At 48.9% G+C, this 44,644-nt stretch carries 37 protein-coding genes; 19 read left to right on the plus strand and 18 right to left on the minus strand.

Going from position 1 to position 44,644, the window contains the following annotated elements; genetic code table 11:
- Positions 1–119 precede the first annotated feature (119 nt).
- The 3 genes from JRI95_07580 to JRI95_07590 all read left to right on the plus strand — a co-directional run bounded on the left by JRI95_07580 (position 120) and on the right by JRI95_07590 (position 2,955).
- Complete coding sequence (locus tag JRI95_07580) at positions 120–818, plus strand: hypothetical protein (GenBank protein ID MBW2061408.1); 699 nt, start codon at positions 120–122, stop codon at positions 816–818.
- 20 nt (positions 819–838) lie between these two features.
- Complete coding sequence (locus tag JRI95_07585) at positions 839–1,447, plus strand: hypothetical protein (protein MBW2061409.1); 609 nt, start codon at positions 839–841, stop codon at positions 1,445–1,447.
- 197 nt (positions 1,448–1,644) lie between these two features.
- On the plus strand, positions 1,645–2,955 hold the full coding sequence (locus tag JRI95_07590) for an ATP-dependent Clp protease ATP-binding subunit (protein ID MBW2061410.1): 1,311 nt from the start codon (positions 1,645–1,647) through the stop codon (positions 2,953–2,955).
- A 3-nt stretch (positions 2,956–2,958) separates the two neighbouring features.
- Here JRI95_07590 and JRI95_07595 read toward each other — a convergent pair whose 3' ends face one another.
- From JRI95_07595 to JRI95_07620, 6 genes are all read right to left on the minus strand, one after another.
- Positions 2,959–3,144: a class II aldolase/adducin family protein gene (locus tag JRI95_07595; protein MBW2061411.1), complete on the minus strand. Its 186-nt coding sequence runs from the start codon at positions 3,142–3,144 to the stop codon at positions 2,959–2,961.
- The gene (locus JRI95_07600; GenBank protein ID MBW2061412.1) at positions 3,078–3,425 is read right to left on the minus strand and encodes an alcohol dehydrogenase catalytic domain-containing protein; all 348 of its coding nucleotides are present in this window, start codon (positions 3,423–3,425) and stop codon (positions 3,078–3,080) included. Before JRI95_07600 ends, JRI95_07595 begins: the two co-directional genes overlap by 67 nt.
- A 54-nt stretch (positions 3,426–3,479) precedes the next feature.
- Positions 3,480–4,883: an L-fucose/L-arabinose isomerase family protein gene (locus JRI95_07605; protein ID MBW2061413.1), complete on the minus strand. Its 1,404-nt coding sequence runs from the start codon at positions 4,881–4,883 to the stop codon at positions 3,480–3,482.
- Positions 4,884–5,011: 128 nt separating this feature from the next.
- Positions 5,012–6,382, minus strand: coding sequence for an aminotransferase class III-fold pyridoxal phosphate-dependent enzyme (locus tag JRI95_07610; GenBank protein MBW2061414.1), 1,371 nt, complete (start codon positions 6,380–6,382; stop codon positions 5,012–5,014).
- Positions 6,383–6,421: 39 nt separating this feature from the next.
- Positions 6,422–6,862 (minus strand): hypothetical protein, encoded by a 441-nt coding sequence (locus JRI95_07615; GenBank protein ID MBW2061415.1) that lies wholly within the window; start codon positions 6,860–6,862, stop codon positions 6,422–6,424.
- 17 nt (positions 6,863–6,879) lie between these two features.
- Positions 6,880–8,346 (minus strand): CoA-acylating methylmalonate-semialdehyde dehydrogenase, encoded by a 1,467-nt coding sequence (locus JRI95_07620; GenBank protein ID MBW2061416.1) that lies wholly within the window; start codon positions 8,344–8,346, stop codon positions 6,880–6,882.
- A 456-nt stretch (positions 8,347–8,802) separates the two neighbouring features.
- Between JRI95_07620 and JRI95_07625 the strand changes: the two genes are divergently transcribed.
- The 3 genes from JRI95_07625 to JRI95_07635 all read left to right on the plus strand — a co-directional run bounded on the left by JRI95_07625 (position 8,803) and on the right by JRI95_07635 (position 12,418).
- Positions 8,803–10,281 (plus strand): MCP four helix bundle domain-containing protein, encoded by a 1,479-nt coding sequence (locus tag JRI95_07625; protein MBW2061417.1) that lies wholly within the window; start codon positions 8,803–8,805, stop codon positions 10,279–10,281.
- Positions 10,278–11,708 (plus strand): sigma-54-dependent Fis family transcriptional regulator, encoded by a 1,431-nt coding sequence (locus JRI95_07630; GenBank protein MBW2061418.1) that lies wholly within the window; start codon positions 10,278–10,280, stop codon positions 11,706–11,708. The genes JRI95_07625 and JRI95_07630 overlap by 4 nt, the downstream gene beginning before the upstream one ends.
- 338 nt (positions 11,709–12,046) lie before the next feature.
- Positions 12,047–12,418: a response regulator gene (locus JRI95_07635; GenBank protein ID MBW2061419.1), complete on the plus strand. Its 372-nt coding sequence runs from the start codon at positions 12,047–12,049 to the stop codon at positions 12,416–12,418.
- 221 nt (positions 12,419–12,639) lie between these two features.
- Here the strand turns inward: JRI95_07635 and JRI95_07640 are convergent, their stop codons facing one another.
- The 7 genes from JRI95_07640 to acs (JRI95_07670) all read right to left on the minus strand — a co-directional run bounded on the left by JRI95_07640 (position 12,640) and on the right by acs (JRI95_07670) (position 22,803).
- Positions 12,640–14,358: an AMP-binding protein gene (locus JRI95_07640; protein ID MBW2061420.1), complete on the minus strand. Its 1,719-nt coding sequence runs from the start codon at positions 14,356–14,358 to the stop codon at positions 12,640–12,642.
- Complete coding sequence (locus JRI95_07645) at positions 14,355–15,437, minus strand: histone deacetylase (GenBank protein MBW2061421.1); 1,083 nt, start codon at positions 15,435–15,437, stop codon at positions 14,355–14,357. Before JRI95_07645 ends, JRI95_07640 begins: the two co-directional genes overlap by 4 nt.
- An 8-nt stretch (positions 15,438–15,445) precedes the next feature.
- Entirely contained in the window at positions 15,446–15,937 is a 492-nt protein-coding gene (locus tag JRI95_07650) for a GNAT family N-acetyltransferase (GenBank protein MBW2061422.1), read from the minus strand.
- A gap of 119 nt (positions 15,938–16,056) precedes the next feature.
- Positions 16,057–18,009, minus strand: coding sequence for an acetate--CoA ligase (acs, locus tag JRI95_07655; protein ID MBW2061423.1), 1,953 nt, complete (start codon positions 18,007–18,009; stop codon positions 16,057–16,059).
- 597 nt (positions 18,010–18,606) lie between these two features.
- Positions 18,607–18,801 (minus strand): type II toxin-antitoxin system prevent-host-death family antitoxin, encoded by a 195-nt coding sequence (locus JRI95_07660; protein ID MBW2061424.1) that lies wholly within the window; start codon positions 18,799–18,801, stop codon positions 18,607–18,609.
- A gap of 652 nt (positions 18,802–19,453) precedes the next feature.
- Entirely contained in the window at positions 19,454–20,770 is a 1,317-nt protein-coding gene (locus tag JRI95_07665; GenBank protein ID MBW2061425.1) for an OFA family MFS transporter, read from the minus strand.
- A gap of 68 nt (positions 20,771–20,838) precedes the next feature.
- The gene (acs, locus tag JRI95_07670) at positions 20,839–22,803 is read right to left on the minus strand and encodes an acetate--CoA ligase (GenBank protein ID MBW2061426.1); all 1,965 of its coding nucleotides are present in this window, start codon (positions 22,801–22,803) and stop codon (positions 20,839–20,841) included.
- Between the two features lie 1,235 nt (positions 22,804–24,038).
- On the opposite strand from acs (JRI95_07670), the gene JRI95_07675 reads away from it, so the two are divergent.
- From JRI95_07675 to JRI95_07715, 9 genes are all read left to right on the plus strand, one after another.
- Positions 24,039–24,548 carry an NAD(P)H-dependent oxidoreductase subunit E gene (locus JRI95_07675; GenBank protein MBW2061427.1) on the plus strand — a complete coding sequence of 170 codons (510 nt, stop codon included), beginning with the start codon at positions 24,039–24,041 and terminating at the stop codon, positions 24,546–24,548.
- A 15-nt stretch (positions 24,549–24,563) separates the two neighbouring features.
- A complete protein-coding gene (locus JRI95_07680) occupies positions 24,564–27,731 on the plus strand; it encodes an FAD-dependent oxidoreductase (GenBank protein MBW2061428.1) in 3,168 nt (1,055 codons plus the stop codon).
- A 68-nt stretch (positions 27,732–27,799) separates the two neighbouring features.
- On the plus strand, positions 27,800–28,735 hold the full coding sequence (locus JRI95_07685) for a (2Fe-2S)-binding protein (protein ID MBW2061429.1): 936 nt from the start codon (positions 27,800–27,802) through the stop codon (positions 28,733–28,735).
- A 7-nt stretch (positions 28,736–28,742) separates the two neighbouring features.
- The gene (locus JRI95_07690) at positions 28,743–29,819 is read left to right on the plus strand and encodes a molybdopterin-dependent oxidoreductase (protein ID MBW2061430.1); all 1,077 of its coding nucleotides are present in this window, start codon (positions 28,743–28,745) and stop codon (positions 29,817–29,819) included.
- A 55-nt stretch (positions 29,820–29,874) separates the two neighbouring features.
- Positions 29,875–30,417, plus strand: coding sequence for an NADP oxidoreductase (locus tag JRI95_07695; GenBank protein MBW2061431.1), 543 nt, complete (start codon positions 29,875–29,877; stop codon positions 30,415–30,417).
- Positions 30,418–30,429: 12 nt separating this feature from the next.
- The gene (locus tag JRI95_07700) at positions 30,430–31,860 is read left to right on the plus strand and encodes a Ni/Fe hydrogenase subunit alpha (protein MBW2061432.1); all 1,431 of its coding nucleotides are present in this window, start codon (positions 30,430–30,432) and stop codon (positions 31,858–31,860) included.
- A complete protein-coding gene (locus tag JRI95_07705; protein ID MBW2061433.1) occupies positions 31,857–32,360 on the plus strand; it encodes a hydrogenase maturation protease in 504 nt (167 codons plus the stop codon). The genes JRI95_07700 and JRI95_07705 overlap by 4 nt, the downstream gene beginning before the upstream one ends.
- 99 nt (positions 32,361–32,459) lie before the next feature.
- Positions 32,460–32,858, plus strand: a complete 399-nt coding sequence (locus JRI95_07710) for a response regulator (protein ID MBW2061434.1) — start codon at positions 32,460–32,462, stop codon at positions 32,856–32,858.
- Between the two features lie 65 nt (positions 32,859–32,923).
- Positions 32,924–34,780 carry a GAF domain-containing protein gene (locus JRI95_07715; protein MBW2061435.1) on the plus strand — a complete coding sequence of 619 codons (1,857 nt, stop codon included), beginning with the start codon at positions 32,924–32,926 and terminating at the stop codon, positions 34,778–34,780.
- A gap of 19 nt (positions 34,781–34,799) precedes the next feature.
- On the opposite strand, the gene hypE is transcribed toward JRI95_07715, so the two are convergent.
- From hypE to JRI95_07740, 5 genes are read right to left on the minus strand one after another with little or no spacing between them, the layout of a single operon-like run.
- The gene (gene hypE / locus JRI95_07720) at positions 34,800–35,804 is read right to left on the minus strand and encodes a hydrogenase expression/formation protein HypE (protein MBW2061436.1); all 1,005 of its coding nucleotides are present in this window, start codon (positions 35,802–35,804) and stop codon (positions 34,800–34,802) included.
- Positions 35,794–36,891 (minus strand): hydrogenase formation protein HypD, encoded by a 1,098-nt coding sequence (gene hypD, locus JRI95_07725; protein MBW2061437.1) that lies wholly within the window; start codon positions 36,889–36,891, stop codon positions 35,794–35,796. The genes hypE and hypD overlap by 11 nt, the downstream gene beginning before the upstream one ends.
- Positions 36,891–37,109 (minus strand): HypC/HybG/HupF family hydrogenase formation chaperone, encoded by a 219-nt coding sequence (locus JRI95_07730; protein ID MBW2061438.1) that lies wholly within the window; start codon positions 37,107–37,109, stop codon positions 36,891–36,893. Before JRI95_07730 ends, hypD begins: the two co-directional genes overlap by 1 nt.
- 19 nt (positions 37,110–37,128) lie before the next feature.
- Positions 37,129–39,426 (minus strand): carbamoyltransferase HypF, encoded by a 2,298-nt coding sequence (gene hypF / locus JRI95_07735; GenBank protein ID MBW2061439.1) that lies wholly within the window; start codon positions 39,424–39,426, stop codon positions 37,129–37,131.
- A 6-nt stretch (positions 39,427–39,432) separates the two neighbouring features.
- Positions 39,433–39,864, minus strand: coding sequence for a hypothetical protein (locus JRI95_07740; protein MBW2061440.1), 432 nt, complete (start codon positions 39,862–39,864; stop codon positions 39,433–39,435).
- A 436-nt stretch (positions 39,865–40,300) separates the two neighbouring features.
- Here JRI95_07740 and JRI95_07745 point away from each other — a divergent pair, with 436 nt between their 5' ends.
- The 4 genes from JRI95_07745 to JRI95_07760 all read left to right on the plus strand — a co-directional run.
- Positions 40,301–40,543: a hypothetical protein gene (locus JRI95_07745; protein ID MBW2061441.1), complete on the plus strand. Its 243-nt coding sequence runs from the start codon at positions 40,301–40,303 to the stop codon at positions 40,541–40,543.
- 86 nt (positions 40,544–40,629) lie between these two features.
- Positions 40,630–42,117 (plus strand): hypothetical protein, encoded by a 1,488-nt coding sequence (locus tag JRI95_07750; GenBank protein MBW2061442.1) that lies wholly within the window; start codon positions 40,630–40,632, stop codon positions 42,115–42,117.
- Between the two features lie 241 nt (positions 42,118–42,358).
- On the plus strand, positions 42,359–43,174 hold the full coding sequence (locus JRI95_07755) for a hypothetical protein (GenBank protein MBW2061443.1): 816 nt from the start codon (positions 42,359–42,361) through the stop codon (positions 43,172–43,174).
- A 170-nt stretch (positions 43,175–43,344) separates the two neighbouring features.
- A partial coding sequence (locus JRI95_07760; protein ID MBW2061444.1) for a CBS domain-containing protein occupies positions 43,345–44,644 on the plus strand: 1,300 nt, incomplete at its 3' end.

The raw sequence follows: 44,644 nt of genomic DNA on the forward strand, positions 1-44,644 counted from the left end.
AAGGGTGAGCGACGGGTGGCTCCGACGGAAAGGGATACTTGAACACGATTCCTTTAAAAACAGATACTTACTAAATTACACAAAAAGTTTGGAGTAGACAAACCATCATAGGAGAACATATGACAACCACAATTATAGAAGAAAATGAGGTGGAGGTCAAAGAAGGCGCTTCCATAGTGCCGGAACCGGATGTGATTGATGAAACCGGCGAAGTTATTCTGCCGGAAATCAAGGGACTTGAGATCTTAAAAGAAGGCACCTACGCTGTTGATCTTGAAAAGACGATCTCTGATATGCTTTTGGTCATTAAAAAGATGGAGGCGCAGCTTGAGAGTGTATTAAAATTAAACGCCGATCTTGAAAAGGATCTTGACACTTCAAAAGAGACTATCGCTGGCTTGAGGGAGGAAAAAACTCATCTTGAAGCCAAAATTCGCCGCATGGAAGAGGAAATACCTTCGAAGAGAGAACTGCAAATTGAAAATGATCATCTAATCGAGGAACGAAATGATGCCCAGCACACTATCCGGGAGATGAAGGCGAAAATAGAAAAGTTACAGAAGGAAGCGGTCCAGTACCAAAAGCAGATCACCGGTTTGAGGGAGGACAAAAAAGACATAATAATTGAAATTAGTTACCTCGAGTCGAAACTAAATGCGGTTCTTGAAAAGAATAAGTACTACCAAAGCAAGATAGATGCGTTGAGGGGGGAGAAACTTACCCAGGAGGAAAAGATAATATCCCTTGAAAAAGAGCTTACGGAAATACTCGAGGAAAAGTACAGGTTGTACCAAGAGCTTAAAGGCGAAAACCCTTGAAATGAGAGGACATTGAGGCAATGGACGACATAAAAAATCAAGATACTCCTGACGGGGTTTCCAAAGATGAAAAAGGGCTTGAAAATAAAGAATATCTACAGAGGTGCCTGAGTGAATTGGAAGATAGAAGGGGGCTCCTGATTTCAGAAAATGAAACATATAAGTCCCGGATAAACAAACTCAAGGCAGAAATAGACGAGGCAGAGATCTCTATATCATCAGCTAAAGAGTATATCACGTCATGCGAGAGAAGAATAAAAGAATACCCTGTTAAAATTAAAAAGCTGAAATCGAGAAATGAATCATTACTCGCTGAGCTAAACACCATTAAGCTAAAAATCAAGAGTTGCAAGGGGGATGAAGAAAGCACTTTATTGCTGAGAAAGACTTTGATGGATGAACATGAAAAGCTAAAAAACGAAAAAGATGTTCTAATCGATAGGATCAATAAGCTGGAAAAGGCTCTAGAGGAGATTTCATCTGAAAGGGAATGGAAGTTGCCGAAATTGAAAAAATACGATGAAAGGCTTAAAGAGGCGTGGAACCTATTTCATGAGACTGAAAGCAGGATGCAGCTCTCCTTAAAGCTACACCAAGGAAGAATAGCCCATAAATCAAAGCACACTTAATGGCTGCCGTAACCCTGATTGAGCGAAAAAATTCACTCCAAGGTTATTTGTTATAAGTTATTGATGGGAGGTCTTGGATTTCAGTCTATTTTGGACAGCAATGAAAACCAATAACCAATAACGAATAACATATAACTACCCAATTGAGGCTTAACTCAATCGGTGTGTAATTCATAAAAAGAGGGTGGGAGAGGAAGATGAAATCGGCACAGCATGACTCGGGAATGTCCATAATACCATCACCGCATTTATTTCTCGTCCCATATGATAACCATCCGGAAGATTTAAAAAAGCTTATACATACCATAAATGATGAAGGGAGAACTTCAATCCTGTGGAATCATGCCCGAGGATTTATGGTCCATCATCATTCAAGGAGCTACCCTCTTTCTGAAAATATAGGCGAGTCCACACTGAGTGACCCCAAAGAAGCCATAAAGTTCATTATCGACAAAGCACAAATACAGGTGGATTACATTTTCGAGGATTTTCACCATTTTATCGGTAAAAGAGACACCGTCCATCCTGAAATAGGTGAGATTCGCTCCCTCATAAAGGAGATGTCACGCAGTATTAATGGAAGAGAAGAAAACATCTATTTTTTCGTTCCCTCATCCTATGATTTACCTCCGGAGCTGACCCCCTTTTTTAACCAACTGTCAAAAGCAGAAAGAAAGGCAAAAGGGTTTCTGGAAAAATTCGGCCTGTTGCTCACAGAAGAAAATTTTATCATGCAATCAAAGCCCGTCATAGGGGCAGATGCTCAAATAGAGAGGGTGGTCCAGATATTGTCCCAGATGGAGACCAATAATCCTTTACTTGTGGGGCATCCGGGTGTAGGCAAGAGTGCCGTGGTAGAAGGTTTCGCAAAGGCATTATTCAAGGGTGATGTCCCTGCTAACCTGAAAGGGAGAATGCTCTATTTGATCTCTCTGAATTGCCTCGTTGCCGGTACAAAATACAGAGGTGAGTTTGAAGAGAGGCTTGAAGGCTTGATGGAAGATGTGCTGAAGAACAAAAATAGGATTATTGTCTTTATCGATGAAATACATACTTTACTCAATGCAGGCTCTGCAGAAGGAGCCATAGGCGCTGGAGATGCCTTAAAACCGGTACTTGCGCGTGGGGAGTTTCCATGCATTGGCGCCACGACGTTTGATGGGGCCAAATACCTTTTTAAAGATCATGCACTTTCAAGAAGGTTTAAGAAAGTAGTAATTAATGAACCTTCACCTGATGAGACACTTAGAATACTGAAAGGTATAGCCGGTTGTTTTGAGAAACACCATTCCATAAAGATAGAGGATGTAGCCTTGATGTCTGCTGCTTATTTAAGCATAAAGTATCTCCCTGATGAATATCTTCCTGGAAAGGCGATTGCCCTTATTGATGGTGCAGCGGCCTATTGCAGGATGAAGGGCGCGGGCAGGGTCAGAGAGGAGGACATAATGCTGGAAATTGAAAAAACACTTGTAACCGTTCACGGGTTCACGGGTTCAGAGGTTTAAGGTTCACCGAAAATCCGTCTGCCATCCATCGGGCCGGTCTGAACTCTGAACCTGTGAACACCTACAAACAGTTAAAATGTGAGTCGCCATTTTTGCGATGGTCTCTAAGGCAATGGAGTTTTTTACCGCTTCCGCCGGGCCGCTACCCCACACAAAAGGGCCATGAAGGGGAACAAGCACCACTGGCATTGATTGCAGGAAATGGCCGGTTCAATCGCCACCCGGGACCCGACCAAATCCCGAGGCGCCCCTTCGCCAGCTTCAATTACCTCGCCCACACACTCATGACCGATAACAAAAGGCCCCTCAACCGAAATATTTCCGATAAATCCTTTTTGATAGAGGTGCATATCTGAACCACAGATACCCACCTTCCTAATCTTCACCAGGGCCGCGTTGGGCCTGGGTTCAGGTCGTTCAGCCTCTTGCAGGCTGAATACTCGCGGCGATTCAAGAACAATACGCCTCATGACCATCTTTCATCCGATCCTGGTATGCACTCTGGTTAGTAGATTACCTTCAATTTACAGATGATAATAAGTATCAAAATCAAGGTAATTCGTGAATGCTTCATGGAGAATATCAGCCGACCTGGACAGGTTCACCGCAACATGGTGCTCGAAGCCGCTGTAACATATGAAGTGAAGCAGCGCCTGAAGATTTGGGATTTCAGCCACCCCGTAACCGCCAAAGGTGTCAAAAGGCTCATCTGTAAACCTTCCTTCTCCAATATAACTCACAAGCCTGCCGCTGGTGTCATCCGTCGAAAATCGGGCAAATGTCATGAGGCCGCTCTTAATCCTTCCGACACAGGTTCCATATGTGTTTTCCTGGCCGACATCACCGGCGATGATCTCCTGAAAACCCATGCGTACAGCGGAAAAGAAGGTTTTAGGCAGGTTGCTGCAGTGAAAGAGGACACATTTATCAGGGTCCCCCCCAAAGTTGTTGTTCCAATCAACAATAGCACTAGGGGAACCGGAAGCGAGCTGCAGGGCGTACATGGACAAGGCACCGGTTACATCTACCTCACACGCACTTGGTTTGAGGGAATCACTCATCATACTCATCACGGTACAAGGCACGATACCATAGTACTCTTCCATGGCGGTCCAGCACTGCAAGGCAGTGGCGTCAAGATCATGGTCGTTGATAAAATCATCAAGAACCACAGCCAGCTTGGCCATTTTTATCAGGAACTCCTCCTGAATGTCACCTGTAGGTATGTAATTTTTGATTGACGCTAATTTTGCCTTTACTTTCTTATCCGTGTTCTTAAGTTTTTCGACTCGGCCAAAGATTTCCGACAGGTCAATAGTTTCCACTGTAATGCCATAGTCCTCCAGGATCTTTTCGCTATAGCGGACCGTGGTGAAATTTGCCGGTCTGGCCCCGACGGCCCCGATCCGGATATTTTCCATGCCTTTGACCACCCGTGAAACCCCGATGAATTTCTCAATCTCCCTGCGAAATTCATCACTGTCCACCTTGACCGTATGGTTCATGGTCAGGGAATAAGGGATGTTGTACTGGCGCAGGTTATTACACACGGATATCTTTCCACAGAAGGAATCTCTTCGCCCTCCCATTTTAGCGTTTTTCGGATCATCCGGGCTGGCCTGAATAAGCACCGGAACCTCCAGCCTGGCCATTCTAAGTGTATCCGCCACACTGCGCTCATCCCCGAAGTTTGGCAGGGTAACAATCACCCCGTCTATTTTCTCGGAATTTTCTCTGAATATTTTGGCGCACTTTTTTGCATCATCAAATGTTTCCACCGCCCCCAGCTTGGTATCCTCAGTATCCAGGATCACCGCTTCACAGTGCATTTCTTCAAGGACCTGAAGAATCTCTTCCCGTCCTTGTTTTACAAGTTCATCAGGGAAAAACCCTCTATTGCCTATAATGACACCGAATACTGGTTTCATGAGCACCTCCTAAAAAGTGTATTTGGTCAAAATTTGAAAGCTGCCTCTTGTCTGAAGAATTGAGTTTAAAATGGTGCTTGCCTTCAAAGAGACGCAGCTGATACTGCCATCTGGTTAGAAGGAAAATCTTATTTTTCTACAAAGGCATCTGCTTCTGCCAAGGCAGTATCCATGATGGAGACGCCTTCATCTATTTCATCCTGGGTGATAATTAAAGGCGGCGCCATGATGATGACGCTGGTTGGGTTTGCGGCCATGGCGATCATACCCAGTTCAATTAGGCGTCTGGCAACCTGAAGCTTTGGATTAAGCCCTGGTCGTATTTTTGCAGATAGAGGAATCAAAGGCTCGCGGGTTTTGCGGTTTTTCACCAACTCCAGGCCGACGAAAAGCCCTAGACCGCGCACGTTGCCGATTGAGGGATGTTTATCTTTAAGCTCCCTGGCCTTATCTAAAAGGTATTTACCCATCTTTTTCGCATTCTCAATCAGGCCATCCTCCTGATAAATCTGTATTACCCTAATCGCGGTGGCGCAGGCCAGGGCATGCCCGGCATAGGTGGCCCCATGGCTGAAGAATTCCTCCTTGAAATGGTTGCCTATTTTCTTCCGGGAGATCGCTGCACCCAGTGGCACATAACCACAGGTGATGCCCTTGGCCATGGTCATGATGTCTGGAACAACTCCCCAATGATCAAGGGCGAACCACTCTCCGGTGCGGCCAAAACCGCTCATAACCTCATCCGCAATCATGAGCACGCCCCATCTGTCGCAGATTTCCCTTAATCTCGGGAAATATTCATCCGGCGGAACGATAAGGCCGTTGGAGCCGGTGACAGACTCAAAAATGATGCCCGCGACATTGTCCCCTCCGCCTTCAAGCTCGATTACCTGGTCAATATATTTTACGCACTGAAGGTCGCATTCTGGATACTTCTGCCCGAACATACAGCGATAACAGTAAGGCGATGGCACTGAGACCCATTCCGTGCCTCCGAGGACCTGGGCCCAGTTTCGTGGCTCTCCGGCGGAAAGGGTCATGGAAGCGGCTGTCCCGCCATGGTAGGAGTTATATCGCGATATGATCTTGCGGCGCCCGGTGTACTGGTGGCAAATTTTTATGGCGGCCTCATTCGCCTCAGTGCCGCCCAGGGTAAAGAAGGTTCGGGAAAGGTCGCCCGGGGTGATCTCGGCCAGCATCTTTGCCAGAAGCGCCCTGGGCCTGTTGGAAAAATTGGGCGCGAATGAACATAGGGTTTTAGCCTGCTCGCCCAGGGCCTCCAATACTCGTTCGTCCTGATGACCGATGCTGTGACTTACGAAGCACGAACTGAAATCCAGGAACTTGCGCCCGGCATCGTCGGTGAATCTTGTTCCTTTGGCTGAAACGATCCTTTTGGGCGCTTCGTCGGGTTGAAAAGACCAGGAATGAAAAAGGTTCTCGACTTCATAGCGGTCCATATCTTCCTTGGTCTCAGGGATGGTTTTCAAATCAATCATCTTTGCCTCCTTATCCTGATCTGGACTGATTGAATCTCCTTATTGAATTTCTTCAAGTAGAAGGCGGAGTTCAGTTAACCTGGTATTTCTGATCTTTGCCACCCGGGCCATTGCTCTTGATACATCCCCTAACAGAGCTTTAGAAAGTTCAGCGGCCTTCAGATAAAATTCTCGAATACCATTTTCAAGATCAAGGCTTGCTTTTAGAACTTCGCCTGAAGAGGCGTTGTTGTCAAGCAAAGGCATGACTAGCGCGCCTTCAAGTCCCTTAAAAGAAAAGCCGGTCTCTAAAGCGTCAGTGACTGCCCCGTAGTAAGCTCTTTTTATATTTTTTTCATTCTTATGGTTTTCTTTGGCAAAGGCCAGGAATGCCTCCTTTAGTTCTTTATGCTTATTGGCCCATTCTTCATAGAATTGTGCTGATTCCTGTTCAATTTTCGAGATATATGAGATAACCGCTGCAGCTGTGTTTAACTCCATCTTCGCCCCTTCCTGTTTCAAAACCACCGTTTAACGACCACTTTGCTTTCGGTAAAGAAACGGACAGCGTCTTTCCCCTGCCCGTGCAATGTTCCAAAGAATGAGTCCTTCATGCCACTGAACGGGAAGAAGGCCATCGGCGCTACAATACCGATATTGATCCCCACGTTCCCGGTCTGGACTCGATATTCAAATTCCCTGGCCCAGCCTCCATTAGAGGTAAAAATGCTGGCCGCATTTCCAAAGGGAACACTGTGAATCAAATCAAGGGCGTCATCCAGGGTTTCCGCCCTCATTATACTTGCCACCGGGCCGAAGATCTCTTCTTTTCCAATTTTCATGTCAAGAGTAACCCCTTCAAAAACTGAAGGATTCAGGAAACAGGTTTGCGGATAATCACCTTCAATCTTGATATTCCTTCCATCGAGACGCAATGTCGCCCCTTCTGCGACACCGCTTTCGATATAACCCAAAACACGTTTTTTCTTGTCTTTAGACTGGAGAGGCCCCATCTGAATACCTTCCTCCAAACCATAACCGACCTTTATCTGGAAGGCCGCTTCGGTAAAGGTATCAACAAACTTCTTGTAAAAGGCGTCATCCCTTCCCACGACCAAGGCAGTTGCCCCGGATAAACATCTCTGACCGGTATTCCCAAAAAAAGATGTCATCAGCGCGGCTATGGTTTGATCCAGGTTGCAATCAGGCATGATCACCAGAAAATTCTTGGCTCCCCCCTGAGCAATGACTCTCTTGCCAGTCTCACCGCATTTTTTATAAACTATTTTTGCGATGGGCGTGGAACCAACAAAAGTGATCCCTTTAATATCTTGATGCTCCATTAGCATGCTGGCTACTTCAGCCCCGCCATGAACCAGATTAACCACCCCCGGGGGTATATCGGTTTCATCAAGAAGTTCCTGAAGTTTAACCTGGCTGACCGGGTCATTCGGCGAAGGTTTAACAATAAAGGTGTTGCCCGTGGCAATGGCGTAAGGTAAAAACCACAGGGGAACCATAAACGGAAAATTGAAAGGCGGAATACAGGCAAATACACCCAACGGCTCCCGAATGATATACTCGTCAATGCCAGAGGCAATATCCTGAAGAGACTCCCCCATCATTAAGGAAGGAATTCCGGACGCGACTTCGCAATTTTCTATACCCCGTCTGGTCTCGCCTCTTGATTCATCAATGGTCTTTCCGTGTTCCTTGGTTTGAACAATGGACAGGTCTTCAAAATGCTCCTCAAGAAGTTCTATTAGTCTGTGGAGATATCGGGCCCGAGAAACAGGCGGGACCCTTCTCCATTCATGAAAAGCTTCGCTGGCCGCCTGAACCGCTTCATTGACTTCCTCCCTGGTTGACATGGGAACTTCAGCGACGACTTCGTCCAGAGCGGGATTTTTTACTTCCCAAATTTCTTTTGATTGTGATTCCTTCCATTCACCGCCAATAAAATTTGCCAATCTTCCAAACTCCACTTCTCCTCTCCTTTTCTAAAGAATTTCAATTTACATAGATAAAATAGCTTGCTCAAGCATCTTCTTCTCTTTTTTATGGTACGATTCGTAGTATAGAAAGCATGGCCTGGGTGTCAAGAAAGATACTTATATTTTCAAAATAAATATAATGCCTGCCAGAAACATCTAAGTACCGGATTTATTACAAACCGTATCGCCGTTGAGTGATATCAAGGAGAAAGCTGCCGGATTGAATGCGTTGCGAACATGATGAAAGACTTCCCGTTTCAATTTGGGTTGCCTTGCAAAATCAACTATTTTCTGTAATTATAGGAATTATTATTGAATTCCTTGGGTGGGGGTGACCCGGAAAATTACGAACAATTTATTTTGCACACGCAATTTTCACAAAGATTCCTATAACTGAACGGCTAGGGAAATTAGTCGAGCGCATAGAGGGGAATCTGAGGATATCAAATGTGGCAGCGATTCAGTCTCCGTCCTCGCGTATTTCTGATCGTGTCTCTCCTGATGCTTATCACCGTGGGGAGCGGGATATTTTCAATATATTCTACGTACCGTATGAACGCGCTCGTGGCGTCCATGGTTAATACAGATATCTTCGCCTTTCGGACGGCACAGGAACTGAGCAGAGCCCTGGTTATGCAAAAAGGTTACGTGACCTATTATTTTCAGGATCGGGATCCGAAGTGGTTGAAGCAGTTACAGGAGTATCATCTCGTTTTTAAAGGGTGGATTAACAAAGCCCGGGCAACCGCTATCAATGAGACCGAAAGGGATATTTTGAATCAGATCGAATTGGAATACATTCATTACCATACGGCTCGGGAACAGGTAATAAATTATTATAAAACTGAAAATCATGATGCCGGGTTTAAACTCCACCAGGAAATCCGCAGGCGTTTTTTCCATATCCATATCCTTTGCGAGAGGTTTAGAGAAGCGCACAATCAGCATATCCAACAGGTCCAAGAGGAGGTACAGTCCCAAGCCAGGTTCATGCGGAATTTGGTCCTGGCGGCCATGTCGAGTACCATTGTATTAGGCGGCTTATTAGCTTACATCCTGCTAATTCAAATCCTCAAACCAATCCGTGACCTGACCATGGAAGCGGGGCCAGCCAACAGTGAAACCCCTGTATTTGAAGGGGATGAGGTGGAGGCATTAACCAGTCGGGTGCATAATTTAATTGAGGATGTGGATCAGACGAAAACCAAGCTGGAAAGGAGCCGTGTGCATTTAGAGCAGACCGAAAAACTGGCTATGGTCGGTAAGCTCGCCGCCGGGGTGTCCCATAGTATTCGCAACCCGCTTACCTCAGTGAAAATGCGCTTATTTTCTATGGAACGCAACCTCGAACTGTCGCCAACGCTGAAAGAGGATTTCGAAGTGATTTCTGAAGAAATCCGACATATTGATAGTATCGTCCGCAATTTCCTCGAATTCTCAAGGGTACCCAAGCTCAAGATGCAGAGAATCAGTCCCTCGGACGTGGTGGATACGTCTCTTGAACTTCTGGGGCATCGTCTGGGATCCTATGGCGTAGAAGTAATGATCCAGCGTAAAGCAAGGCTTCCTGAAATTTTTGTTGATCCAGACCAGATGAAAGAAGTGCTGATCAACCTGGTTGAAAATGCCCTCGAAGCCATGGTGAGCGGCGGCCACATCAGGATTGAGGAAGAAGAACAAATCATTGAGTCGTTGGGAAAGACTGTGGTTATCAAGGTCAGGGATAATGGCCCGGGGATCCCCCAATCCGTGCAAGACAGCGTGTTTGAGCCTTTCTTCAGCACAAAGGAGGAAGGCACAGGCCTGGGTCTGAGTATCGCCACCCGGATCGTAGAGGAACACGGCGGCTGGCTGGATCTTAGCTCGGAGGAAGGTGAAGGCACAACTTTTATCATCACCCTGCCTTTGAAGGAGGATGAGGTTTGAACAAGATCCTGATCGTTGACGACGATCCTCAATTACGACATAGCTTTGAAAAACTCCTGACCGATGAAGGGCATGTTGTAAAGACCGCACCCAGCGGCGAGCTGGGGCTCGAACTCTTTCGCAATGATGAGTTCGATCTGGTAGTGATGGATGTTCGCCTGCCCGGGATTAATGGTCTTGAAACCTTTGAAACCATACATGAAATTGACCCCAAACTCCCGGTTATTATCATGACCGCTTACAGCACGACTGAAACGGCTATTAAAGCAACCAAGCTGGGTGCGTTCGATTATGTGCTGAAACCCTTTGAAATTCCTGAGATGTTGAATTTGATCCAGCAGGCACTCGAAGCCGGGCATTTTATGCGTTCACCTGTGGAGATGGATGGGTTACCGGATACAATTACCTCTGATGCCATTATCGGCCGAAGCAAGGCAATGCAGGAGGTTTACAAAGTCATCGGCCGGGTGGCCTCGACCGATGCGACCGTGCTCATCCGGGGCGAATCAGGCACGGGCAAGGAACTGGCCGCCCGGGCCATCTACCAGCACAGTCAGCGTGTCAATAAGCCTTTCCTGGTGATTAACTGTGTGGCCATCCCCGAAACCTTACTCGAAAGCGAACTGTTTGGTTATGAAAGAGGAGCCTTCACCGGAGCGACTCATCGTCGCCTGGGAAAAATCGAACAGGCCAATGGGGGAACAATATTCCTTGATGAAATCGGGGACATGCCGGTTTCCATTCAGGCCAAGATTCTGCGCCTGCTTCAGGAAAAGAGTATTGAACGCCTGGGCGGACGAGAACCGATTGATGTGGATGTGCGCATTATTGCATCCACAAATCGTGACCTCGAAGCAGCCATCGAGGAAGGACGCTTCCGGGTGGATCTTTACTACCGCCTCAAGGTGGTCACACTCCGGCTTCCGGCCTTGCGAGAACGAAAGGAGGACGTTCCGCTCCTCGTTGATTATTTTCTTGCCCGTCTTGCCGATGAAATGGGTATTGACAATCCAGGCTTGATTGATGAGGCCAGGACTATCCTGGAAAATTATGCCTGGCCTGGCAATGTTCGTGAACTGTCTAATATCATTCAAAAGGCCTTAATTTTTAATCGAGGAGGACTCATCGGCCCGGAAGATATCACCCCGGCCATCAAGGATAGTGACAAGGTAAGTCAACTGACAGATACTGAAGATGAGGAGTTCATCCGAAAATGGATCCAGAAGGCCTTGGCCTTAAAAAGCAGCCCGAATCTATTCAATACCATCACGGACCGTTTCGCCAGTATGCTCACCAGTGAGGCCTTAAAACTCGCCGGTGGCAACCGCACCCGAGCCGCAGAAATTCTGGGAATTTCCCGCCCGACCCTCCTTTCTAAAATCGAAAAATATCAACTCAAGATCGAAACTGAAGTCAAGCGCCGTTGATCCATTCGCTCCATGAAATTTTTTTTTTACAATTTGTAAAGATTTCTGACAGAGTCTGCCTTGGTTACCCTTGAATCTCTTTTAGCCTCACCGGCTATTTATATGTTATTTCAATCAATTAAACTGTTTGCCTTCCTCAGCCTTCCTGTTGGTACAGCTTATGCTCTTACCCAGAGTAGTTGTTCTTTAAAAAATGTGGATAATATGAAACAAGTGGTTGTAATCTGGATAAAATTATTCTAACTAAAATTCGCCTTCTGCCTGAAACGGAGAGTCCTTAGCGAACCCCAGCATGAAATAAATATCAACATAAATGACAGTGAAACCGTTAAGGTGGCATGACGAAAAAATTCAATATACTGCTTTCTGATCGCAACCATAATATACGTGAGTTTCTCCGCCGCGAACTGGTTAAAGAAGGATATCGGGTTGACGAGGCTAAAGACGCCTGGGAAATACTGAAGTTAGTCCTTGCAGAGAAACCTCCCGATCTTTTGATCCTGGACCCGGAACTGCCTTATGTAAGGGGGCTAGGGATATTTGAGAAACTCGAACTTCGCAAACCTTCTTTACCTGTAGTTATTCACACGTTCGATATCGAAGAGGCAAAGTCTCTCCCCCTTAAGTTTACGGTGGCGATTGTAGAGAAGAAGGGAAACAATATTGATCGCATCAAGAGTGTAATTGCTGATTTGTTGAGAAAGTCTTAGCGCTGGAGTTTCATACACCCGATGAAGCTCTAGGGAGGGAAGCAGGCAGGCTTATAATGTTGATCTTCTTTACTACCTTAGAAATAGCCACAGGAGAAATATAGAAAGGCGCGGCCCTTGATTCACACGCGCACCTCCATCAACACCATACCTTGAAAGAACAAAAGTATTTTTTTTCTAGATGTCATGTCCCTGTTATAATCTCGTCCCACACAGATTTATCAATCTCTCATACTTAACGGATCCCCAGTAGGCAGACCAAGCTCTCTGGCCCTCAGGACCCGGCGCAAAATCCTGCCGCTGCGTGTCTTGGGCAGCTCCTTAAGGAAAGCCACTTCTAAAAGTGGTATTTCAGACGAAAGGTTGGCCTTAACAAACTCCTTGATCTCCTGGCTTAGCCGGTTGGAGGGAGTGTAGCCCTGTTCCACGGTAACGAAGGCCTTGATATAAGGCTGGATGGGCCTGGATATCATGGAAATAACAGCCGCTTCACTGACAGCAGGATGATGGCAAAGAACCTGCTCGACCTCGAACGGACCAACCAGCTTGTCTCCAACCTTTACCAGATCATCATTACGGCCCTGGTGAAAAAAATAGCCATCCTCGTCTCTTACGGCCAGATCCCCGGTGAGAAACCAACCTTTGAATCGGAGGTATTTGTTAAACCTCTTTTCATTGCGCCAGATACCGGTCATCATCGCAGGCCAGTCCAATTTAAAGGCCAGCTCGCCCATGGTTAAGATGGGCAATGGTTCCCCATCGTCAGAAACGATCACCGCCTCAACCCCTGGCACGGGTCTGCCCATAGAACCCGGTTTACATTCAAGGGAGGGGAAATTGGCCAGACAGATCATCCCTGTCTCAGCCATCCACCAGTTTTCATGGGGAGAAAGCTTGAGGTTCTTTTTAACCCAGAAGAAATATTCCGGAGCCAGGGACCTGCCTCCAGTGGCAATATGACGCAGCGCGGACAGGTCGTAACGATCGGGCAGGTCTTCGCCGGCTTCCACGAGGCCCTTAATGCGCTGCGGAGTGGTATACCAGACCGATACATGATGACGCTCCAGGGTCCGGTACCAGGTGGAAGCTGAAAACGGATCACCTTGAACCACTGAAGTGACACCGCACAGCCAGGGACAAAATACACTATAGACTGTTCCTGTCACCCAGGCAGGATCGCCGTCAGTCCACAACACACTGTCCTCTGTCAGGTCAAGCACATCCCGGCCTGTCACCATGTGCCCCACCATGTCGCGATGGGCATGGACCATAGCATTGGGCGGTCCGGCCGCCCCGGATGTATAGATAAGATAGAGCGGTGCATCGGCCGGGAGCCATCTGGGAGGACACTCATTTTCAAAACGTTGAAGGTGGTCTTTCAGGATGATCTCCTGAGGGAAGTGGCCAAGGGCTGGACCTTCGGTTAAATAAACATATTCCACACCCTCCATGGCATCGTCTGGCAACCTTTCAGCCAGATCAGGATGCGTGAGAATCGCCCGCGGCTCTGCGTTTCTTAAACGAACTTCCAGTTCGGCATAGTTAAAAGTTGAATAAAGAGGAGAAAAAATCACTCCCAAACGGGCGCAGGCCAGCATGGCTATATATATCTCCGCACACATGGGCAGGAAAATGAAAAACCGATCTCCTGCCTCAAGGCCATGTTCGATCATCAAATTGGCCAGTTGACTGGATTTTTCCTTAAGGTCTTGATAGGTGAAATACTGAACCTGCCCGGCGTTCTCAAAGATCAGCGCATTCCGGTCCCGTTTGTCAGGGTCCTCGGTCCACCTGTCAATGGCCTCGTATACGATGTTGATCTTCCCGGTCTTGTGCCAAGAAAAATACTTCTCTTCCTCCTTCCAGGAAAAAGTCCGATAAGCCAGCTCATAATTTTTAAGGTTCGCATCGGGATTTTGGGCTGCTATTCTGGCCTTCATAACATTCTCCGATTCTTACTGGTTTCCTGCCTTATGCTCCTATCTGCCCACACCCCGTACTCGGCGTGAATCCGGGCGGCCTTGGTCACGAGCTCTTCTCCCTGGGGTGTGAATGGATGCGGGAGTTCAGCCCTGGGTTCTTCGGCGATCAAAGCCCTCAGAACTTCCCGAACCGAACCGGCCAAGGCCTTCAGGTCGTAGCCGCCTTCAAGGGCCAAGAGAATGGGAGGATCCCCCACCTCAGCCGCTAAATCCATGATCAATTGAGTTAGCCAACCGTATCCCTGCTCGGTAAAGTCGGTTCGGCCGAGAGGGTCATCGCGGTGGCCGTCAAAACCCGCGGCAACGAGGATGATCTGAGGTCGGTAATTCCTGATAATAGGACCGAGAATATCCCGGTAACAGTGAAGGATGTCCTCATCTCCCAGGTTTTTAAACAGGGGGACATTAACCGTGTATCCAAGTCCCGGCCCCTGGCCAGCATCTTCCCAAGCGCCGGTCTGAGGAAAAGTGAAAACATAGTGTGAGGAAAAATAAAAAATTTCTTTCTGATTGTAAAACAGGCGCTGCAAGGCGTTACCATGATGAATGTCCCAATCCACGATCAGAATGCGGTCCAATCCATAAACGCAAAGGGCTTGGAGGGCCGTGACTCCCAGGTTGTTGAAAATGCAAAAACCGCTGGCCCGGTCTGGCAGAGCGTGATGTCCTGGAGGCCGGATCAAGGCAAAAGCCGCCTCGCACCGGCCAGACATAAGGGCATCCAGGGCCTGAAGGCAGCCACCTACAGCCAGAAAGGCGGCCATATATGTCTTGGGGCTGGCCGGCGTGTCGGGCGACAGGTGGGTGAACTCATACTCGGCAGTCTTGAGGATTTTTTCAATATAAATTGGAGTATGAACCAGTTCCAGCACGTCCATAGCCGCTGGCTCGGGCTTGATATTGGTCAATGTACCCGAAAAATTCGTGTCCAGCATCTGATGGATAGCCTTTAAACGGTTGGGGTGTTCAAGGCTTACCAAGCCGGTCTTATGTTCTAAAAAACGATCATCTCTGATGGTACAAACTCTAGACGCCATACTTCCAATCACAACCTCAAAATCATAGTGCGCTCCCAGCTCCCGCTTCCATGAAACTGGAAGTTGAACTTCTTATATAAACCAATCGCCCTCAGATTATAGCTTTCCACGGTCAGCCACACGAGTTCAAGTCCAAGCTCGATAGCCTTATCCCGTCCCGCCTGAGTGAGTTCCGTGCCTAGACCCCGGTTTCTAAAAGGCTCACTGACAAAGATCATAAACTCAGCGTCTTTCTTTTTTAAATCCGGCAGAAGGGCAGCATGACCGACCACCTCGTTGTCCTTCCAGATTAAAAAGTTCACCCCGTTCTCAAGAAGGCCGTGCACCCACTCTCGGCGGATCTGGCTGTTTTCCGGAGGCAAACCCTGAAGCGCCCTCTTCGGTTCAAACAGGTCGTACATCTTTAAAAGATATTGAAAATCGCTCTTATCACAGAGCCCAACCTCAAAGATGCTGCCCGTTTTGTCCAGAAATTTCGTTCGAAGGCAAACTGTGTCCATAAACAACTCTGGTAAAAAGATAGAATTACACGCCTGAACCTAAGACCTCTTTAACACTCCCTAACAAATTACAATGAACGGCCGATCTCTTATTAATAATGATGCTACCTTCTTTCCGGTCAACCGCGATCTTTAATCAAATCCTCTATGGCCGCCGGATCGGCCAGGGTCGAAATGTCATCCAGTTGATCAAACTGCCCCAGTGCGATCTTGTGGAGTAAGCGATGCAGGATTTTGCCGCTCAGAGTCTTGGGTAGTGAGGATGCAAATTTAACCATGTGAATTGTGGCAATCGGCCCAATCTTCAAACGAACCAGATCAACTAACTCCTGCTTCAGTTCATCAGACCTGGTCGCGCCGGTGTTAAGTGTAACAAAGGCCCAAATACACTGCCCTCGATCCGGGTCTGGCACTCCCACCACCGCCGCCTCAGCAACCTGATCGTGCTGGACCAGAGCGGATTCAAATTCAGCCGTGCCCAGGCGGTGGTTGGAAACGGTAATGACATCATCAAAGCGGCCCAAGATCCAGTAATACCCATCCTCATCCACCCTGGCTTCATCGCCGGTGAAAAACAGGTTTGGAACGATGGAAAAGTAAGTTTCCTTGAACTGGTAATGGTTGTTATAGACCGTGCGGGCCATACCGGGCCACGGCCTTTTAATGAAAAGCGCTCCTTCCTGATCAGGATACTGAATCTCTGCGCCGGTATTCAGATCAAGAATAACCGGTTCAACCCCAAAGAAAGGCAAGGCGCATGAACCGGGTTTCAGGGGTGTCACTCCGGGTAAGGGTGTAATCATGTGGCCGCCCGTTTCGGTCTGCCACCACGTATCCATGATAGGCGCCCAATCCCGGCCGATATGATGGTAATACCACTTCCATGCCTCCGGCGTTATGGGTTCACCCACTGTACCCAGAAGTTTGAGAGAGGTGATGTCATGTCTTTCAACATACTCGCCGCTCTCCTTAGCTAAAGAGCGTATAACATCAGGAGTAGTATAAAGCTTTTCCACCTTATACTTTTCCACGATCTGCCAGCAGCGATCAAAATTCGGGTAGAGAGGCACACCCTCGAATAGCACGCTGGTCAGGCCATTAAGCAGGGGCCCATAGACGGAGTATGTGTGACCGGTGATCCAGTCAATATTTGCCATGCACCAAAAGATTTCGTTCTCTTTCAGGTCAAAGACCAGCCTGGTGGTCATGGCGGCGTAAAGCAGATAGCCGCCGTGGGTGTGGACCATTCCTTTGGGCTTGCCTGTGCTCCCACTTGTGTGAAGAATAAATAAAGGGTCTTCTGCGTCCATAGGTTCAGGCGGAATAAAATCAGGCAGGTTCGCATCGGCCACGGCTTCCTGCCACCAGACTTCATGGGCTGATTCAAGGCCATGGTTCAACCCACGGCGACCATAAACGATAACGGTTTCCACTTCAGGAGACCGCTTCATAGCCTCATCAACGACAGTCTTAAGCGGAATCCACTTGCCGCCACGATACCCTCCATCGGCCGTCAGAACCACTTTGGCTCCGCAATCTTTTATACGGCTGGCCAGGGTTTCGGCACTGAGTCCAACAAAGACCGCGCAATGGATTGCGCCGATACGGCTGCAGGCCAGCAAGCTCACAGGCAGCTCCACAATCATGGGAAGGTAAATGACGACGCGGTCGCCCTTTTGAACTCCTCTGGACTTCAGCACCGCCGCCAGTTTGTTCACCTGCTGATAAAGATCCTGATAGGTAACGACGCCGGATTCCTCAGGATCATCTCCCTCCCAGTAATAGGCAACCCTGTCCCGCAGGCGAGGGAGATGCCGGTCGAGACAATTATAGCTAGCGTTGAGGACTCCGCCGCCAAACCATTCAAACCGGGCTTCCTCGAAATCGGCTTTCAGAACAAAATCCCACGGCTTATCCCAGGTCAGATATTTCTCAGCCTGTTCCGCCCAAAACGCCTCAGGTTCTTGCAGAGACTTCCGGTAAAGAATATCGTATTCCTTAAGGCTTTTAATGTGGGCGAACTCCTGAAACTCTTCTAAATGAGCGTCATACCACTTTAAAGTGTCTTTCATGCCTCAATTTCCCGTACTCGATTTCTGCTAAATAGAAGCGAAATCCTGTTATTGCTTGACATCCAAGTAAAAGAATACCCTCATCCTCTTATGCCTGCAAGCAGAATCATTTTAAGTTTCTGAAGGTTGAAACGAGGGAAGGGCTCTGAATTCGTGAAAAAATTGAAGGAACTATGGGCGCGTTCATAGATTTCACGCACCGATCGGTTGTGGACTAGCCGGCGTCCGGATCGCCTGGAAGTGAAGAACATTTAATGGCTCATGTAAAAAAAAATTCAAGCTGTTAGCCTTTTATGAGAGGGGGTGACAAGAGCAATCCCGAACGGTTACGTATGTTACATTATCAGTGCATCTAAGTTATTAACAACTTTGATGCGATGAAGGCCGCCTTCATCTTTATGGGAGGTTATCTAAGAAACATCAGATGCAATGATAAGTTAGGGAATCCTTAAAGTTGGTATTTAGAGATAGCATAACCCAGTTGGTCTTCAATAATCCAGAGGAAATATTGCAGTATGACTGCTGCTGAAAATCTATCCTATCCAAGCGAGTTGGATTTCATATTCTCGGCGAAGCCTTGACATGAGCTGTATTGAGTTATTTTTTCTGCTTGCTTTTTTCAACTAAATCTAAATAATCCCTGTAGCTGATGATGACCGAAACGGGTTTGCCATGACGGTCCACCACAAACCTTTTGCCTTCCACTGACGTTTGATGAAGGATTTCTCCAAAAATCACCTTGGCTTTGGTAGCTGCGATCGGTTCCAAATCCTCGATTTTAATTTTTGTCAAAGGTATAACCTCTTTAAAACCTTTAATCTCTTAGATGCTTATCTATATTCCTACAATATGTCTTTAAAATCAATCTCTTTTTTAGATCCGGGCTATTGATCTCTTAGAGGCCATACCGGCGGAGCATTTGTCGAAGGTGGCGAGCTTAAGGTCCTCTCTTTAGCCGGGCCTGTCTGACATCAAAATGGTTGAGAGAATATGAGTAAATATTTTAGGGGGCTTCTAAAATTGAGCCGTTAAAATAGCTTCGTCTAGAAAATCTGTGGGTGAACGATTGAGCCCATTTGAGATAACAAACTGTTTTTTCATAGAAAATTATACGTCAGGAGCAAATATTTTTCAGTCTCAGATGATAAGCGTTGGCCGGTTCGGCGGTGCGATGAGAATGGGCCTCTAAAAAGCTCGTCGGAATTGCGCCGCCGAACCGGCCGGCGCTCCGGAGATAAAAATATGGTTTGACAACACACAGATTTTTTCAAAGAACCAAAAAATAATTTGTCAAGGGTGAACGATGTGGGCGCCTTCACCCCTGACAAGTCAACTAAACAAAGGCCGCCTCAATTAAGCGCCTCCTGATTTACTAATACATTAAAAAGTAACAAATTGTTTTATTTCTTAATCAAGATTATTTCCCTGCACTGGCTTAAAAGCTCTAGTCAGACGTTTGGCTCGGCCCCCTTTCAGCTTGGTTTGTTGCGACAGTCGACACCATAGGGGCTATCATTTCTTCAATCGGGCCCTTACGTCTTTTCAGGGTCAGAGCCAGGCCGGCGCCCACCAGGAGCATGATCCCGGCCAGGATGAATGAGGAATCAAAGCTGCCTGTGGCTGTCTTGAGCATCTGGGATAGCCGCCCCATGACAAAACCGCCCACTCCCCAGGCTGTGAAAACCAAGCCGTAGTTTATGCCAAAGTCCCGAAGGCCCCAGTAATCCTTGGTAAAGGAGGGGAAGAGTGCGAGATTGGTGCCATAGTTGAATCCGATTATGGTTGTCAGCACAACCAAGGCCACGGCACTGTTGACTTTCATCAGGGGGATGGCGATAAACATGAGCACGGCCTGAAATGTCAGCATGATGACCAGTGTTAACTTGCGGCCGATGCGGTCGGAGATAATTCCAGCCAGGATGCGACCGGAGGCGTTGCCCACGGCCATCAAGGCCACGACCAGGAAAGCCATTTCGCCGAGGCTCTTTTTAGCCATGCCTGCCACCGAGCCGATGACCATCAGCCCTGCCCCAGCGCCGATGAAATAGGACAGCCATATGATATAGAATGATCCTGTCTTTAGCATCTGACCCGGACTGAAAGCGTCTTCTAAAACCGGGGCAGCCGGGTTTGTGTCCGCCGTCGAGGTGCCGGGCACATAGCCTTGGGGAGGGTTTGTCAAAAGAAGGGCCAGGCCGCAGACGACGATAAAAAAGGCCACGCCAAAAAATAGCATTGCACTTTGCAGTCCCCAGACGCCAACGAGATATTTGGACAATGGGGCGATGTACACCGAGGCCAGGCCGAATCCCGATACAACCAGTCCAGCAATGAGACCGGTCCTGGCCGGGGGGAACCATTTCAGGGCCGGAGGTGTGGCCGAGGCGTATCCAAAGCCGATGCCAACGCCTGCCAGCACCCCGAATCCTAAAATCCAAACAATATAGCTGGCCGTTTGAGAAATCCAGATGAATCCGATTCCAACCAGAATTCCTCCGATGATGGCGGTGATACGCGGTCCAATTTTATCCTGACACTTGCCTGCCAGAATCATGGTAAAAGCAAAAACGATGCAGCATATGGCATAAGGGTCGTTCAAAGAGGCTGGAGACCAATTGAAGCTGCCCGGCCCACCGGTCTCGATGGATTTCTTGATAGCTTCCTTAAAAATGGACCAGGTATAGAGAATCCCCAAAGCCAGGTTGATCCCTGTACCGGAAAACGTGACAACCCAACCCCTGTTCCGGCTCGCTGAGGTCATATCTTTCCCCTTTCTGAAGGTTGTTCAGGTTGGTGGGCCAGGACCATCAAGGTCCCGGCCCCTGGGAATCACTCTTGTAGGCTCTGACGTCCTTCGATCAAGGCTTGCAGGACCTCGGGATCGGCGATGGTTGAGGTATCGCCAAGGTCGGTTGTTATCCCGGCAGCGATCTTCTGAAGGATGCGGCGCATAATTTTGCCGCTGCGGGTCTTAGGCAGGCCGCTGGCCCACTGGATCACGTCAGGATTGGCAATGGGTCCAATCTCCTTTCTAACAAGCTGTACAAGCTCTTTTTTCAGTTCCTCCGAAGGCTCAACCCCCGTGTTCAGAGTAACAAAGGCATAGATGCCTTGGCCCTTGATCTTGTGGGGGAAGCCAACGACCGCGGCTTCGGCTACCTCAGCATGGAGAACCAGAGCCGATTCGATTTCCGCGGTGCCGAGGCGGTGGCCGGAGACGTTGATGACGTCATCAATGCGGCCGATGATCCAGAAGTAACCATCCTCGTCCTGCTTGGCTCCATCGCCGGTGAAGTACATGCCAGGCGCCTGGCTGAAGTAGACCTCCTTAAATCGCTCGTGGTCGCCGTATAGCGTCCGCGCTATGCCTGGCCAGGAGCGTTTGATGAACAGAGCCCCTTCCTGGTTCGGGTATTGAACGGGCTCACCAGTCTCAATGTCCATTATGACCGGCTCTACGCCAAAGAAAGGGAACGAGCAGGAGCCGGGCTTAATCGGCCCCACACCGGGCAGAGGGGTAATGAGGATGCTGCCTGTCTCGGTCTGCCACCAGGTGTCCATAATCGGACACCAATCCCGGCCAATGTAATGATAGTACCATCTCCAGGCCTCGGGATTGATTGGCTCGCCCACGGTCCCAAGAAGCTTGAGCGTGGAAACATCATGTTTCTGCGCCAACTCCGCCCCCTCTTTGGCAATGGCCCGGATGGCCGTGGGCGCGGTGTAAAACTTATTGACTTTATATTTTTCCACCACGGCCCAGAAACGATCGAAGGCCGGGTATGAGGGGACGCCTTCGAACAGGACCGATGTCAGACCTTCGATCAGAGGACCGTAAACAATGTAAGTATGGCCGGTGACCCAGCCAATGTCCGCGGTGCACCACCAGACTTCATCATCTTTGAGATCGAAAACAAGCCTGACCGTCATGGCCGCCTGCAAGAGGTAGCCAGCGTGCGTATGAAGGACCCCTTTGGGCTTGCCAGTGGAACCGGAAGTATAAAGGATAAACAGCGGATCCTCAGCATCCATGCGTTCGGGCTCGACGTAATCGGGCAAGTCGGGCTGAGCCAGCGCTTCGTGCCACCAAACATCCAGGTCCGAATTAACATTAATATCCAGATCACAATGCTTATAAATAAGAACCGCCTCAACTTCGGAAACCCCTTCTAACGCTTTATCCACGTTTGCCTTAAGGGGGATGGCCCTGCCACCCCGGAAGCCGCCGTCCGCAGTGATGATGATGCGCGGTTTACAATCCTCGATCCGGTCGGCCAGGGACTCGGCGCTGAAACCTCCAAAGACCACAGAGTGGATAGCCCCGATTCTGGCACAAGCCAGCATGGCAACTGGTAATTGAAGGATCATAGGCATGTAGATAATGATCCGGTCGCCTTTATTAATACCCCGGGACTTCAAAAAGGCGGCCAGCTTATTAACCCGCTCATATAAATCCCGGTAGGTGATAGCTTCTGATTTCTCCGGGTCATCACCCTCCCAGTGATAGGCCACCTTATTTCCTATCTTATCCAGATGGCGGTCGAGACAGTCGTATGACGCGTTTAACATCCCACCGCCGAACCATTCAATATTGCCTTCATATAAGTCTTCGCGCAACACGAAGTCCCACTCCTTGAACCAGGTGAGGTGTTTTTTCGCCTGCTCAGCCCAAAAGGTATCCGGGTCTTCCAATGACTGCCGGTACATTTCCTCATACTGTTCCTTGCTGTTCACATAAGCAACTTTTCTATACTCGTCCAGATGGACGTCATACCATTTCTGTTCGGTTTCCATACATTCCTCCTCCTTTCAGGTTTAACCTTATATATATCGCTTTACCAAACGTCAATAGCTAAAGATTGACCAAGCAAGGAAAGTAAATTACATCCAAGCCGGTCACTCTGTCGCCATAACATTATTGAAAAAGGTTTTTCCATAACCACGGAATCATCTGTTCATAATAACCCGCTCTGTAAAGGCACAGGGGCTGAAGTTAAAATTCGCGGCTATCTGTCAAAATGGCCCCTGTGCACCTGCCTCAAATCGTCACTAATGACAAACCGAGCCCCAGAGTCAAACCTCGCTGGCTCAGATATGAGAGAAAATTCATTGCAGGCTTGGCCTGGCCTTATTAAATCAGCCTCTTTATCCAATACCTCCCCCTGACTGTGCGTTTGATCGAACACGGTGCTAGGCCGCATCGCTCTGTTTATCTCTGTTAAGACGACACTATCACCCTGTGTTGTTTTTCGCCAGTCTCCATCCCAGTTTAAGCAAAACCCAGGCCAAGAAACCTCTACCGAACGCCTGACACTAACTAATTTTTATTAGTGAACTACCACCGAGCGAGCTCGGTGGCTCCTAGGCCGAACAAGTTCGGCTGATCGCTGTGTGCTGACTATGCCAGCACACTACGATTATTATGGGACTCGCTGTCCCCTAAAACCCCTGCTCATAGCGGATGCCATTCATCCCACAAGCAAGCTTGTGGGTTTTCTGGCATAATTATATATAATGATCTTTATTCATCTTAGCATCCTCGTTATCGTGGTTGTCTCGATATTCATATCAAGACACCTGATTAAAAAACTTTTTACAACCCGTAAAAAAAGCTGACACCTTAACTAACCTTGGTTTGGAGCATCGCACCTCACTCCCAAAAAAAACAAATAATTATATATATTAAGAAGTTGGTAATCTAAAGGCGTGTAATTCCCTGCCAAAACAATCGCTCTGGCACAAGCCGGCCATAACTACCGCCCAGGTATCACAGTCTTATCTATCTGATATCTAATTTATTTTAATGTTTGGCACTTATGCCTTTTCGGTAATATCAACCATCTCCTTGGCATAGATTTTGATAAAATACCAAAATAGATAGGGCTTCATGACATGCCTCCACCCTGCTGAGCTAGAACTGAAAAGCGGGATTTCTGAAGATCATAAAGGGGCCTTATCGAGTATTGAAAACCGTGCCTGGCGTGCCAGGATCAAATTTTTTCTTGATTGCTTTAGAGGAGGAAGATTCGATGTTACAAGGGGCAGCCTTGAATTCGGAAAAAGTCAAGGAGCAGGAATTCACGGCTGAAGAGCTGGCCGCTGTTGATACTATCATTGAGCGCTACAAACTGAAACCCGGATCACTCATCCCTATTCTGGAGGAGATTCAGGAAACCATTGGATACCTTCCGAAATTAATTCAAAAGAGGGTCGCCCTTGACCTGAAAATTCCTTTCACTGAAGTATACGGGGTCGTTACCTTCTACTCATTTTTTACGATGGCGCCCAGAGGCAGGCATACCATTCGAGTTTGTCTGGGCACGGCTTGCTATGTCCGGGGAGGCCAAAAGAACCTTGACATGCTTACTAAAATCTTAAAAGTGGCTCCCGGGGAAACTACTGATGATAGACGTTTTTCGCTGGAAACAGTCCGTTGCCTGGGGGCATGCGGTTTAGCCCCCACCATGATCATTGATAACGATACTTATCGCCAGGTGAAATCTTCCAGGCTCTCCGACATCATCAAGGACTACGACTGATCAAGGAGCAAACTGATGTTAAAGCTGAAGGTAAAGGATCTCGACCGAATGAAAAAGGAGGTCCTTAAATCGTCGGCCTTGAAGGCGGCAAATAAAAAGGCCCGAATCACAGTGCATATGGGAACCTGCGGCATCTCCTCCGGTGCAGATAAAATTTATAAAACACTTAAGGCAGAGCTGGATCGCTCAGGAAGTGATGGAATCTCCATCGTTACCTCCGGATGCGCTGGTATCTGCAACAAAGAACCACTGATCACGGTAGAGAGACTGGGAGAGGAGCCCATCAAGTACGCGGAATTAACCGAGGAAAAAGCTCGGGAAATCTTTCAAAAGCATGTCTTGAACGGACAGTTGCAGACCGACTGGGTATTTGCCAGGGGATGGGAACAAAAGGATAAGGATTTTAAAAAGCCGCCTAAACCTGGTACTGAGGACATCTCTTCTATCCACGACATCCCGTTCTTCGACTTGCAGGAACTCCGTGTCATGCGAAACCGCGGTCTGATTCAGGCGGAGAGTATCGAGGAATACATTGCCAGGGATGGATACGCCGCAGCAGCCAAGGCCCTGCACAAGATGACCCCTGATGAGATCATCGGCGAGATAAAGGAGTCCGGGCTGAGAGGTCGTGGAGGGGCTGGATTTCCTACCGGCATGAAACTGGAATTTACAGCCAGATCAAAAGGAGAAATCAAGTTCGTCCTGTGTAACGCTGATGAAGGCGACCCTGGAGCCTTTATGGATCGTTGTGTCTTAGAGTCTGACCCCCATGCGGTCATCGAAGGCATGATTATCGCGGCCAGAGCCATCGGGGCTCACCAGGGCTATATCTACTGCCGCGCGGAATATCCGTTAGCGGTCAAGATGTTGAATCTCGCCATCGAAAAGGCCCGAAACTACGGGCTTCTGGGCAACGATATCCTTGAATCCGGATTCGCATTTGATCTCGAAGTTTATCGTGGCGCTGGCGCCTTTGTCTGCGGCGAGGAAACGGCGCTCATGACCTCCATTGAAGGCAAACGAGGCGTGCCCAGGCCCAGGCCGCCTTTTCCCGCTGTCCAGGGCCTGTGGAAGAAACCCACGGTGCTCAATAACGTTGAAACCCTAGCCAACATTGCCCAAATCATTCTCCACGGCGGTAAATGGTACGCCAGCCTCGGCACCCAGAGGAGCAAGGGGACCAAGGTCTTTGCCCTCACTGGAGATGTCAATAATGTGGGACTCGTGGAAGTGCCTATGGGGATGCCAATTGGGACCATTATTTATGACATCGGGGGAGGTATTCCCAATGGAAAACGGTTCAAGGCGGTTCAGTTAGGCGGTCCTTCTGGCGGGTGCATACCGACTGAGCATCTCAATGCGCCAGTGGACTACGAATCTATTATAGACCTGGGCGCTATCGTCGGATCGGGCGGCATGATCGTCATGGACGAGGATAAGTGCCTCGTGGACGTGGCCCGATTCTTCATGGAATTTTGTGTCGAGGAATCCTGCGGGAAATGCACGGCCTGCCGGGTGGGCACCCGGAAGATGCTGGAGATATTGACCAGAATCTGTGAGGGACAAGGCAGGGAAGGCGACATTGAAACCCTGGAGAAGTGGGCTGAAATCGTTCAAAACACGGCCCTGTGCGGCCTGGGACAGACGGCGCCCAATCCGGTATTGTCCACCCTTCGCTACTTTCGGGATGAGTACGAAGCCCATATCCGTGATAAGCGATGCCCGGCGGTGGTATGTTCCAATCTTTTCAAGACACCCTGCCAACATGCCTGTCCAGCCGAGATGGATGTCGTAAGTTACGTGGCTCTGGTTCGTGCGGGACGGTTAGATGACGCCTATAAAGTGCTTCTAAAAACCAACCCCTTCCCCTCGGTATGCGGCAGAGTCTGCAACCACCGATGTGAATCTAAATGCAGGCGAGGCACCCTGGATCAGCCTGTCAGTATCAAATTCCTGAAACGCTTCATCACAGACAATGGCTCTAAACCTGAGGTTGAGAAGGTACCGGTGACACGGCAAGAAAAAATCGCCGTTATCGGCGCAGGCCCATCGGGTATGACAGCGGCACGAGAACTGGCGTTAAGAGGTTACGCTGTCACGGTCTTTGAAGACCTTCCCCAGGCTGGAGGAATGCTTCGTTGGGGAATCCCTGAGTACCGTCTTCCGAGGGATATTCTTCAGGCCGAGATTGATAATATCCTTACTCTTGGCGTAGAACTCTGTTGCAACACAAAGGTTGGCAGAGAAGTCTCCTGGGAGAGTATCCGTAAAGACTTCGATGTTATTTATCTGTCGATCGGCGCCCAAAACAGTACCAAACTTTCAGTAGAAGGCGAAGACCTTGCAGGCGTTGTCGGAGCTGTGGAATTTTTACGCGAATTGAACATGGGCGGGAACCCCTCTGTTGGGAAGCGCGTGGCGGTCATCGGGGGCGGCAATTCGGCCATTGACGCCTCACGTTGTGCTTTAAGATTGGGCGCCGAGGAGGTCATGATACTTTATCGAAGGTTACGTCCGGATATGCCCGCCCAGGAAGAGGAAATTGAGGCGGCTGAAGATGAAGGCGTAAAAATAGAATACCTGGTAAAGCCCCTGCGTTTTTTAAGCAATAACGGCCGCGTGCGAAAGGTTGTTTGCCAGAGGATGTCATTAGGTGACTTCGACGCCAGTGGAAGAAGAAAGCCGGTGCCAATAGAAGACGATTACCGCACTCTGGATGTGGATCAAGTAATCGTGGCTACCGGGCAGTCAACCGATCTCGCCTTCGCTGTCCAAAACGGAGATATCAATGTCTCCAAAAGGAATCTCGTGGAAATCGAGGCAGGAACATGCACGCGCGCAGGTGAAGCCATGATATTTGCGGGAGGAGATGTCGTCACAGGTCCCGATACTGTGATTGGGGCGATTGCAGCAGGACGGAAGGCAGCCGCTGAAATCGATACGGCTGTCCGGGAGCGTAATGGCGAATCAGCATACAGCCCGCTCCCTGAGGAAGAGATTGATATACCAAAAGTTATTGATGAAGAGATTCAAGAAAGGCCTCGAAAAATCATGCCCAATGTCCCTGCAGCCGAGAGGGTCCGAGATTTTCGCGAAGTGGAACTCGGTTTCTCCAAAGAGGCTGCACTGGCTGAGGCCTGTCGCTGCCTCCGGTGTGATCTCACGGCGGAAGAAGAGGTTTAATGGGTTCAGTCACAGATGTTTGATCTTGAGTGTCAATAAATTTTTCCAAATGCCCAAGGGTGATCCTTATGGAGCAGAAGCCGAAAATAAAACTGACTATTGATGAAAAAGAGGTTGTGGTTGAAGAAGGCGCAACCATTTTGGATGCCGCCCGGCAAAACGATATTTATATCCCGACCCTGTGTCACCACCCTGCCCTCTCCAATTGGGGAGGATGCCGTTTATGCGTGGTCGAGGTGGATGGCAACCCCAGGCTGGCGGCTAGTTGCGTTATGCCTGTCCGGGAAGGGATGGAGGTGGTTACTACCAACGAGAGAATCATCGAGGCGCGGCGAATCATTCTGGAGTTTCTTTTTTCCGAAAGGAACCATTTCTGCATGATTTGCGCGCAGAGCGGAGACTGTGAGCTTCAGAGCCTGGCCTATGAACTGCAGATGGACCACCTGACTGTGCCTCAGTCATTCGAAGAATTCCCGCTGGATATAACAAACGAGTATATGGTCATTGACCATAATCGTTGTGTTCTCTGCGGCAGGTGTGTTCGCGCCTGTCATGAGATTGCAGGCGCATATGTGCTCAATTTCCACAATCGGGGACCGGAAACTATGATCGGTTTTGACTTCAACGATAGCAGAGAGGAGTCAACCTGCCTAAATTGTGGGATCTGTATGCAGGTGTGTCCTACCGGCGCCATATATAACCGTTATCGGTCCCACTATGCCGTGAAGGGCCATAAAAAGGAGGATTGGCAAACGATCGAATCCTTCTGCCCGCAGTGCGGCCTAATGTGCCCCACAATCTTAACGGTCCAGGACAACAACATCGTCAAGATAGAAGGGAAACTCCAAGAGAATCAATCACGACCGGATCGTGGACAACTCTGCTATATGGGCCGCTTCGAGCCCCTGAAAAATAACGGCGCCCGGCTCGTCAAGCCATTGGTCCGGGAAAGCGATGGAGATTGGGTCGAGGAAACATGGGACACCGCCCTGGTGTTCCAATGAGGAGCTGATGCTCTTCAGAGACCTCATGACCAACGGCTGGAGCGCCGGTTACATGGATACCCTGGACGGCTCTCATTTCAGGACTATTTCCGGTGCCTGGAGGATCATGGAAAATCATTTCAGCGAGGCCTCATGGAAGTTGATCCCTGACTGTGACTGCCTTATTGTCGTCAGTGCAGATCCATACCAGAGCCAGCCCATCATCTCATCACTCATACGGAAGTCTGTCCTGGAAACTGGCACGAAATTAATCGTGATCGGCCAGGAGAATCCCTTGCAGCTTTGGAGTTCTTTCCATTTTCCTGTCAAAAACGGGGATGAGGTTCAATTAATTAAAGCTCTCTGGGCAGAGGCGATCAGCTCCATTAAACCTCCACCGCACATTAAAAACTGGAAAGTTGCTTCCAAGGAGGCCGAGGGGGTTGACATTTCTAAGTTAATCAAAAAGATTGGCCTGAGCGAAAAGATGAAAGAAGCCTTCCGTGAAGCGGCTACAATATTCGCCAGATCAATCAACCCCATGTTCATCGCAGGAGCAGGGCTGACCGGTCAGGAAGAGCCTTATGGTCTGAGGGAGTTAATGAAACTGGCCGAATTAAAGGATCTGTTGCCCGGCGACACCTTGAGGCTGATTATCCTGAAACCGAATGGAAACAGCACCGGCGCATGGATTCTGAAGCTGTCCTCCGACAATATAATAAGCAACCACAATAAACTAAAAGGCGGGCTTATTCTCCTGGGAGGGGAAGATACTTCAAAGATCCAGGTTTTAGACAGGTTGAATGGACTGGATTTTCTTGCAGTTCTGAGCCCGTATTTCCCAGAGGCTCTGGCCGATAAAGCCGATGTCCTCATCCCCAAACCGTTATGGATGGAAGAAAACGGGTCATACACCTCCCTGGATGGCCTGGCCGTCCGCCTGAAGAAAAGGGCGCTTCATCCGCCAGAAGGTGTCAAAGAAACCTGGCGGACGATGATAGAACTGGCTAACCGAACCAAGTTTCGTCCCAGCTACGCGACCTGGAATGAACTGGTTGAGCAAGCACTTGATGAGATGAAGCTTCTGGTCGTGAACAGGACTTAAAATGTACGGGAGCTCGGACAAGATGCCTGCTTCTATGAGAATTGGAGGCAAATAAATGGGAAAGCCTAAAGTTGCCACAGTCTGGCTGGAAGGATGTTCAGGATGCCATATGTCCTTTCTGGACTTAGACGAGGGCCTGCTGGATATCCTCAACTCGGTCGTTCTGACAACAACCCCGATTACCGATTTCAAGGATTTTGACTTTGAGGAGGTGGACCTGGGGATTGTCGAGGGCGCCATCGGGAATACGGAGCAGGAAGAGATCGTCAAAGAGCTTCGCCAGAAATGCAAGATTCTTATGGCATGGGGAGATTGTGCGGTCTTTGGAGGGATTAACGTTTTGCGCAACTGGATACCGAAGGAGGAGGTCCTAAGACGCGGTTTCCTGGAGACGGAAAGTACCGTGGACGGCGTAATCCCCGACGATGAAGAACTGCCAGCTCTTCTGGATAAGGTCCTTCCGGTCAATGCAGTCGTGCCTGTGGATGCATACGTGCCAGGCTGCCCGCCTTCTCCGGAGGCTATCGCCTTTGCACTTAAGGAAATCCTGGAAGGGAGGATCCCCATTCTTCCAGCTGATATGATTCACTTCGACTGAGGAGGTCGAGAAATGGCTGCGACTCGAAAGATAACCATTAACCCTGTAACGCGTGTGGAAGGGCATGGAAAGGTCACGATCCATCTGGATGAGAACGGTGAAGTGACAGACGCTCGTTTTCATATAACACAATTCCGAGGGTTCGAACGATTCTGCCAGGGACGATCCTTTGAGGAGATGCCGATTATTACTCAGAGGATCTGCGGGATATGTCCGGTCAGTCATCAATTGGCTTCGGCCAAGGCCTGCGATGCTATTTTAGGGGTTGAGATTCCAGAAACAGCACGGTCCCTTAGGGAGCTGGAACATATGGGCCAGTTTATCCAGTCCCATGCGCTCCACTTCTTCTACCTAGCAAGCCCGGACCTCCTTCTCGGCTGGGACGCTGATCCAGCCAGGCGGAATGTGGTCGGAGTGGTGGGTGAATTTCCAGAGATAGCGAAACAGGGCATCTATCTTAGGAAGTTCGGGCAGGAAATAATCAAGGCCTTGGGCGGTAAAAGAATACATCCGTCCTTTGCGGTGCCTGGAGGCGTCACGAGCGCCCTGGCGGAAGAAGACCGTGATCGTTTGTTAGGCGGATTTGAAAAGGCCCATGAAGCATGCCGCACCGGCCTGGATTTCATGAAGGGCCTGGTTAAAAATAATTCTGATGAAATGAGGAGATTTGCTAACTTTTCATCCAATTATATGGGCCTGGTGGATTCAAAAGGCCGGCTCAACCTCTATGATGGAAAACTCAGGATAATAGACGGCGAAAAAACGCTTGTGGCCGAGTTCGATCCAGCCAACTACCTGGAGTATCTGGGCGAGAGAGTCATGCCATGGTCTTACATGAAATTCCCTTACTTTAAACCTGCCGGGTGGCCTGACGGGTATTACCGGGTTGGACCTCTGGCCAGGATTAACGTTGCAGACGGCTTGAGCACGCCTTTAGCCCAGGAGGAATTTGAAAGATATGAACAGATAGCCCTGTCCGGGCTCATGGGCGCTTCACTTTTGTACCACTACACCAGACTGATGGAAATCCTGTATGCCCTGGAACGGGCTGAGGAACTGCTTACGGACAAAAATATCACGAGCACGGACATTCGCTTCACTGCCGACCCTTCGCGTGAGGAAGGCGTGGGGGTTATTGAAGCGCCGAGGGGCGTTCTCATCCATCATTACATGGTGGACGGGTATGGGCGCATTACCAAGGCAAACCTTATTGTGGCTACCTGTCATAACAACATGGCCATGAACCGCTCCATCCAGCTTGTCGCCAGGGAATACATCAACAACGGCCAGGTGAAGGAAGGCATACTGAATCGAGTCGAAGGCGCGATACGGTGCTATGATCCCTGCCTTTCATGTGCGACTCATGCCCTCGGTCAGATGCCTCTAAAAGTTCAGGTTTACAGCTCTAACGGCGAACTTTTAACAGAATTACAACGAGATTGAGAGGAAACATTTTTGGGGTCAAAGCATTTTCTATCTGGGTGATAGGCTATGGGAATCCCCAGCGTAGGGATGACGGACTGGGCCCGTATGTGGCCAGCAGATTAAAAGAAGCTCTTAAAGAGAAAGATGAAGTCCTCTTTCATAAGCTTCACCAGCTTGAACCTGATCTGGCCGAGGATTTACGGGAAGCTTCACTAATTATCTTTGTAGATGCCACCATCAAAAAAGTGAAAGGAGGATGGCAATGGGAAAGGGTGGAGCCGGAACCTGGCAGGCCTTACCCCCCGACGCATTATATCAAACCGTCATTTCTCCTGGGCATGATCGAGTCGCTTTATCATCAATGTCCGCGGGCCTGGTTGATCTCCATCCAGGGCGATGACTTTAGCTTTGGAGAAGGGTTGTCCCTGGAGGCTGAGAAAAGGGCTTGCCAGGCCATAACCGGGATAGTCAATTTTATTGAAACCGAAATTTTTCTCTTGACCTCAAAGTCAAAATAGTGAAGCTGTAATTGAGGAATCCAGCATCTAACCGGGAAAATAAGCAATTGCCTGGACCGAGATTTTATTAATGTTTGCCATAAAATCAGGGAGGATCAAATGGAGGCTGCTGCAGATATACTTATAATCGAGGATGATAAAGACCTGGTCAATTCTCTGCGCATCATCCTGGAAGATAAAAAGTATAATGTCAGGGCCGGCTATAATGGGAAGGAAGGATTTGGTGAGATTGAAAAAAAGACCCCGGACCTCATTCTGCTGGACGTTATGATGGCAACCGACACCGAAGGGTTTGACCTGGCTTATAAACTCAGGAATAATCCTAAGTACAAAGATATCCCAATTATCATGATCACCAGCTTCGTCCAGAAAATGGCTGAAATAGGGCCGGAAAAATTCCAGCACATATTGGGAGAAAGCTGGCCGGTTTCACATATCCTGGAAAAACCGATCGAGCCGGAGAAACTGCTTTCTGTGATAAAGGACTTCCTCCAGTAAGCAGATAAAAAAATATAAGCCGGCCCCGGGCCGTTTTTAAGGCCGCTTTTTAAAGGGAGCCCCTGATGAAACTGGGGTATGTATTGCTCAGGGAGCAGCTATTCTTTCGCCAGGAGCTGAAAGAGAGAGTCTTCTGGTTCATCAAGCTGAGATGGCTGGCCGTGGCAGCGACTCTGGCTGGAAGCTGGATCGCTTATCTCCTGGGTCTGAGCTTACCGATCTTCCCGTTGACTATCATTTCTTTCTTTGTTCTCCTGTATAATGTCGTGTTCCTATCTGTCGGAAGAAGACTGGATATGTCCGCACCTCACGATGTTAAGCCCTTCACCGTATTCGCCCACACCCAGATATCGCTTGATTTATTCGCGCTTTTTTTGATGATCTATTTCACTGGCGGGATCACCAGCCCCTTATTGATCTTCACCATTTTTCACATAATCCTGGCCGGCATCCTGCTCACCCCTGTTGCTTGCTATTTATATGCAGCCGTGGTTCTCGCGGTTTCAGGTGGCCTGATGCTGGCCCAACACACAGAGCTGCTGCCTTTGCAACCGATTCTGTTCAACAAAAGCCTCTTATTCTTATTCTTGTATGGCCGTGGTCTTCCTGGTTTGTTAATCATTTTTATAGCCTTTGCCACCGCTATTTTAATTTCGGCCTTTCTCATTACCTCCATAAAGCAAACCCTGAGGACCAAGGGGCGGGAACTCCTCCAGGTCTCCCATGAACTGGACTCCAGCAATGTAAAGCTGACCGCCCTTTATGAGATGGTCAAGGAGATTGGGCTGAAATCCGACCTCCAGGAACTCATGGATGCGGCCACCCGCCATGCAACCAGGGTCATGGGCGTCAAAGGGTGTTCCATCAAGCTCCTGGATGAGCGGAAAAGATATCTCAAATTTGGTTCGACCTTTGGTCTGAGCGAGGACTATCTGTCCAAGGGGACCATTGACATTAAAAAAAGCCCGATCAATTACAAGATCCTCCAGGGCTCCCCTTACATCATCGGCCATATTGATGAGAGGGATTACTTCCAGTATCCCGAGGACATCCGGAAGGAAGGCATCGCTTCGATGCTCTGCCTCCCCTTACGGGTAGAAAAAATGATCTTCGGGATATTCTGTGTCTATTGCACGGAGTTGTATCGCTTTGCTAACAACGATGTAGAATTTTTTTCACTCCTGACCGAGTTGACGGCCCTGGCCATGGAAAACCTTAAGGGTGAACTAACTAAATCCTGGTTTATGATAAAGGCCGCGCACCAGATGCGCTCTCCCCTCAACGCCGTCTATAGTATGCTTAAATTGATCCATAATAAATACGTCGGGCCGGTTGAGGAAAAACAGGAAGAAATACTGGAACGGTGTGAAAAAAGGATAGAGCTCCTTGGACATCTCATTAACGATCTGCTGAAACTTGGGGAAAAACGCGCCGAGGCTGCCGGAACAGAGCTTTATCTGGTGGATTTTATAGAGGTCATGAACAACCTGTTTCCGGTTTTTCAGGATCAGGCTCTGGGCAAAGAACTGATCCTGGAATTTGATACTCAGGATCCCATCCCGAAAATAATGGCTGATGATGGACTCATGGATGACCTTATCACCAACCTCGTCTCAAATGCCATTAAATACACCCCGCAAAAAGGCAGAATACAAATCTCCCTTTCCAGAGAAGGTGATGAATGGGTTCGGTTCGAGGTCTCCGACACGGGTATCGGCATCTCTGAAGAGGAATTTCCCCGTCTGTTTACAGAATTTTTCCGGGGTGAGAATGCCAAGGCCCTGGTGGAGGAAGGAACAGGCTTAGGCCTTGTTATTGTCAGGGAAATACTGGACCAATTGGGAGGCACCATCCACGTGCAAAGCGAGGTCGGTCAGGGTTCCCGCTTCACCTGCCTCTTCCCCGTCGCCCCAAATCAATAATTTATTTCAAGCCTTGATATCAGCATATCCGAGGCAGAAGCTCTCCGGTAAGCATATCAATAATTCTTGACGTTCCAAATCTGGTCGTCATGACGACCCGGCCGGGGTGCTCTGGCACGATCTCGCCGATGACCTCCGACTGGGCGCCGTATTTGTGCCGCCGCATCCTGGCTAAAACCGCTTCGGTCTCTTCTGGAGAAATCACGGCCACCAGTTTTCCTTCATTGGCCAGGTAAAGAGGATCAAACCCCAGGAACTCACAACCTGCCTGGACCGCTTCGTTGACAGGGACCCTCGCTTCCTCGATCCTGATACCCACCTTGGATTTATCAGCCAGCTCATTGAGGGTGCTCGCGAGTCCGCCTCTGGTAGGGTCGCGGAGACATCTGATCTCCTTTGACACCTCAATCATCTCCGCCACCAACCCATTTAAAGGGGCGCAATCGCTCTTAAGAGAGGTCTCAAAATTCAATCCTTCCCGCTGGCTCAGGATAGCCATGCCATGGTCCCCGATTGGTCCACTCAGGATGATTTTATCGCCTAGCCTGGCATTGGAGCCGGAGATGTCCACGCCTTCAGGGACAAGCCCGATTCCGGCGGTGTTAATGAAGACCTTATCCGCATTCCCCCGGTTCACCACCTTGGTGTCGCCTGTAATTACCTTTATACCAGCCTCCTCTGCGGCTGTTTGAATCGAAACCATGATTCTATTGAGCTCATCCATGAAAAACCCCTCTTCGATGATGAGGGAAAGGCTCAGGTACAGGGGAACGGCTCCGGACATGGATAGATCGTTCACGGTACCGCACACAGCCAGTTTGCCTATATCTCCTCCAGAAAAAAAGATAGGGTGCACCACATAACTGTCAGTGGTAAAGGCCACGCGGCCGAAAATTTCAAAGGTCGCAGAATCATCCAGCTTGCAAAGGAGGGGATTATTTAAAATGCTGACTAGGTGCTTCTCCACCAGGTCATGGCTCAACCTTCCACCGCTTCCATGCGCCAGGAGAATCTTATCTTTCATGGCTAGTCGCTCCATATTGGAAATAAGCCGCGCAGCTGCCTTCGGAAGAGACCATACAGGGTCCGACCGGGTGGTCCGGGAGACAGCCCTTGCCAAAAAGCTTGCAGTCAAGAGGCGTTTTAATCCCCCGAAGTATTTCCCCGCAGATGCAGCCCTCTGGATCGGAAACTGATCTTTGACTGATTTCAAAGGCTTCTTCCGCGTCAAAGGCGCGATATTCATCTTTGAGTCTGAGCCCGCTGTCAGCAACCTCGCCGAGACCCCTCCAGTTGGCGTTGCTAACCTCAAAAACGCTTTCCATAATCTTAAGCGCCTCTTTATTCCCCTCGGGCCTGACAGCCCGGGGATAGGCGTTCTCAACTTTTGGCTGACCGCTTTCGATTTGCTTAACCAGCATCTCGATGCACTGGAGAATATCCAGCGGTTCAAAACCCGAAACTACACAGGCAATGCCATAATCCCTGGAGATAAACTCATAAGGACGGGACCCGATAATAGTACTGACATGACCGGGGCAGATGATCCCGTCGAGCCTGACCTCCTTTGAATCCAGAAGGGCCTTCATCACCGGAGGGCAAAGCTTGTGAAGAGAAAGCACATAGTAATTGCTCATTCCTCTCCTCTCAGCCTCAAGGATGGACGCAGCAATGGTCGGGGCAGTCGTCTCAAACCCAATGCCGATAAAGACTACGGACTTTTCAGGGTCTTTTTGCGCAATACCAAGAGCGTCTTGAACCGAATAAACCACGCGAACGTCTCCTCCTTCAGCCCTGACCTTTTCCAGACTGGTATCGCTTCCCGGAACCTTGAGCAGATCGCCAAAGGTGACGACGATAACCTCAGGCAGCCTGGCTAGGCCAATGGCTTTATTCAAATCGGCGGTCGCGGTGACGCAGACCGGACAGCCCGGGCCTGAGAGCAGCTGCACCTGCGGCGGCACGAGCTGCCGGATGCCGTTTTTCATGATGGCCACGGTATGCCCGCCGCAGAATTCCATAAGCCTCACCGGCCTGGTGGAGCGCTGGTGAATCCTGTCCGCCAGCCGCCTGACCATCTCCGGATTACGATATTGGTCCAGGAAATTCATTACATGAACTCTGCAAGCTCTGTGAGCTGTCTCAAAGATTCCCGGGCCTCATCCCCGGACATAACCGTGATGGCATAACCTGTATGAACCAAAACATAATCTCCTACTTTAACCTCCGGGGTGATGACAATACTGATCCTGCGGGTCACGCCGCCTGTCTCCACCTCAGCCTCCTGACCATCTATTTTTTTGACCAATGTTGGAACGGCCAGACACATGATTTGACCCCCTTGGCTTTCAGCCTACCATAAAATTGGCGGCAACAGCTTGTCCCAGAGAGACACCACCATCATTACAAGGAACCTCTTGATGCGTGAAGACCGTGAGGCCCGCTTCCTCCAAATATCTCCGGGTAAGCATAGAAAACAATCGGTTCTGAAACACACCGCCGCTTAAAGCCACCTGATTCACTCCAGCCCTCTGAGCCAGAATTTGACACATCTCAACGACCATCCAGGCCATGGTGTTATGAAATCTGGCGGATATTTCAGCCTGCGAAAGCCCCTGGGCCAGGTCTGAGAGGATTCCCTTGAAGAGTTCCCGGAGGCGCACCACCATAAGCCCGTTTCGCTCATTAATTTCAAATAAATATCTTTCAGATCTTGCTATCTCTTCCGAGGCAACCATTTCAAGCTCAATAGAGGCCTGAGCTTCATAATCCACCCGGTCCCTGACGCCTATCAAAGCCGAGACACCGTCAAAAAGACGCCCCGAACTGGATGTCATGGGCGAGTTGACGGCTTTTTCAATCTGTTTTTTTATAAGGTCAATCTCAAGGCTTTTCAAAGGCGAAAGAAAGGCCAGCTTCTGATTCAAAGCATCTTCCCCCAGTAACGTTAAAAGGTAGCTGATTGCCATGCGAAAGGGCTTCCTGACAGCCTCGGCGCCGCCGGGCATGGGTACGTATTCCAGATGCCCCATCCGCCTGAAATTCCCGTAATCAGCCAGCAGGAATTCTCCTCCCCAGATGCGGCCGTCAGTACCGTATCCTGTCCCGTCGAAAGCGACCCCCAAAACAGGCGGCTTGATATTATTTTCCGCCATGCAGCTCACGATGTGCGCATGATGATGCTGAACCGGAACCATCATAAGATTGTTTCTTAGCTCTTTTAGCTGAAAGGCATACCTGGTGGAAAGGTAGTCTGGATGCTGGTCATAGGCCACAATTTTCGGCTCAAGGCGGAAAAGCTTTTTATATAACTCGATCGTGTTCTCAAAATGGCTTAAAACCTCGAAACTATCCATGTCTCCCAGGTGCTGGCTCAGAAAGGCATACTCGTCTCTGGTCAGGCAGAAGGTGTTCTTGAGTTCGGCCCCGCAGGCCAAGACCTCCTTGGCCTTAAATGGCAAGCGAATAGGATCAGGAGCATAGCCTCGAGCCCGCCTGATCATCTTGAGACGGCCCTGCTCTATCATGGTCACACTGTCGTCATAGCGGGCATGGATGTCTCGATCATGCAGCAGGAAGTAGTCGGCGATCTTGCCCAGCTTTTGCAAGGACTCATCATTATCCTTGGCAATGGGTTCTTCGCTTATATTACCACTGGTCATGACCAGAGGCAGACCGACCTCCCTCATCAATAAATGGTGAAGCGGAGTGTAAGGCACCATGACCCCTAAGTAATTATTATTAGGGGCCACCATGGGAGAAATGAAACGCGTGTGCCTGTGCTTTAAAAGAACAATGGGTGATGCGGGGGAAGTAAGAAGCGCTTCCTCTTCGCCTGAAACAAAACAGTATCTCTTGATTTCGTCCAGGTTGGACATCATCACGGCCAGAGGCTTGAATGGTCGGCGCTTCCTCTGCCGCAGGAGCTGAACCGCATTTTCATCTGTGGCGTCACAGGCGAGTAAGAATCCTCCAAGCCCCTTAACAGCTAAGATGTTTCCCTGCTTGATGAGCCTTGCAGCGTCAACGATGGGATCATACGAAGAAATCGTCAGGCCGGCTCGATCGGTGAGTTCGAGCCTGGGGCCGCAATTTGGGCAGGCATTAGGTTGGGCGTGAAACCGGCGATCCAGGGGGTTTTCATACTCACGCTGGCACTCAAGGCACATCTTAAAACGATGCATGGTCGTGTTAACCCGATCATACGGAATATCCTCGATGATGGTAAACCTGGGGCCGCAGTTAGTGCAGTTTGTGAATGGATAACGAAAGTGCCGATCCCTTGAATCAAAAATCTCCGCCTGACAAAATGGACAGGTGGCAATGTCAGGTGAGATAAGCTGGTATCCCCCCGCTTCAGCCCGGCTGTCTCGAATCACGAACCGATAATATCCGGACGGCGCTGAAAAATGAAAGGCGACCTTCTCGATCTGAGCCACGGGCGGGGCTTCTGTTTTTAGGCCTGCTAAAAAGCGCTCGATAGCCTCGCCACTGCCTTCAACCTCGATCCTGACGTCTCCTGAGGTGTTGCACACCCAACCCTTAAGGTCATGTTTTACGGCCAACTGGTAGACAAAGGGCCTGAATCCAACACCCTGGACTATGCCTCGGACGCTTACTTGAGCTTTCTTTAAGCCCTCAACCATAGAGACTCAACCCTTTTTAATATTACCAGAACCATACCATATTGATTCTTTATTCATGAGCCGGTCAGAAAGAGGAACATCATTAAAATTTTTAAGATCTGCATTGATTACAAAAAATCCTGACATATTTAAGTTTAAAGAGTGCAATTCATATACCAAACCAACTCCCGGTTTATATCTAAAGATCCAGGCTCTGGATGGAGCTGGCGATTCTGAAATGCTTCGCTTGGGCTTCCCCTCACGCCCGACCTCCCTGCTCATTCTTTCCGCCTGTGTCTTCCTGCTGATGCTCCTTACTAGTCTTCTTTTTACAATTTGTAAAGATTCTTGACAGGCATTTCTTTTAAGATGCAGAAAAAAAACGACAGGTCTGGCTAAACGAATATTACTTATTTTCAAATAAAAAGGCAAAAAACCAGATAAATTTCGTCTTGGCACAAGCATTGCTCTATCATTTTAAGGATAAGTCAAAAACGAGTGTCACTGTTGGACAAGGATCATGGCTTGGGCCATCATCTCTGAGGCTCAGAAAAAAATGCAGCTCCTTTTGCCAAATCTTTTATCTCTATCTAGTACCGCTTCCCGCCATAATTTCCAGTTCCAGCCGCCGGACAAACCCTTCAAAGTTGGGTGAATTGCGGCGCGCTTGAGTGGACCATGAACGAGGTATCAAGTCCAGTGGAGGAAATCTGAAATTATTTTCAGATTCTGTTAAGATTCCTGGAAGTAGTTTCATTGTTAGACGAAAAAAATTGACACTACCATTGGTTTGCATTAGAAAGAACTAGCAAAAGAATCTAGAGACAATCTATGAGGATGTTTGGAAGCGCTTAATCGGTTATTTTTATCTAGCCATGAAAAAAGAGGAGGGCCAATGGCTGACGCGGAAAAGAGGGAATTTCTTAATCATTTAGAATCAGAAGTAATTCAAATGGGCGGAGGAGCTAAGAAGGGTCTCATTAGTAAAAGAGAATTAGAGGAGGCAGAAGAAATAAGGGTGTCAATACGTCCTCCAAAGTTCTTAGGGAGTATTGAGCTGTTTACCCTTCGGAAGCTGGAACCGGCTGATTACCACCTTATCCTGTTGGCTATCCCGAGAGGCAAGGATGGGTGTTGATTTCAAAACAATGACAGCAGCCTTAAGTATGCCAAAGAAGGTAATGGATAAGCAAGGAAACGAACATCTAACAAAAGGAGGTCGTTATGATCAGAACAGCCGAGCAGTATGTGGAAAGTTTGAGAGATGGCAGGATAATTTATCTCAACGGAGAAAAAATACCTGATATTACAAAGCATCCGTCTTTCAAGGGACCCATCAATGCCAGAGCCCTGAGTTATGTGCTTTATAACCACCCCAAGTTTAAGGATCTCCTCACTCTGGAGGAGGATGGTCAAAGATTCCTGTTTCTGTGGAAACAGCCCAAGACCGCTGAAGACCTGGTTAAACGAAGGGACCTTTATATTACCTGCATGCGCTGGGGCGCCGCCATGAGCGGTATGGGACCTGACGCCTTGGCTGCCTCAGGCGTCACAGCGGCAAGGATGGATAAGGCGTTGGGCACTAATTATACCGAGGCTGTGGAGGACTATCGTAATCATCTAAAAGAAGCGGACCCGGCTATTACGGGCGCCATCACCGATGTAAAGGGAAACAGGGGCATGCGTCCTTCGGCGCAGGAACAGCACCAGGATTTTTATGTCAGGATTGTTGACAAACAAAAGGATGGAATAGTGGTGCAGGGGGCCAAGATGCACATCAGCGCCACCCCGACGGCCAATGAACTGATCGTTTCCCCATGCCGGGCTCATCGTGAAGAGGACAAGGATTATGCCGTCGTCTTTGCCACACCGATAAATGCTGAAGGCATCAAACTGCTGACTTCGCCCCCATACTACTCCGAAACAGGGGAGGAGGCTGAGTGGAACTGGCCTGCATCTGGACGCTATGCAGGGGTCAGCGAGTGTTTGATTGTCTTTGATAATGTTTTTGTGCCCTGGAACAGGGTGTTCATGTGCGGTGAATGGCAGTATACCAGGGACCAGGCCTGGATGTTTGGCGTTTTCCACCGTCTTTTCGGCTCCTGTCATAAGGTGATATCCACTGAACAGGATGCAGGTGTGGCAGCACTCATGGCGGAATACAACGGCATAGACAGGTATGCCCATATCCAGGAAAAATTGGCCTGGCTCGCCATGCACGCGCAACTCGTGGATGCCATGTCCCGGGCCGGATGCGCGAATCCTGATTACTTCCCTGATATAGGTCTGGCAGCTCCCAATCTCATGTATACCAATATCGCCAAATATATTTTTGCAAATGAGCAGCATGAGACTTCCAAGATTGTGGCGGATATTGCCGGCGGGCTGCCATCCACGGCCTTTTCCTATAAAGATTGGATGAATCCCGAAGAAAGACCCTATATTGAGAAATACCTTGCAGGCAAGAATGGCGTGCCCACGGAGCACCGGCTGCGTGCCGTGAGGCTGGTAAAGGATTTAATCGGCCACGGTCACGACGGGGCGTTCATTCACACAGAAGGCTCACTTGCAGCGCAGAAGATGGCGATATACGCTGCCGCCCCCTGGGACAAATACAAGGCTGTAGCTAAAAGAATTGCCAGAATCCCGGGCTGGAAAGAGCACCCTGATTTAAAGGAGTTGCCTGACTGGCCACCTGAATTTATAGTTTAATGACAGGGTAATCTTAAGTAGCCACTGAGGCGGGTTAAGAGGCATTGTTTAATAAATAGTCAATGAACTCTCAGTCAAGTGATCGTAAAAACCAATTAGTCGTCAATAATGGCTGAGTTACCCGGGTCGGATGCGGCCTGAATGACAAAACAGAAGCAAAATTTAAAATACCTTCTCCGATTTATTCGGAGAAGGTATTTTAATAATAATCTGAAATGTAAAAGGTGAGAAAGGCCTCCCCATGAAGATTGCAATTGAACACGCTCTTGCATTAGAAAAAAGTAAGAAATCAAATATATGGAAAGAAAGTTATGCCATCCGGTCTTATGAGGTAAATTCCAAAGGCAGCCTTTCTATTATATCGCTTTGTCACCTGATGCAGGAGGCCGCGGAAAAACACGCCATCACCATGGGACTGGCTCTTGAAGACCTGCGTTCTGATAACCTGACCTGGGTCCTTTCCCGTTTTGCGTTAAAAATAGACGCCTATCCCGGCTGGAAAGATCAAATCCAGGTCTATACCTGGCCTTCCGGAATTCAACGGTTGTTTGCCTTAAGGGACTTCCTGGTTACCGATCAAGACAACCGGCCCTTGGCCGCCTCGGTCTCGGCCTGGCTTATCATCAACGCCGAAACCAGACGTCCTGTAAGAATGCAGCCTTTTATTGACAAACTCAACATTGTCGAGCAGGACCACGTCCTGAGGCATAAACTCGATAAGCTTCCCGAGCTTAAGCGACATGGCCATGGACAACGATTCCGCGTCAGATATCGAGACCTTGACTTGAATCAGCATGTCAACAACGTTAGCTATATAGAATGGGTAGTTGAAAGCGTGCCCTCAGATATTCAAAACACCTCCACCCTCTCTGAGCTTGAAATAAACTTTCAGGCCGAAGCATTCTTTGGCGATCACGTTGTGGCCAGATGTCATCCGCAAAGTACTGACCGCAGCACATTTCTTCACAACATTATTCGTGAAGGAGACAATCAGGAGGTTGTCCGGGCAAAAACCGCCTGGAGAAAAGTGAATGCCATAAACCAAAAAAATATCTAATTTCAATATATTACAAAATTCATCATTTGACACATCAATCCTTTTCACGTTATATTTAATACTAGGGAAAGTAATTTTTAGCGCCTCTTTAGCCCTGATCTTGCTGTCTCATGGATAACACTTTATCAAGAATATGACCGTCTGTAAGCTGTTCATATCAAGGTGTCCTCATGGAACTTATTATCACCCATGATCGAGCGGACTTTGACGCGGTCGCCTCTATGCTCTGCGCCAGAAAGCTTTTTCCGAAGGCCGTTCCTGTGCTTCCCAAGACATCGGTCTTCAAGCTTAAGGCGGTCCTTTCATTATACCGGAACGTAACCAATTTTCGCTCGATTCGCTATCTTAAGAAGCTGAAGGATCTTTCTTTGGATCAGATTATCGTGGTTGACACAAAGAAAAAAGATAAACTAAAGGATTTTGCGCCATATTTGGGAAGTGTCGGCAACCGCCTCCTGATCTTTGATCACCATCCCCCCACCTCGAATGACCTGACTTGGGGCACATTGGAGCAGTTTCCACATGGCGCCAATGCCACAGGCCTTTTCTTTAAACTCATGGAGCAGGACATCGAATTGACACCTGCGGAAGCTACAATAATTATGCTAGGCATCTATGCGGATACAGGTAAACTGACATATCCGGGAACGAAAGCAGAGGATGCCATAGCGGTCGGTAAACTGCTTCATCTCGGAGCAGACCTCCAATCGGTTAATCACTATCTCCGCCCCTTTTTCGATCCGGCCCAGCGCTCCCTTTTTCGAGAGATGCTTGCCTGCCTTCAAGAGATTGATATAGAGGGATACAAGGTGGTCCTGGTGAAAATAAGGATGGAAATGCCTGTTCAAGGGCTTTCCGTACTTCTCGCCAGTGCGAGCGATATGGTTGGCGCGGATGTCATTCTAGGTATTTTTGGGTCCCATACCAGGCCCGGGGTGCAACTCATCATTCAATCCCTGGTACCCGAGATTCGCGCCGGGGAAATCTGCAGTCATTTCAACGGCGGCGGCCATGCCGGCGCAGCAGCGGCCTTCCTGCCTCACCTGAACATGGACACCGTGACCGAGGCCTTGTTAAAGATAGTCTCCGAAACCCCCTTCCCAGGCACTAAGGTTAAAGACATCATGACACCCACTGTCATTACGATTCCTTCTCATCTTTCCCTTCAGGAAACAGCAGAACGTCTAAGTCGTCAAAGAATCCGCGGAGCTCCGGTGATGGATAAGGCTGAGAGATTGGTCGGCATGATCTCTGTACGGGACATAGAAAAAGCTCGATTGCAAAAACTTCTCCATGCGCCCGCTTCCGGTTTCATGGCGCATAAGGTTATCACGATCCACCCTGAAGCCCCTCTCATCACTGCAAGAAAGCTCATCTCCTCTCACAACATCGGCCGACTCCCGGTCATGGAGGATACGAAGCTGGTGGGCATCGTTTCGCGGGCAGATATCCTTCAAGTCCTTAATGACA

It is taken from the genome of Deltaproteobacteria bacterium, from assembly GCA_019308995.1.
Lineage (GTDB): Bacteria > Desulfobacterota > Desulfarculia > Adiutricales > JAFDHD01 > JAFDHD01.

Excerpts from the sequence above, each read along its gene's own strand:
- JRI95_07625 (MBW2061417.1), top strand. The coding sequence starts at position 8,803 with ATGTGGCAGCGATTCAGTCTCCGTCCTCGCGTATTTCTGATCGTGTCT.
- JRI95_07615 (MBW2061415.1), bottom strand. The coding sequence starts at position 6,862 with ATGGAGTTAAACACAGCTGCAGCGGTTATCTCATATATCTCGAAAATT.
- JRI95_07580 (MBW2061408.1), top strand. The coding sequence starts at position 120 with ATGACAACCACAATTATAGAAGAAAATGAGGTGGAGGTCAAAGAAGGC.
- JRI95_07700 (MBW2061432.1), top strand. The coding sequence starts at position 30,430 with ATGGCTGCGACTCGAAAGATAACCATTAACCCTGTAACGCGTGTGGAA.
- hypD (MBW2061437.1), bottom strand. The coding sequence starts at position 36,891 with ATGAATTTCCTGGACCAATATCGTAATCCGGAGATGGTCAGGCGGCTG.
- JRI95_07730 (MBW2061438.1), bottom strand. The coding sequence starts at position 37,109 with ATGTGTCTGGCCGTTCCAACATTGGTCAAAAAAATAGATGGTCAGGAG.
- JRI95_07600 (MBW2061412.1), bottom strand. The coding sequence starts at position 3,425 with ATGAGGCGTATTGTTCTTGAATCGCCGCGAGTATTCAGCCTGCAAGAG.
- JRI95_07585 (MBW2061409.1), top strand. The coding sequence starts at position 839 with ATGGACGACATAAAAAATCAAGATACTCCTGACGGGGTTTCCAAAGAT.
- JRI95_07745 (MBW2061441.1), top strand. The coding sequence starts at position 40,301 with ATGGCTGACGCGGAAAAGAGGGAATTTCTTAATCATTTAGAATCAGAA.
- JRI95_07605 (MBW2061413.1), bottom strand. The coding sequence starts at position 4,883 with ATGAAACCAGTATTCGGTGTCATTATAGGCAATAGAGGGTTTTTCCCT.
- JRI95_07645 (MBW2061421.1), bottom strand. The coding sequence starts at position 15,437 with ATGGCGTCTAGAGTTTGTACCATCAGAGATGATCGTTTTTTAGAACAT.
- JRI95_07665 (MBW2061425.1), bottom strand. The coding sequence starts at position 20,770 with ATGACCTCAGCGAGCCGGAACAGGGGTTGGGTTGTCACGTTTTCCGGT.
- JRI95_07690 (MBW2061430.1), top strand. The coding sequence starts at position 28,743 with ATGCTCTTCAGAGACCTCATGACCAACGGCTGGAGCGCCGGTTACATG.
- JRI95_07590 (MBW2061410.1), top strand. The coding sequence starts at position 1,645 with ATGAAATCGGCACAGCATGACTCGGGAATGTCCATAATACCATCACCG.
- JRI95_07640 (MBW2061420.1), bottom strand. The coding sequence starts at position 14,358 with ATGAAGGCCAGAATAGCAGCCCAAAATCCCGATGCGAACCTTAAAAAT.
- JRI95_07685 (MBW2061429.1), top strand. The coding sequence starts at position 27,800 with ATGGAGCAGAAGCCGAAAATAAAACTGACTATTGATGAAAAAGAGGTT.
- JRI95_07695 (MBW2061431.1), top strand. The coding sequence starts at position 29,875 with ATGGGAAAGCCTAAAGTTGCCACAGTCTGGCTGGAAGGATGTTCAGGA.
- acs (MBW2061423.1), bottom strand. The coding sequence starts at position 18,009 with ATGAAAGACACTTTAAAGTGGTATGACGCTCATTTAGAAGAGTTTCAG.
- JRI95_07710 (MBW2061434.1), top strand. The coding sequence starts at position 32,460 with ATGGAGGCTGCTGCAGATATACTTATAATCGAGGATGATAAAGACCTG.
- JRI95_07715 (MBW2061435.1), top strand. The coding sequence starts at position 32,924 with ATGAAACTGGGGTATGTATTGCTCAGGGAGCAGCTATTCTTTCGCCAG.
- JRI95_07650 (MBW2061422.1), bottom strand. The coding sequence starts at position 15,937 with ATGGACACAGTTTGCCTTCGAACGAAATTTCTGGACAAAACGGGCAGC.
- hypF (MBW2061439.1), bottom strand. The coding sequence starts at position 39,426 with ATGGTTGAGGGCTTAAAGAAAGCTCAAGTAAGCGTCCGAGGCATAGTC.
- JRI95_07750 (MBW2061442.1), top strand. The coding sequence starts at position 40,630 with ATGATCAGAACAGCCGAGCAGTATGTGGAAAGTTTGAGAGATGGCAGG.
- hypE (MBW2061436.1), bottom strand. The coding sequence starts at position 35,804 with ATGAAAGATAAGATTCTCCTGGCGCATGGAAGCGGTGGAAGGTTGAGC.
- JRI95_07675 (MBW2061427.1), top strand. The coding sequence starts at position 24,039 with ATGTTACAAGGGGCAGCCTTGAATTCGGAAAAAGTCAAGGAGCAGGAA.
- JRI95_07610 (MBW2061414.1), bottom strand. The coding sequence starts at position 6,382 with ATGATTGATTTGAAAACCATCCCTGAGACCAAGGAAGATATGGACCGC.
- JRI95_07595 (MBW2061411.1), bottom strand. The coding sequence starts at position 3,144 with ATGCCAGTGGTGCTTGTTCCCCTTCATGGCCCTTTTGTGTGGGGTAGC.
- JRI95_07755 (MBW2061443.1), top strand. The coding sequence starts at position 42,359 with ATGAAGATTGCAATTGAACACGCTCTTGCATTAGAAAAAAGTAAGAAA.
- acs (MBW2061426.1), bottom strand. The coding sequence starts at position 22,803 with ATGGAAACCGAACAGAAATGGTATGACGTCCATCTGGACGAGTATAGA.
- JRI95_07635 (MBW2061419.1), top strand. The coding sequence starts at position 12,047 with ATGACGAAAAAATTCAATATACTGCTTTCTGATCGCAACCATAATATA.
- JRI95_07680 (MBW2061428.1), top strand. The coding sequence starts at position 24,564 with ATGTTAAAGCTGAAGGTAAAGGATCTCGACCGAATGAAAAAGGAGGTC.